Source organism: Geomonas sp. RF6 (genome assembly GCF_021044625.1).
Classification (GTDB): Bacteria; Desulfobacterota; Desulfuromonadia; order Geobacterales; family Geobacteraceae; genus RF6.
The window spans coordinates 2,884,314-2,930,000 of record NZ_CP087999.1 but is presented as its reverse complement, the minus strand read 5'-3'; the positions used below and the strand labels follow the sequence as shown (position 1 = coordinate 2,930,000).

Annotated in this window: 56 protein-coding genes and 5 tRNA genes (2 of these 61 running past the window's edge); all 61 read right to left on the bottom strand. The window is 60.0% G+C overall.

Annotation, left to right across the window (positions count from 1 at the left end; all coding sequences use genetic code 11):
• Nucleotides 1-221, bottom strand: the beginning of a protein-coding gene (locus LPW11_RS12715; RefSeq protein WP_230994255.1) for a TIGR00282 family metallophosphoesterase. The gene continues 565 nt to the left of window position 1, outside the view; only the first 221 of its 786 coding nucleotides appear in the window; it begins with the start codon at nt 219-221; the stop codon falls past the left edge of the window.
• Entirely contained in the window at nt 211-1,800 is a 1,590-nt protein-coding gene (gene rny, locus LPW11_RS12710; protein WP_230994254.1) for a ribonuclease Y, read from the bottom strand. Before rny ends, LPW11_RS12715 begins: the two co-directional genes overlap by 11 nt.
• Before the next feature lie 14 nt (nt 1,801-1,814).
• Complete coding sequence (locus tag LPW11_RS12705) at nt 1,815-2,375, bottom strand: 5-formyltetrahydrofolate cyclo-ligase (RefSeq protein ID WP_230994253.1); 561 nt, start codon at nt 2,373-2,375, stop codon at nt 1,815-1,817.
• Between the two features lie 320 nt (nt 2,376-2,695).
• A complete protein-coding gene (locus LPW11_RS12700; RefSeq protein ID WP_230994252.1) occupies nt 2,696-2,983 on the bottom strand; it encodes a cell division protein ZapA in 288 nt (95 codons plus the stop codon).
• Nucleotides 2,980-3,144, bottom strand: a complete 165-nt coding sequence (locus LPW11_RS12695; RefSeq protein WP_230994251.1) for a hypothetical protein — start codon at nt 3,142-3,144, stop codon at nt 2,980-2,982. Before LPW11_RS12695 ends, LPW11_RS12700 begins: the two co-directional genes overlap by 4 nt.
• Before the next feature lie 68 nt (nt 3,145-3,212).
• Complete coding sequence (gene ftsY / locus LPW11_RS12690) at nt 3,213-4,439, bottom strand: signal recognition particle-docking protein FtsY (protein ID WP_230994250.1); 1,227 nt, start codon at nt 4,437-4,439, stop codon at nt 3,213-3,215.
• Nucleotides 4,439-4,798, bottom strand: a complete 360-nt coding sequence (locus LPW11_RS12685) for a roadblock/LC7 domain-containing protein (protein WP_230994249.1) — start codon at nt 4,796-4,798, stop codon at nt 4,439-4,441. The genes ftsY and LPW11_RS12685 overlap by 1 nt, the downstream gene beginning before the upstream one ends.
• Nucleotides 4,799-4,855: 57 nt before the next feature.
• Nucleotides 4,856-8,401, bottom strand: a complete 3,546-nt coding sequence (smc, locus tag LPW11_RS12680; protein WP_230994248.1) for a chromosome segregation protein SMC — start codon at nt 8,399-8,401, stop codon at nt 4,856-4,858.
• A gap of 183 nt (nt 8,402-8,584) precedes the next feature.
• Nucleotides 8,585-9,040, bottom strand: a complete 456-nt coding sequence (gene rplQ / locus LPW11_RS12675) for a 50S ribosomal protein L17 (protein ID WP_230994247.1) — start codon at nt 9,038-9,040, stop codon at nt 8,585-8,587.
• 43 nt (nt 9,041-9,083) lie between these two features.
• Nucleotides 9,084-10,103 carry a DNA-directed RNA polymerase subunit alpha gene (locus LPW11_RS12670; RefSeq protein ID WP_230994246.1) on the bottom strand — a complete coding sequence of 340 codons (1,020 nt, stop codon included), beginning with the start codon at nt 10,101-10,103 and terminating at the stop codon, nt 9,084-9,086.
• 30 nt (nt 10,104-10,133) lie between these two features.
• Nucleotides 10,134-10,760, bottom strand: coding sequence for a 30S ribosomal protein S4 (gene rpsD, locus LPW11_RS12665; RefSeq protein WP_230994245.1), 627 nt, complete (start codon nt 10,758-10,760; stop codon nt 10,134-10,136).
• 38 nt (nt 10,761-10,798) lie between these two features.
• Nucleotides 10,799-11,194: a 30S ribosomal protein S11 gene (gene rpsK / locus LPW11_RS12660; protein WP_230994244.1), complete on the bottom strand. Its 396-nt coding sequence runs from the start codon at nt 11,192-11,194 to the stop codon at nt 10,799-10,801.
• Nucleotides 11,195-11,209: 15 nt separating this feature from the next.
• Nucleotides 11,210-11,578: a 30S ribosomal protein S13 gene (gene rpsM / locus LPW11_RS12655; protein WP_230994243.1), complete on the bottom strand. Its 369-nt coding sequence runs from the start codon at nt 11,576-11,578 to the stop codon at nt 11,210-11,212.
• A gap of 25 nt (nt 11,579-11,603) precedes the next feature.
• Nucleotides 11,604-11,717 (bottom strand): 50S ribosomal protein L36, encoded by a 114-nt coding sequence (gene rpmJ, locus LPW11_RS12650; RefSeq protein WP_012529389.1) that lies wholly within the window; start codon nt 11,715-11,717, stop codon nt 11,604-11,606.
• 31 nt (nt 11,718-11,748) lie between these two features.
• A complete protein-coding gene (gene map, locus LPW11_RS12645) occupies nt 11,749-12,495 on the bottom strand; it encodes a type I methionyl aminopeptidase (protein ID WP_230994242.1) in 747 nt (248 codons plus the stop codon).
• A 2-nt stretch (nt 12,496-12,497) separates the two neighbouring features.
• Complete coding sequence (locus LPW11_RS12640; RefSeq protein ID WP_230994241.1) at nt 12,498-13,145, bottom strand: adenylate kinase; 648 nt, start codon at nt 13,143-13,145, stop codon at nt 12,498-12,500.
• Between the two features lie 8 nt (nt 13,146-13,153).
• Nucleotides 13,154-14,461, bottom strand: a complete 1,308-nt coding sequence (gene secY, locus LPW11_RS12635) for a preprotein translocase subunit SecY (protein WP_230994240.1) — start codon at nt 14,459-14,461, stop codon at nt 13,154-13,156.
• 2 nt (nt 14,462-14,463) lie between these two features.
• Nucleotides 14,464-14,904, bottom strand: coding sequence for a 50S ribosomal protein L15 (rplO, locus tag LPW11_RS12630; RefSeq protein ID WP_230994239.1), 441 nt, complete (start codon nt 14,902-14,904; stop codon nt 14,464-14,466).
• Between the two features lie 17 nt (nt 14,905-14,921).
• Nucleotides 14,922-15,101: a 50S ribosomal protein L30 gene (rpmD, locus tag LPW11_RS12625; RefSeq protein ID WP_230994238.1), complete on the bottom strand. Its 180-nt coding sequence runs from the start codon at nt 15,099-15,101 to the stop codon at nt 14,922-14,924.
• Between the two features lie 27 nt (nt 15,102-15,128).
• The gene (gene rpsE / locus LPW11_RS12620) at nt 15,129-15,620 is read right to left on the bottom strand and encodes a 30S ribosomal protein S5 (protein WP_230994237.1); all 492 of its coding nucleotides are present in this window, start codon (nt 15,618-15,620) and stop codon (nt 15,129-15,131) included.
• A gap of 20 nt (nt 15,621-15,640) precedes the next feature.
• Entirely contained in the window at nt 15,641-16,003 is a 363-nt protein-coding gene (gene rplR, locus LPW11_RS12615; protein ID WP_230994236.1) for a 50S ribosomal protein L18, read from the bottom strand.
• 22 nt (nt 16,004-16,025) lie between these two features.
• A complete protein-coding gene (gene rplF, locus LPW11_RS12610) occupies nt 16,026-16,565 on the bottom strand; it encodes a 50S ribosomal protein L6 (protein ID WP_230994235.1) in 540 nt (179 codons plus the stop codon).
• 25 nt (nt 16,566-16,590) lie between these two features.
• A complete protein-coding gene (gene rpsH, locus LPW11_RS12605; RefSeq protein WP_230994234.1) occupies nt 16,591-16,989 on the bottom strand; it encodes a 30S ribosomal protein S8 in 399 nt (132 codons plus the stop codon).
• A gap of 31 nt (nt 16,990-17,020) precedes the next feature.
• Nucleotides 17,021-17,206: a type Z 30S ribosomal protein S14 gene (locus LPW11_RS12600; RefSeq protein ID WP_230994233.1), complete on the bottom strand. Its 186-nt coding sequence runs from the start codon at nt 17,204-17,206 to the stop codon at nt 17,021-17,023.
• Nucleotides 17,207-17,225: 19 nt separating this feature from the next.
• Nucleotides 17,226-17,765 (bottom strand): 50S ribosomal protein L5, encoded by a 540-nt coding sequence (rplE, locus tag LPW11_RS12595; protein WP_230994232.1) that lies wholly within the window; start codon nt 17,763-17,765, stop codon nt 17,226-17,228.
• Nucleotides 17,766-17,777: 12 nt separating this feature from the next.
• Nucleotides 17,778-18,104 carry a 50S ribosomal protein L24 gene (gene rplX, locus LPW11_RS12590; protein ID WP_230994231.1) on the bottom strand — a complete coding sequence of 109 codons (327 nt, stop codon included), beginning with the start codon at nt 18,102-18,104 and terminating at the stop codon, nt 17,778-17,780.
• Nucleotides 18,105-18,123: 19 nt separating this feature from the next.
• Complete coding sequence (gene rplN, locus LPW11_RS12585; RefSeq protein WP_012529376.1) at nt 18,124-18,492, bottom strand: 50S ribosomal protein L14; 369 nt, start codon at nt 18,490-18,492, stop codon at nt 18,124-18,126.
• A gap of 18 nt (nt 18,493-18,510) precedes the next feature.
• Nucleotides 18,511-18,768 carry a 30S ribosomal protein S17 gene (gene rpsQ, locus LPW11_RS12580; RefSeq protein ID WP_230994230.1) on the bottom strand — a complete coding sequence of 86 codons (258 nt, stop codon included), beginning with the start codon at nt 18,766-18,768 and terminating at the stop codon, nt 18,511-18,513.
• Nucleotides 18,769-18,776: 8 nt separating this feature from the next.
• Entirely contained in the window at nt 18,777-18,965 is a 189-nt protein-coding gene (gene rpmC / locus LPW11_RS12575; RefSeq protein WP_230994229.1) for a 50S ribosomal protein L29, read from the bottom strand.
• On the bottom strand, nt 18,955-19,377 hold the full coding sequence (rplP, locus tag LPW11_RS12570; protein ID WP_230994228.1) for a 50S ribosomal protein L16: 423 nt from the start codon (nt 19,375-19,377) through the stop codon (nt 18,955-18,957). Before rplP ends, rpmC begins: the two co-directional genes overlap by 11 nt.
• Nucleotides 19,378-19,395: 18 nt before the next feature.
• Complete coding sequence (gene rpsC / locus LPW11_RS12565) at nt 19,396-20,031, bottom strand: 30S ribosomal protein S3 (RefSeq protein ID WP_230994227.1); 636 nt, start codon at nt 20,029-20,031, stop codon at nt 19,396-19,398.
• 22 nt (nt 20,032-20,053) lie between these two features.
• A complete protein-coding gene (rplV, locus tag LPW11_RS12560) occupies nt 20,054-20,389 on the bottom strand; it encodes a 50S ribosomal protein L22 (protein WP_230994226.1) in 336 nt (111 codons plus the stop codon).
• A 20-nt stretch (nt 20,390-20,409) separates the two neighbouring features.
• Nucleotides 20,410-20,691, bottom strand: coding sequence for a 30S ribosomal protein S19 (rpsS, locus tag LPW11_RS12555; RefSeq protein WP_230994225.1), 282 nt, complete (start codon nt 20,689-20,691; stop codon nt 20,410-20,412).
• A 24-nt stretch (nt 20,692-20,715) separates the two neighbouring features.
• On the bottom strand, nt 20,716-21,540 hold the full coding sequence (gene rplB / locus LPW11_RS12550; RefSeq protein WP_230994224.1) for a 50S ribosomal protein L2: 825 nt from the start codon (nt 21,538-21,540) through the stop codon (nt 20,716-20,718).
• A 31-nt stretch (nt 21,541-21,571) separates the two neighbouring features.
• Nucleotides 21,572-21,856 (bottom strand): 50S ribosomal protein L23, encoded by a 285-nt coding sequence (locus LPW11_RS12545; protein ID WP_230994223.1) that lies wholly within the window; start codon nt 21,854-21,856, stop codon nt 21,572-21,574.
• Entirely contained in the window at nt 21,853-22,476 is a 624-nt protein-coding gene (gene rplD, locus LPW11_RS12540) for a 50S ribosomal protein L4 (RefSeq protein ID WP_230994222.1), read from the bottom strand. The genes LPW11_RS12545 and rplD overlap by 4 nt, the downstream gene beginning before the upstream one ends.
• A 17-nt stretch (nt 22,477-22,493) precedes the next feature.
• Nucleotides 22,494-23,129, bottom strand: a complete 636-nt coding sequence (gene rplC / locus LPW11_RS12535) for a 50S ribosomal protein L3 (protein WP_230994221.1) — start codon at nt 23,127-23,129, stop codon at nt 22,494-22,496.
• A gap of 26 nt (nt 23,130-23,155) precedes the next feature.
• Nucleotides 23,156-23,464, bottom strand: a complete 309-nt coding sequence (gene rpsJ / locus LPW11_RS12530) for a 30S ribosomal protein S10 (protein WP_230994220.1) — start codon at nt 23,462-23,464, stop codon at nt 23,156-23,158.
• 93 nt (nt 23,465-23,557) lie between these two features.
• On the bottom strand, nt 23,558-24,748 hold the full coding sequence (tuf, locus tag LPW11_RS12525) for an elongation factor Tu (protein WP_230994208.1): 1,191 nt from the start codon (nt 24,746-24,748) through the stop codon (nt 23,558-23,560).
• Between the two features lie 30 nt (nt 24,749-24,778).
• The gene (gene fusA / locus LPW11_RS12520; protein WP_230994219.1) at nt 24,779-26,857 is read right to left on the bottom strand and encodes an elongation factor G; all 2,079 of its coding nucleotides are present in this window, start codon (nt 26,855-26,857) and stop codon (nt 24,779-24,781) included.
• A 38-nt stretch (nt 26,858-26,895) separates the two neighbouring features.
• Nucleotides 26,896-27,366 carry a 30S ribosomal protein S7 gene (rpsG, locus tag LPW11_RS12515; RefSeq protein ID WP_230994218.1) on the bottom strand — a complete coding sequence of 157 codons (471 nt, stop codon included), beginning with the start codon at nt 27,364-27,366 and terminating at the stop codon, nt 26,896-26,898.
• 23 nt (nt 27,367-27,389) lie between these two features.
• The gene (gene rpsL, locus LPW11_RS12510) at nt 27,390-27,761 is read right to left on the bottom strand and encodes a 30S ribosomal protein S12 (RefSeq protein WP_230994217.1); all 372 of its coding nucleotides are present in this window, start codon (nt 27,759-27,761) and stop codon (nt 27,390-27,392) included.
• Nucleotides 27,762-27,925: 164 nt separating this feature from the next.
• Nucleotides 27,926-32,086: a DNA-directed RNA polymerase subunit beta' gene (gene rpoC, locus LPW11_RS12505; protein WP_230994216.1), complete on the bottom strand. Its 4,161-nt coding sequence runs from the start codon at nt 32,084-32,086 to the stop codon at nt 27,926-27,928.
• A 132-nt stretch (nt 32,087-32,218) separates the two neighbouring features.
• Complete coding sequence (gene rpoB, locus LPW11_RS12500) at nt 32,219-36,331, bottom strand: DNA-directed RNA polymerase subunit beta (protein ID WP_230994215.1); 4,113 nt, start codon at nt 36,329-36,331, stop codon at nt 32,219-32,221.
• A gap of 165 nt (nt 36,332-36,496) precedes the next feature.
• The gene (gene rplL, locus LPW11_RS12495; RefSeq protein WP_230994214.1) at nt 36,497-36,877 is read right to left on the bottom strand and encodes a 50S ribosomal protein L7/L12; all 381 of its coding nucleotides are present in this window, start codon (nt 36,875-36,877) and stop codon (nt 36,497-36,499) included.
• A 47-nt stretch (nt 36,878-36,924) separates the two neighbouring features.
• A complete protein-coding gene (gene rplJ / locus LPW11_RS12490) occupies nt 36,925-37,449 on the bottom strand; it encodes a 50S ribosomal protein L10 (RefSeq protein WP_230994213.1) in 525 nt (174 codons plus the stop codon).
• Nucleotides 37,450-37,622: 173 nt separating this feature from the next.
• Nucleotides 37,623-38,324 carry a 50S ribosomal protein L1 gene (gene rplA / locus LPW11_RS12485; RefSeq protein ID WP_230994212.1) on the bottom strand — a complete coding sequence of 234 codons (702 nt, stop codon included), beginning with the start codon at nt 38,322-38,324 and terminating at the stop codon, nt 37,623-37,625.
• 23 nt (nt 38,325-38,347) lie between these two features.
• Nucleotides 38,348-38,770 carry a 50S ribosomal protein L11 gene (rplK, locus tag LPW11_RS12480; RefSeq protein WP_230994211.1) on the bottom strand — a complete coding sequence of 141 codons (423 nt, stop codon included), beginning with the start codon at nt 38,768-38,770 and terminating at the stop codon, nt 38,348-38,350.
• 51 nt (nt 38,771-38,821) lie between these two features.
• Nucleotides 38,822-39,349 carry a transcription termination/antitermination protein NusG gene (gene nusG, locus LPW11_RS12475; RefSeq protein WP_230994210.1) on the bottom strand — a complete coding sequence of 176 codons (528 nt, stop codon included), beginning with the start codon at nt 39,347-39,349 and terminating at the stop codon, nt 38,822-38,824.
• 13 nt (nt 39,350-39,362) lie between these two features.
• Nucleotides 39,363-39,548 carry a preprotein translocase subunit SecE gene (secE, locus tag LPW11_RS12470; protein WP_269145340.1) on the bottom strand — a complete coding sequence of 62 codons (186 nt, stop codon included), beginning with the start codon at nt 39,546-39,548 and terminating at the stop codon, nt 39,363-39,365.
• A gap of 35 nt (nt 39,549-39,583) precedes the next feature.
• Nucleotides 39,584-39,660, bottom strand: a tRNA-Trp gene (locus tag LPW11_RS12465).
• A 39-nt stretch (nt 39,661-39,699) separates the two neighbouring features.
• Complete coding sequence (gene rpmG / locus LPW11_RS12460) at nt 39,700-39,849, bottom strand: 50S ribosomal protein L33 (protein ID WP_230994209.1); 150 nt, start codon at nt 39,847-39,849, stop codon at nt 39,700-39,702.
• 72 nt (nt 39,850-39,921) lie between these two features.
• Nucleotides 39,922-41,112: an elongation factor Tu gene (gene tuf / locus LPW11_RS12455; protein ID WP_230994208.1), complete on the bottom strand. Its 1,191-nt coding sequence runs from the start codon at nt 41,110-41,112 to the stop codon at nt 39,922-39,924.
• 59 nt (nt 41,113-41,171) lie between these two features.
• Nucleotides 41,172-41,247 (bottom strand) — tRNA-Thr (locus LPW11_RS12450).
• A 13-nt stretch (nt 41,248-41,260) separates the two neighbouring features.
• A tRNA-Gly gene (locus LPW11_RS12445) sits at nt 41,261-41,337 on the bottom strand.
• 97 nt (nt 41,338-41,434) lie between these two features.
• A tRNA-Tyr gene (locus LPW11_RS12440) sits at nt 41,435-41,519 on the bottom strand.
• 23 nt (nt 41,520-41,542) lie between these two features.
• Nucleotides 41,543-41,618, bottom strand: a tRNA-Thr gene (locus LPW11_RS12435).
• Between the two features lie 105 nt (nt 41,619-41,723).
• The gene (locus LPW11_RS12430; protein WP_230994207.1) at nt 41,724-43,541 is read right to left on the bottom strand and encodes a YgiQ family radical SAM protein; all 1,818 of its coding nucleotides are present in this window, start codon (nt 43,539-43,541) and stop codon (nt 41,724-41,726) included.
• Between the two features lie 89 nt (nt 43,542-43,630).
• The gene (gene argC / locus LPW11_RS12425) at nt 43,631-44,671 is read right to left on the bottom strand and encodes an N-acetyl-gamma-glutamyl-phosphate reductase (RefSeq protein WP_230994206.1); all 1,041 of its coding nucleotides are present in this window, start codon (nt 44,669-44,671) and stop codon (nt 43,631-43,633) included.
• 253 nt (nt 44,672-44,924) lie between these two features.
• Complete coding sequence (rpsI, locus tag LPW11_RS12420) at nt 44,925-45,314, bottom strand: 30S ribosomal protein S9 (RefSeq protein ID WP_230994205.1); 390 nt, start codon at nt 45,312-45,314, stop codon at nt 44,925-44,927.
• Nucleotides 45,315-45,336: 22 nt separating this feature from the next.
• On the bottom strand, nt 45,337-45,687 hold the 3' portion of the coding sequence (rplM, locus tag LPW11_RS12415; protein ID WP_230994204.1) for a 50S ribosomal protein L13. The gene runs 78 nt beyond the window's last position; only the last 351 of its 429 coding nucleotides appear in the window; the start codon falls outside the window, past its right edge — the gene reads right to left on this strand; its stop codon occupies nt 45,337-45,339.

The following is a 45,687-nucleotide window of genomic DNA, read 5'->3' as shown; positions in this document are numbered from 1 at the left end:
TTGTCCCAGATATGGTTGCCGGAGGTGATGGCGTGGATGCCGCACTTGAACAGCTCGTTCGCCGTCTCCACCGTCAGGCCGAACCCTCCGGCGGCGTTTTCGCCGTTGGCGATCACGAGGTCGATCATGTGCCGGTCGACGATACGGTGCAGTTCCCGGGAGAGCGCTTCTCTACCGGGTTTCCCCACGATGTCCCCGACAAAGAGGAGCTTAACGGGCATATTCGGTCGCCCTGGTTTCCCTGATGACGTTCACCTTGATCTGCCCGGGGTAGGTCATCTCGTTCTCGATCTTCTTTGCAATATCTTTGGCGAGGAAGAGAGCGCGCTCGTCGGAGACCTGCTCGCTCGCCACCATGACGCGGATCTCGCGCCCTGCCTGGATGGCGAAGGAATTGGTGACGCCGTCGAAGGAGGTGGCGATGCGCTCGAGGTCGTCGAGGCGCTTCACGTACGTCTCCATCATCTCTCGACGCGCGCCGGGGCGTGCGCCGGAGAGTGCGTCCGCTGCCTGCACGAGGATCGCCAGAACAGACGCCGGCTTTTCGTCCTCGTGGTGCGCCATGATGGCGTGCACGATCTTCGGGCTCTCGCCGTACTTCTTGGCGATCTCGGCACCGATGACTGCATGGGACCCTTCGATCTCGTGGTCGACCGCTTTTCCGAGGTCGTGCAGAAGACCGGCACGCTTCGCCTGTTTCACGTTTATGCCGAGCTCGGCCGCCATGATGCCACAGAGGAAGGCGACCTCGAGGGAGTGCTGGTACACGTTCTGGCTGTAGGAGGTGCGGTACTTCAGTCGCCCGATGAGCTTCAGGATCTCCGGGTGGATGCCGTGCACGCCGAGGTCGAAGGCGGCCTGATCACCAGCCTCCTTCATCGCCTGCTCGATCTCCTCCTCTGCCTTTGCCACCACCTCTTCGATGCGCCCCGGATGGATGCGGCCGTCGGCGATAAGCTTCTGCAGGGAGAGCTTTGCCACCTCGCGGCGCACCGGGTTGAAGCCGGAGAGGATGACCGCCTCGGGGGTGTCGTCGATGATGAGGTCGATCCCGGTGGCAGCCTCGAGCGCCCTGATGTTGCGCCCTTCGCGCCCGATGATGCGCCCCTTCATCTCGTCGGAAGGAAGCGCGACGACGGAGACGGAACGCTCGGCCACGTACTCGCCGGCGTAGCGCTGCATGGCGAGCGCCAGGATCTCCTTCGACTTCTTGTCAGCGGTCTCCTTCGCCTCTTCCTCCATGAGCTTGATCCGCTTCGCGGCGTCGAGCTTCGCCTCGTCCTCCATGGCGTCCATGAGGACCTTCTTCGCCTCCGCGGAGGTCATGCCGCTTATCTGCTCCAGGCGGGCGCGCTGCTCGGCCACCAGGACATCCAGATTCTCTTCCTTCTGAACAAGCTCCTGCTGCTTTACGGTCAGCCCCTGCTCGCGCTGCCCCATCGACTGCTCACGCTTCAGAAAATCGGCGTCGCGCTGATCGAGTACGTCCGCCTTCTTGTCGAGATTTTCTTCCTTTTGCTGCAGCCTCTTCTCGAGGGCCTGCAGGTCCCGCCGTTTCTCTTTGGTCTCCCGCTCAAACTCCGCCTTTGCCTGGTAAACCTCGTCCTTGGCCTGGACCGCGGCTTCCTTGGTGATGACCTCTGCCTCGCGCTTGGCGTCCTCGACGACCTTTGCGGCCGTAACCTCGGCATTGGCAACGAGAGAATCAGAAAGCCTCTTGCGCAGGATGTTGCCGACGGCGTAGCCGGCACCTCCAGCCACCAGCACGAGGATAATCGATATCATGATGTAAGTGCTCATTCGTACCTCCCCAACTATATTTTTTTAACGCGAACCGCAGCTGCTTCGGTGACGACGAGATCCATCATCACGTCGTGCGGTTCGCCGGCAATCTCTTCCACCAGCTGAAAATCGTAACAGAAACCGACCAGGCGCCCGCTCCCTTCCATGCGGTGCAGCGCCCTGTCGTAAAATCCCCTTCCGTACCCGATGCGCCGCCCGAAAAGGTCGAAGGCGACCCCGGGGACAACGATGAGGTCGGCAGTGAGAGGGTGCCGCGGCTCCCCCTGCGGCTCCAGAATCCCGAAGGCACCGCGGGCGAGGTCGGAGAGAGCCGCCACCCGCCGAAACTCAAGCTCCGGTCCGACCACGGCTGGAAAGAGGAGCTCCTTCCCGAGGCGAAGCGCCTCCCGGGCGACGAGCGAGGTCTCGACCTCGTTGCGGATCGGCGAGTAGAGCGCCACCGTGCTTGCCGCGGCGAACTCGGGCAACGAAAGGAAGCGCCGCTGCACGGCATCGCTTAACGAAGCGACCTCTGCCGGGGTCAGCTCACCACGCCTGGCGAGAGCCCCTGATCTGAGACTGCGTTTCGGCATAACTCACCGTTGAAAAGTAGAGACGTTGCTGCGGAGGTGCGGACGAAAGGCCGTCCGAGGAGACAGGTGGACAAACGGGGGGATGCGACTGGACTGCGACCAGGAGAGAATTGACAGTATCGGTAGAAAGGGCCGCGTTCAATTGAAGCGCCATTGAACTCTATATGTGAAGCCCCTTGATCCCAGGACAAGAAACATGCGCCTTTAGGCTACCTATGGGCAAACCGGCGAAAAATACAGGCCGTGCCGGTTCTGGCAAGACTTTACTAGCCGACTTATCAGCCGCTATATGGTGAATCTCCCGCAAGAGACCTGAAACCTCACCCCGCCTGGCTGTCCAGAAGGGTCATGAGGTGCGAGACGCGCTGCTCCAGCGCTTTCTGTCCCGCCTCATGCTCTTTCCGTACCGCCAGGTAGGCCTCGGCAATATTCATCATCGCAAGAATAACCACGAGTTGGGTATCCCCGCTAGGTACAGCTTTTTCCGCCTCTGCCAGCTTCGCGTTGACAAGGGCCTCCACCTCCGCGACATGCTGCGCCGCGGCGGTGCTTTTCACCTGGAGCTCACGCCCGAGGATCTTTATATTGTGCGTCGTGAGCGAAGTCAAAGGCCTTCCAACCTTTTGAGGATGGCGTCGATACGGGCGGTGAGGGTGCCCCGCTCGGCTTTCAGCCGCTCGTTCTCCTCTGCCAGGAGAGAATTTTCCCGGCGCAGCGCCTTCACGGCATCCAGCAGGGAAACGATCCTTTTCTCAAGTTCATCCAGCATAACACCGCTCGCAGCCATCTATTTTTGCGGTCAAAGTGTAGGCGAAGACGCCTTCAAAAGTCAAGGAATTATTGAAAAAGCGCCTCGACGAAGTCGACCGGATCGAATTCGCGCAAGTCCTCCACGCTCTCCCCGACTCCGATGAAGCGCACCGGCAGGGAATACTCCTGACTCACCGCGACGACGATCCCCCCCTTGGCGGTGCCGTCCAGCTTCGTGAGCGCCACGCCGGAGACAAATGCCGCCTCCTTGAAGAGCTTCGCCTGGGAGAGCGCGTTCTGCCCGGTACCCGCATCGAGGACGAGAAGCGTCTCGTGCGGCGCCTCCGGGATCTCGCGGCTGACGACACGGCGGATCTTCTTCATCTCCTCCATGAGGTTCACCTTCGTGTGCATGCGTCCGGCTGTGTCGATGATGAGCACGTCCGTGCCGCGCGCGACCGCGGCCTTGCAGGCATCGAAAACCACGGCGGAAGGATCCGCCCCTTCCTTGTGCCGCACCAGATCCGCACCGACTCTCCGGGCCCAAAGCTCCAGCTGCTCGGCGGCGGCGGCGCGGAAGGTGTCGGCGGCGGCCAGAAGGACCTTCTTCCCCTCACCCTGGTACTTCGCGGCGAGCTTCCCGATGGTAGTGGTCTTCCCGACCCCGTTCACACCGATCACCAGAATGACGAAGGGGGTGGCGCCGGTGACGGCGAGGGGAGCGGCATGCTCCTGGAGGCGCAGGAGGATCTCCTCCTTCAATGCCTTTTTCAGCGCATCGCCGTCCTGCAGCTCGTTTCGCTTCATGCGCTGCTCGAGTGTGCGCACGAGATCAACCGTCGTCTTTACGCCGATATCGGCGGTTATGAGGATCTCCTCCAGCTCTTCGAGAGTGTCGGCGTCGATCCGCTTCTTGCCGAGCAGGAGGGCATCAACGCGCCCGACGATGCTCTCGTGGGTCCGGCTCAGCCCCTGCTTCAGGCGGTCGAATAGGGAGGGCTTCGCAACAGGCTCCGCAACCGCCTCCTCCTCGGGAGTCTCCTTGCCGAGCGGGAACTTCGCGAAGCGCTCGAAGAAGCCGCGCTTCGCCGGCTCCTCCGCCTCGCCTCCCTCCGGTTCCTGCACCGGCAGCAGGAGTTCCTCCTGCGCCACGGGGGGAGCTCCCTGCGGCGGCTGCGGTGGAGCGGTCTCCTTCACAGGCACCTCCGGCTCGGTCCTTTCCGGCGCGTCCGGTTGTTCCGACTCCGACTGCTGCGCCTTCCCGCCAAGCCGCCCCCAAAGCCCCTTCAGAAAGCCTTTATTCTCCTCGGCCATCAGTAAATCTCCTTTTTAAGCCGTTCAACGGTACAGCGGAAGCTTCGCAGCGCCATGAGCGGCAGGGTCGAGCGCGACAGGGTCATCACCAGGGTGTAATCCTCACCGACGGCACCCACGAGGACATGCTGGGCATCCGTGGTGATTATACCCTCCCCGACATCCCCCATGGGAAGCTTCTTTCCCATACCCTTCATGCTGCTCAGGATGATCCCCCAGTGAGCCGCGGTAACCTTCATCTCGTACGGGTCGAGGAGGGTATGCTGTTCGACCGCCTCACCCTCCCAGTCCGCCAGTATGGCGCCGCTGGCGCCGGGAACACCTTCAACAAGCTCGGTCAGCAGCAACTTGAAAGGCACGCTACCCTCCTGAAAATCAACATCGCAGTACAAAGCCTCACCGCCACGAGCCCACCTCTACGCGGATGCGCCCGCATTGAGGCGCACGGAGACGAGCTTCGAGACCCCTGGCTCTTCCATGGTGACGCCGTACAAGGTATCGGCCACTGCCATCGTCGCCCTGTTGTGGGTGATGATGATGAACTGGCTGGTGGCGCTCATCTCCCGCACCATGTCGTTGAACCTCCCTATGTTGGCGTCGTCCAGCGGCGCATCGACCTCGTCGAGGAGGCAGAAGGGGGAAGGCTTGATCAGGAAGATGGAGAAAATCAGCGCGACGGCGGTAAGCGCCTTCTCCCCGCCGGATAGGAGGGAGACGTTTTGCAGCTTCTTGCCCGGGGGCTGCACGATGATCTCCAGCCCGGTGGCGAGGAGGTCCTCCTCGTCGGTAAGGCGAAGCTCCGCCTGTCCGCCACAGAAAAGACGGGGGAAGATCTGCTGGAACTTGTCGTTCACCTGCTGGAAGGTCTCCAGAAAGCGCTTCCTGGTGGTGCGGTTTATCTTCTGGATCGCCTTCTGCAGCGCGTTCATCGACTCTTCCAGGTCGTCCCTCTGCGTGGTGAGGAAGGCGAAGCGCTCCTCCATCTCGCGGAATTCGTCGATGGCCATGAGGTTCACCTCGCCTACCTCTTCGATGAGGCGCTGCAGGTCGACCTGGCGGGCGCTCGACGCAGCCTCGTCCCACTCCCGGTCCGCGTACGTCGCCAGCACCTCGGAGAGGTCCATCCGGTAGCGGTCCCTCAGGGCGTCCTCCAGGTGCGAGAGCTTGAGGTTGACCTCGGACAGGCGCAGGCTCTTTCCGTTGAAGATCTCGCGCGCGGCGGAGGCGTCGCCGCGCAGGACCTTCAGACGCTGGTCCTCTTCCTGCACGAGGGCGTTCTGTGTCTCGAACCCCTCGCGGGCTGCCACCAGGGCGAGATCCGCCTCCCGCTGCTTCCGGGCGAGGGTCCGCAGTGCCGCTTCCGCCTCCTCGATCCCTTGCAGCAGCTTCTCCTTCTCGGAGCCGGAACCTTCGATGTCTCTTGCGTGGGAGGAGATCTTCGCCGTGAGCTCGCTGCAGAGGACCTCCGCCCGGCGGAGTCCCCGCTCGGTGGCGCCTTCCTGCTCCTTCAGGGAAGCAACCCTCACCTTCAGGGCGGTCACGAGCTCGCGCGCCTGCTCCATCTCCTCCTTCGCCTCGCGCAGACGACCGGCGAGCTCCTCGACGCGAACCTCGAGCTGCACCTTCCGCTCCTCGGCACCGGCTTTCTTCGCCTCGCTCTCCTTGAGCTCCTGGAGGAGGAGGTCGCGCTCCTCGGTCAGCTGCTCGTGCTCCATCTCGCGCACGGCTTCGCTCTCCTCGATCCTGCGGCAATCGGCGGCGGCGGTCTGGAGGTCCTTCCCCGCGTTGAGGATCTGGATGTCGAGGCGGTGCACCTCCTGGCGCAGTTCCACACGCTCGGCTTCCGCCTCGGCGATCTGCTCCTTGCGCTCCTCTTTCAGACGCGAGAGTTCCGCCACCTGGTCGGTGAGGCGCGAGACCTGCGCGGCGAGATCCTTGATCTCCCTTTTCTTGTGGATGATCCCCTGCTGCGCAGGCTCCTGCGACCCTCCGTTGACAATCCCTCCAGCGTGAACGGTGTCCCCGTCGAGAGTAACAAAGGTCAGACGCGGGAACTCACCTGCCAGGGCGAGGGCTGCGGGGAGATCGGAGGCGAGGTACGCCCCCTCCAGAAGGGGCTCGATGAACGGGGCGTGGTGGTCGGCGATGGAAACCTTCCCCCGCAGATCACCCGCTCCGGCCGGGGGTGCGGCGAATCGCTCGACGGAAGGGGGTGCGGTGATGAAGGTGCAGCGACCGCCGGAGCTACCTTTGAGGTGCTCGACGGCATCGAGGGCGGAGTCGCGGGAACCGCACAGGAGATACTGCAGCCGCTCGCCCAGGACCGATTCGAGCGGCACCTCGTAGGCGGGCTCAACTTCCAGGGCATCGGCAAGCATGGTGAATGGCGCATCCTTGAACGGCTCGGCAAGAAGGAGGTTTCGCACCCCCTGGCCGTAGCCGGCGAACTGCTCCTCGAGCTCGCGCAAAGACTTCAGCCGCGAGGAGGCGGCGGTCAGCTCCTCGCGTCGTCCCTGCAGCTCGCGCTCGCCACGCTCCTGTGCCTGCTTGAGCTCCGCTTCCCGCACGGTGACGGTGCGCAGCTCCTCCTCTACTACATCTTTCCTGTCGGAAAGGTTGCGCTGCGTCGAGTTCAGGGTATCGACGCGCTGCCTTGCCTCCTCCAGACGCTCGGCGAGAAGTATCCTCTCCCGCGCCCCGGCCTGGAGCTTCTCTTCAATGGCGGAGACCCTCCTGGTGACGCCGGCGTGCTGGTTCGCTGCCTGGGCACCCTCCGCGAGCGCAGCAAACATCTGGCGCCGCGCCTCGTCGAGCTCGCGCCCAATCTGCGACTCGCCGTGCGACATCTCCTCCAGAAGGCTCTGGCGGTCGGCAAGCGCCTCTTCTTCGCGAGCCACCTCCTCAACGAGAGAAACGGCACGTACTGAAAGGTTCTCCACCTCCGCCTGCGCCTCGGCCAGCCTCACCTCGAGCGCCTTCATCTCGTCGGCGAAGCGGTCCCCCTGGCGCTCAAGCTGGGAGAGCTCGCGCCGCTGGAACTCGAGACGATTCTCCGCGGAGGAATACTCCCCCTTCACCCGGAATATCTCCTCCTGCGCCGAGGAGAGGCGGCGCTCCATGTCGACCAGGGCGAGTCTGCGATCCTCCACCGTCAGTTCAGCTCCGGCCACGGCGAGGGTGAAGTCGTCACAGCGCTTTGCCAGCGTGCCGACTTCCGCCCCGAGCGCGGCACGCTCGCTTTCGAGCGCGGTAAATCCCTTCGCGGCAGAGAGAAGCTCTATCTCCTTCAGCTCCTGGCGCAGTTCCCTGAAACGCTCCGCCTTCTTCGCCTGGCGCTGCAGCCCGTTCATCTGCCTCTTGATCTCGGAGATGATGTCGCCGATGCGCAGGAGGTTCTGGCGCGTCACCTCGATCTTTTTAAGCGCCACCTGCTTGCGCGCCTTGAATTTCGTCACCCCCGCCGCCTCCTCGATGAGGAAGCGCCTCTCCTCCGGCTTGGCGTGGAGGATCATCCCGATCTTCCCCTGCTCGATGATGGAGTAGGCGCGCGCACCGATACCGGTGTCCATGAAGAGCTCGGCGACGTCCAGAAGCCGGCAGGGGGTCTTGTTGAGAAGGTATTCGCTCTCGCCGTCCCGGTACAGCCGCCTGGTGACCTGGATCTCGGAGAAGTTGAGGTATTTAGCGGGGACGCGGCCGTCCTCGGTGGAGAAGAAGAGGGAGACCTCCGCCATGCCGAGGGGCTTGCGGAACTCGGTCCCGTTGAAGATCACGTCCTCCATCGCCTTGCCGCGCAGGTTCTTGGCGGACTGCTCCCCCATCACCCAGCGGATGGCGTCGACGACATTCGACTTGCCGCAGCCGTTAGGGCCGACGACACCGGTGATAGCCTGGGGGAAGTCAAGGACGGCACGGTCCTGGAACGACTTGAATCCGATTATCTCGAGGCGTTTTATCTTCATTAGCCGCACATAGTAGCAGAGAGGGGCTTTTCGTGTAAAGAAAGATCGCTACGGCGGCAGCGGAAGAGGAAACGAGGAGGAAAGACGGAAGGGTGCGCAGGGGTGAATCAGGGAGGGAGTGCAGAGACGACAAAAGGCACGGTTTCCCGTGCCTTTTGTCTTACTTCTCTCTCGCGGTGCAGCTTACTCTGCCGGAGTCTCGGCCTCGACAGCTACTGCTGCCGGAGCAGCTTCGACGGCGGCCTTGGCCGGTGCCGGCTTGGCAGCCTTCTTCGGCTTCATCTCCGCTTCCACCAGTTCCAGAACGGATACCGGAGCATTGTCGCCGGGGCGGATCCCCAGCTTGATGATCCTGGTGTAGCCGCCGGGACGATCAGCGAAGCGAGGTGCGATGACGGAGAACAGCTTCGTCACAACCTTCTTGTCGCGGATGAAGGCAGCAGCCTGCCTCGTCGCGTGCAGATCGCCCTTCTTGCCGAGGGTGATCATACGCTCAGCGATGGAGCGGAGCTCCTTCGCCTTGGCGTCCGTAGTGGTGATCTTTTCGTGCTCGAGAAACGAAGTCACCATGTTCCTGAACATCGCAGTACGGTGGCTCGTGGTCCTTCCTAATCTTCTACCCGCATTATTGTGACGCATGCCGTTTCACTTCCTTTCTATCTATGAGTAAGATCCTTTCGGACTATTCTTCCTTCTGCTCACCACGCAGACGACGCATTACCTCTGGATCAGGGAAGTTGTCCAGCTTCATGCCGAGCGTAAGCCCCATGTCCACCAGGATGTCCTTGATCTCGTTCAGGGACTTCCTGCCGAAGTTCTGGGTCTTCAGCATCTCCGCCTCGGTGCGGGAGACGAGCTCGCCGATGAGCTTGATCCCGGCATTTTTGAGGCAGTTCGCGGAGCGGACCGAAAGCTCCAGCTCGTCGACGGAACGGTACAGGTTCTCGTTGAACCGCTCCCTCTCCTCTTCCGGCTCGGCCTCTTCCTGGGGCTCCACATCCTCGTCGAAGTTGATGAAGATGGAGAGCTGATCCTTGATGATCTTCGATGCGTAGGCGACTGCATCCTGGGGCTTCACGCTGCCGTCGGACCACAGCTCGACAGTGAGCTTGTCGTAGTCTGTGATCTGCCCGACGCGGGCGTTGGTGACGGTGAAGTTGACCTTGGAGATCGGGGAGAAGATCGCGTCGATGGGGATCGTCCCCACCGGTGCCTTCTCGTCGCGGTTGCGGTCGGCGGGAACGTACCCTTTGCCGACTTTCACAACAAGGTCCATCTCCAGGTTTGCATCCTTGGAGCAGGTGGCGATGTGGTGCTCGGGGTTGAGAATCTCCACGTTCTGGTCAGTGATGATGTCCTTCGCCTTCACCACACCTTCGCCCTTCTGAACGATCCTGATGACGCGCGGCTCGTTGCCGTGCATCTTGAGGCGTACACCTTTCAGGTTCAGGATGATGTCGGTGACGTCCTCGGTGACACCCGGGATAGCGGAAAATTCGTGCAGCACACCTTTCGCTTTCACGGAGACGATAGCGGCTCCCTGCAGCGAGGAGATGAGCACCCGGCGAAGTGCGGTGCCGAGTGTGGTGCCGAACCCCCTTTCGAAGGGTTCGGCGTAGAACTTGCCGTATGTATTGGTGAGCGTCTCTGTCTCAACCTGGAGCTTCTTCGGTTTGATCAGATCGCGCCAGTTTCTATACATTGAATCCCCCTGTATCGGTTGAGTCAGCCTTTACTTGGAGTAGAGCTCGACGATCAACTGTTCCTGAATCGGCATGGTGATGTCTTCCCGTACCGGGAGGAGTTTCACGGTGCCTTTGAAAGCATCCTTGTCCAGCTCGAGCCACTGCGGGATGCCCCTGCGCACGACGCCTTCGAGGGATTCAGTGATGCTCGCGATCTTGCGGCTCTTCTCGCGCACCTGCAGCACGTCGCCCGCTTTCGCCTGGATAGAGGGGATATTCACCTTGCGGCCGTTGAGAGTGAAGTGGCCGTGACGCACCAGCTGGCGCGCTTCCGAACGGGAAGTGGCGAAGCCGAGGCGGTACACCACGTTGTCCAGCCTCCTCTCGAGGAGGAAGAGCAGGTTCTCGCCCGTTACACCTTTCATCCGGTCAGCCTGCTCGAAGTAGCCGCGGAACTGGTTCTCGAGGATCCCATAAATACGGCGCACCTTCTGCTTCTCGCGCAGCTGAGTGCCGTAATCAGATACTTTCACGCGCCCCTGACCGTGCTGGCCCGGCGGATAGCTCCTTCTCTTAGTGGCACACTTATCCGTGAAGCAACGCTCACCTTTAAGAAACAGCTCCGTGCCTTCCCTTCTGCACAACCTGCATGAGGGACCTGTATACCTAGCCAATTGAAGACCTCCTTACCTTAACTGATAGTTCCGTGTCTCTAGACTCTTCTTCTCTTCGGCGGACGGCAGCCGTTGTGCGGGATCGGCGTAACGTCACGAATGAAGCTCACGCTGAACCCTGCGGCCTGAAGCGCGCGCAGCGCGGACTCGCGGCCGGAGCCGGGGCCCTTGACGTACACCTCGATGGTGCGCATGCCGTGCTCCTGTGCCTTCTTGGCGCAGTCCTCTGCAGCCATCTGGGCGGCAAACGGGGTGCTCTTGCGGGAACCCTTGAAGCCTTTCGCGCCGGAGGTGCTCCATGCCACCACATTCCCGACCGGGTCGGTGATGGTGATCATGGTATTGTTGAACGTCGCCTGAATGTGGGCAACGCCAGTGGGGATATTCTTCTTCTCTTTTTTCTTCTTTACGACTTTCTTAGCCGGGCTCGCCATTAATCCCTCCGATCGTTATTTCTTCTTGCCAGCGACCGTACGAGCCGGCCCTTTCCTGGTGCGCGCGTTGGTCTTGGTGCGTTGACCGCGAACCGGCAGACCCTTCCTGTGACGCAGCCCGCGGTAGCAGCCGAGATCCATCAAGCGCTTGATGCTCATGGAGATATCACGGCGCAGATCCCCTTCGACCTTGACGTTCTTGTCGATGTAGTCCCTGATCTTCGCGATCTCGGACTCCGTAAGATTGTCGCAGCGAGTATTGAAGTCAACACCTGTTGCGGTGAGAATCTCCTGGGACAAAGATCTGCCGATGCCGTAGATATAGGTCAAGGCGATCTCTATGCGTTTATTCTTTGGTAGGTCTATCCCTGCGATACGTGCCAATGCCCGCTCCTCCTAGTAAGTACTCTTAGCCTTGTCTCTGTGAATGTTTCGGCGTCTCGCAAATGACCCTGACGATCCCTTTGCGTTTGACTATCTTGCACTTCACACAGATCTTCTTTACCGATGCCCGAACCTTCATTGTTATGTCCTTTCGAAACAGAATTGCAGTTTTAGATACGTGAAAGAATCAGCGGACCGTCGTCCGTTACCGCCACCGTATGCTCGAAGTGGGCGGAGAGTCCGCCGTCGCTGGTAACGGCCGTCCAGCCGTCCTCCAGCACCCGCACCTCGTACCCCTTTTCATTGATCATGGGCTCGATGGCGAGAACCATCCCGGCCCGAAGCTTCGGTCCCTTCCCGGGTGCGCCGAAATTGGGGATCTGCGGCCCCTCGTGCAACTCCTTCCCGATCCCGTGCCCGACGAAGTCGCGAACTACGGAGAAGCCGCGCTCCTCCACGTAGCTCTGAACTGCATGGGAGACATCGGAAAGCCTGTTACCAACCTGCGCCTTTTCAATCGCCGCGTACAAGGACTCCTCCGTCACGGCAAGGAGTCGTCCTGCCGACGCCGACACGGGTCCGACAGGAAAGGTGTAAGCTGCATCACCGTAGAAACCGTTGTAGATGACGCCAAAGTCGAGACTCACGATGTCACCAGGCACGAGCTCCCTCTTCGACGGCATGCCATGAACGACCTGCTCGTTTACCGAGCAGCAGAGAGAGTAGGGAAACCCGCTATACCCTTTGAAGGCAGGACGCGCCTTCCTCTTCAACGCTTCCCGCTCCGAGATGGCATCGAGTTCGAGAAGTGTCACACCAGGCACCACCCGCTCTTTAAGGATCGCCAGTATCTCGGCAACGATCTTGCCGGCGCCCCTCATCTTTTCTATCTCTGCAGGGGACTTGAGAACGATCACCCTTACGATGCCTTCAGAGCTGCTACGATCGCCTCATGAATCCCTTCAACGGACCCGGCGCCCGGAACAGCACGGAGAAGACCGGCAGCCTCGTAATAACTGATTAGCGGCGCAGTCTGCTCGTCGTAGACTTCGAGACGGCGAAGAATCGTCGCCTCCTTGTCGTCATCCCTCTGATAGAGCTCACCGCCGCAAGCATCGCAGCGACCGGAGGCCTTGGGGGGAGCGAACTCGAGATGATAGACGGCACCACACCCGTGGCAGGCGCGACGCCCGGTCAGGCGCTTCAGGACTTCATCCTTGTCGACACTGAGAGAGACGACGGCATCAATGGAGCGCGACAGCCCGGAAAGAACTTCGCTCAACGCGTCAGCCTGGGCGACCGTCCTAGGGAAGCCGTCGAGGATGAAACCGCGTGCGCAGTCATCCTGGCCGAGCCGCTCCTGGACAATACCGATAACGACGCTGTCGGGAACGAGGGCGCCGGCGTCCATGAACTCCTTCGCCTTCATCCCCATAGGGGTAAGCCCTTTAACGGCAGCCCGCAGCATATCACCAGTGGATATCTGCGGGATCCCGAACCTGTCGATCAGAAGTTTTGCCTGAGTGCCTTTGCCGACCCCCGGGGGTCCAAGCAGGATCAGATTCATGTAGTCACCTATCTTCTGCCCTTCATGCGTACACCCTTCATAAACCCTTCGTAGCTGCGGGTGATAAGGTGCGATTCAATCTGGGCCAAGGTATCCATACCGACGCCGACGGCGATAAGGAGCGCAGTGCCGCCGAAATAAAAGGGCAGATTGAACTTCCCGATCAATATCGAGGGGAGCACACAGACCGCCGAGATGTAAATGGCACCGGCGAAGGTGAGCTTGGTCAGCACCGCATCGAGAAAGTCCGAGGTCTCTTTCCCCGGACGGATCCCTGGTATGTAGCCACCCTGCTTCTTTACGTTGTCAGCGACATCAACCGGGTTGAATGTCACAGCCGTATAGAAATAACAGAAAAATACGATGAAGGCAACATAAAAAACGTCGTAGAGCCAGTTCCCGGGGGTCAGGCTCTTCGAAGCCTGCTGCACCCAGGGGACGTTTATGAAGTGCCCCACAGTCGCAGGGAACATGATGATGGAGGAAGCGAAGATCGGAGGAATAACTCCTGCCATGTTCACCTTCAGAGGGAGGTGAGATGTCTGGGCTCCGTACGTCTTCAGCCCGACTACCCGCTTCGCATAGTGTATCGGAAGCCTCCGCTGACCACGCTCCATGAAGACAACTGCTGCGATGACTGCGAACATCATCGCGGCCACAAGGATCAGGACGAAGATGGAGAGCTCGCCGGTCTTGATGAGGCGAAGGCTGTTCCCGATCGCGGTGGGGATCCGGGCCACGATACCGGCGAAGATGATGAGGGATATCCCGTTGCCGATCCCCTTCTCGGACATCTGTTCACCGAGCCACATGATAAAGGCGGTCCCTGCAGTGAGGGTCACCACGGTCAGGAGCCGGAAGCCCCAGCCGGGGTTCGGGACCACCAGCTCCCCTGCAGGCCCTCTCATGCTTTCCAGGCCGATGCTGATGCCGAAGGCCTGGATCACCGAGAGAACGATTGTGCCGTAGCGGGTGTACTGGATGATCTTCTTGCGCCCCGCCTCACCTTCCTTCGAGAGCTTCTCGATACTCGGAAGGACCACCGAGAGGAGCTGGAAGATAATGGAGGAGGAGATGTACGGCATGATTCCCAGTGCGAAAACGGTGAGCTTCTCGAGCGCGCCTCCTGAGAACATGTCAAACATCCCGAGCAGGGTACCCTGGGCTTGCTTGAAGAAATGGGAAAGTGCCGTGGCGTCAATCCCCGGGGTGGGGATATGACACCCGACACGATAAACCGCCAACATCGCCAGCGAAAAAAGTACTCTCTTCTTAAGTTCGGGGATCTTGAAGATGTTCTGGAAGGCTTCTAACAAGACTAGATCTCCTCGATGGAACCACCTGCTGCGGTAATCTTCTCACGTGCGGAGCCGCTGAACTTGTGCGCCTTGACAGTGAGGGCCTTCGTCACCTCACCGGTGCCGAGAATCTTGATGCCGTCCTGGATGCTCCCCACGAAGCCGCCCTTCACGAGCGCCTCGACATCGACAACGCTCCCAGCTTCGAAGACGTCGAGCTGGCAGAGGTTCACCACCGCGTAGACTTTCTTCGTGAGCGGGTTGAAGCCGCGCTTCGGAAGCCTTCTGTGCATCGGCATCTGGCCGCCCTCGAAGCCGGGCTTCACGCTGCCGCCGCTTCTCGCCTTCTGGCCCTTGTGACCTTTGGTCGCAGTCTTGCCGTGCCCGGAACCGGTACCGCGGCCGATGCGCTTTCTATTTTTGTTGGAGCCGGCTGCCGGCTTAATGGTATTTAATTGCATTCTCTCACCTCAGAGGATTACTCTTCCACTCGTACCAGATGGGACACCTTCGCGATCATGCCACGGATCTCAGGGGTATCCTGGAGGACGACGGTCTTCTCGCGCTTCTTGAGCCCCAGCCCCAGCAGGCACCCGCGCATGGAGGGGTTCTGCCCGATGTGGCTCTTGATCAGGGTAACCTTCAGTTCTGCTGCCATCTTAAAACTCCTTGAAATAAAGTGCCCTTACTCGCCGGACAGACCGCGTCTTGCCATGAGCTCTTCAGCGGTTTTCAGCCTGGAGAGGCCTGCGAAGGCGGCCTTCACGACGTTGTGCGGGTTGTTGGAGCCGAGGCATTTTGCGAGAATGTTGTGCAGGCCAGCAGATTCGAAGACGGCGCGGGCTGCACCGCCGGCGATGACGCCGGTACCGGGGGAAGCCGGCATCATGAGGACCTTTCCTGCTCCGAAGCGCCCTTCGATCTCGAACGGAATGGTCTGGCCGTTCACGATCGGCACCTTGATGAGGTTCTTCTTCGCCTGCTCGACGCCCTTGCGGATCGCCTCAGGCACCTCGTTTGCCTTCCCGAGCCCGTAGCCGACTACACCGTTCCCATCGCCGACAACGACGAGGGCGGAGAAGCTGAACCTGCGGCCACCCTTGACGACCTTGGCAACCCTGCTGATATGCACGACCCTGTCGTTCAGATTCAATTCACTGGCATTGATCTTAAGCAATTAATCTTCCTCCTTGCTGTCTAGAACGACAGACCGTTTTCGCGTGCAGCGTCAGCCAGCGCTTTGATCCTTCCATGGTAGAGGAAGCCGTTGCGGTCGAAAACAACCTGGCGGATTTCCTTCTCCAGGGCCTTCTTGGCGATGGCGGCGCCGACCTTGGCGGCAGCATCCGCATTGCCTGTGTAGCCGTCCACGACACCGTCGGTGAGGGTGGAGGCGGCAACCAGCGTGGCGCCGGTGGTGTCGTCGATGAGCTGCGCGTATATGTGGCGTGCGCTCCTGAAGACGTTCAGTCTCGGACGCTCAGGCGAACCGGTGATCTTCTTTCTGACCCTGGTCTGTCTCTTAAGACGCGCTACCTTTTTTTGGGCTAGAGAACTCAAGGCACTTCTCCTTAGCTATTTGCTATTTTTTACCGGTCTTGCCGGCTTTTCTCAAGATGGTTTCGGTGGAGTACTTGACACCCTTGCCCTTGTAAGGCTCCGGCTCGCGGAAAGAGCGGATCTTCGCAGCGGTGGCGCCGACGAGCTCCTTGTCGATACCCATGACCTTCACCTTCGTAAGCTTTTCCACGTCGACGGTGATGCCGGCGGGGAGCTGGAAGTTCACCGGGTGGGAGTAGCCAAGACTCAGAGTCAGCACGTCGCCTTTCACCTCGGCGCGGTAACCGACGCCGTTGATTTCCAGCACCTTCTCGAAACCCTTGCTGACGCCGGAGACCATGTTGTTGATCAGGGTCCGGGTGAGGCCGTGGGCAGAGCGGGATTTGATGGAATCGTCCACGCGGGTGACGGTGATCTGCTTTTCTTCAACGGTGACGTTCACGCCGTCGGTCACGGTGCGGGAGAGCTTCCCCTTCGGGCCTTCCACGGAGATCTCGGGCACGTTGTATATGACTTTCACTCCCGCGGGTATAGCAATGGGAAGTTTTCCTATTCTAGACATGCAAAGCTCCTTAAAGCAAAAATGACTACCAGACGGTGCACAGGAGCTCGCCGCCGATGCCGAGCTCGCGAGCAGCCTTGTCGGTGATAAGCCCTTTGGAGGTGGAGAGGATGGCGATGCCCAGCCCGTTTTTCACCTTCTTGATCTTGTCGCTGTGGACATAGACACGGCCGCCGGGTTTGCTCACCCTCTTGATCTCGTTGATGACGTGCTCCTTCTCGTCAACGAATTTGAGGTATACGCGCAGTACACCCTGCTTCCCGTCGCTGATCACCTTGAAGTTCTTGATGAACCCCTCGGTGCGCAGCACCGTGGCGAGGCTCACCTTCAGGTTCGACGAAGGTATATCTACTTTCTGGTGTTTTGCCATACCAGCATTTCTAATCCTGGTGAGCATATCGGCTACTGGATCTGTCATGCACATCGCATCTGCTCCTTAATCCTTATCTTGTCTGTTACCAACTGGACTTAACGACACCGGGAATCTGGCCACTGTTGGACAGCTTTCTGAGGCAGATCCTGCACATGTCGAACTTCCGGTAGTAGGCACGGGGGCGGCCGCACAGAGGGCAACGATTCCTGTCACGTACCTTGAATTTATTACCCCTCTGGGCCTTTATCATCATCGATGTCTTTGCCACGGAAATCCTCCGAAACTATTTAGTTCCTGAACGGCAGGCCCATGAGTTTCAGGAGTGCCTTGCCTTCAGCGTCTGTCTTTGCGGTGGTCACTATAGTGATATTGAGACCCTTGATCTTGTCGACTTTGTCGTAGTTGATCTCGGGGAAGATCAGCTGCTCCTTCACGCCGAGGGAGTAGTTCCCCTTGCCGTCGAAGGCCTTGCCGGAGATCCCCTTGAAGTCGCGCACGCGCGGCAACGACACGGTGACGAGCCTGTCCAGGAATTCGAACATCCTTTCACGGCGCAGGGTGACCGCGCAGCCGATCGGCATCCCCTGACGCAGCTTGAAGCCTGCGATCGATTTCTTCGCCTTCGTGATCACCGGCTTCTGCCCGGCGATCGCCGAGAGCTCCTCAGCAGCCGAGTCCAGGATCTTCACGTTCTGGATCGCTTCACCCAGACCCATGTTGATGACGATCTTTACAAGCTTCGGCACTTCCATGACGTTCTTGTAGTCGAAATCCTTCATGAGCTGTGGAATTATCTCTTTATTATAAAGCTCGTTAAGCCGTGCCATTGCTTCCTCCCACTATTTATCGAAAGACTCGCCGCACTTGACGCAGAGGCGTGCCTTTTTGCCGTCTTCCAGAACCGCTATCTTGGTGCGCACCGGCTTTTTGCACTTGCCGCAAAAAAGCTGCACGTTGGAGATATGCACCGGGGCTTCCTTCTCCAGGATCCCCCCCTGCTCGCTGCCGCGAGCCTTGGTGTGGCGCTTAACGATGTTGATCCCCTCGACCAGCACGCCATCCTTCTTCGGGACAATCTCGAGGACCTTGCCGCTCTTGGCGCGATCCTTACCCGCGATGACAACAACGGTATCGTTTTTCTTCACATGTAGCTTTTTGCCCAGCATGGCTATTCTCCAGAAATTATTAAAGTACCTCAGGGGCGAGGGAGATGATCTTCATGAACTTCTTTGCCCTGAGTTCGCGGGCCACGGGCCCGAAGATACGGGTCCCGACCGGCTCCTTGGCGTTGTTGATCACCACCCCGGAGTTGGTGTCGAAACGGATGTACGACCCGTCCGGACGTCCCACAGCCTTCGCGGTGCGCACGACGACGGCCTTGACGACGTCGCCCTTCTTCACCTTCGAATTGGGGAGCGCTTCCTTTACCGAGGCGACGATGATGTCACCGATGCCGGCGTAACGGCGCTTGGAGCCGCCCAGCACCTTGATGCAAAAAAGTTTCTTCGCACCGGAATTATCCGCTACGTCCAGTAGTGTCTGCATCTGAATCATTGTTAACTCCTACCCTGCTTAAGCTTTGGGCTCAATAATCTGTCTGATCTTCCAGCGCTTGTCCTTGGACAAAGGACGGGTCTCGACGATCACGACGCGATCGCCGATCTTGGCGGAATTATCAATGTCATGGGCCTTGTACTTCGCAGACCTCTTGATGTATTTGTTGTAAACCGGGTGCTTGACCAGGCGCTCCACCTTCACAACGGCGGTCTTGTCCATCTTGTCTGAGACCACCACGCCGATCTGGGTTTTCCTGTTGCCTCTTTCACTCATGATTTGTCTTACCCTCTCTTTTCACGGAGTATGGTCTTCACCCTGGCGATGTCCTTCTTGAGAAGGGAAAGCTTGGCAGTATTCTCCAGACGCCCGGTGTGGAGCTGGAACGTGATGTTGAACAGTTCCTTGGTCAGCTCGGCGTTCTTTGCCGAGAGGTCCTCTACGCTCGCGTTACGCAGTTCACTAGCCTTCATTGACGTCCTTCCTTTGGGTGAATTTGGTGGCGATCGGCAGCTTGTGCGCCGCAAGGCGGAAAGCTTCGCGTGCCACTTCTTCTGTTACCCCTTCCATCTCGTACAGAATCCGGCCCGGCTTGATCACACAGACCCAGGAATCCGGGGAGCCCTTGCCTTTACCCATACGGGTCTCGGCGGGCTTTGCGGTCAGCGGCTTGTCCGGGAAGATGCGGATCCAGATCTTGCCGCCCCTCTTGATGTAGCGGGTCATGGCGATACGAGCAGCCTCGATCTGGCGGGAATCGAGCCAGCCGCACTCGGTGGCCTGCAGGCCGAACTCGCCGAACGCGAGCTCGATGCCGCGCTGAGGCGTGCCGGTCATGCGCCCTTTCATCTGCTTTCTATGCTTAACTCTTTTGGGCATTAACATCGCAAAAAACTCCTCTATCTATTTTATGGCGGAGAGCACTTCACCCTTGAAGAGGAGCACTTTAACGCCGATGATGCCATAGGTAGTCTTGGCTTCTGCAAAGCCGTAGTCGATGTCTGCCCTCAGCGTGTGCAGCGGCACCCTCCCCTCACGATACCACTCGGTACGGGACATCTCTGCCCCCCCGAGACGGCCCGAGCAGGTGATACGGATCCCCTTGGCGCCGAACTTCAGCGTGCTCGTCACGCTCTTTTTCATGGCGCGACGGAACGCGATGCGGCGCTCGAGCTGCAGCGCGACATTCTCGGCCACCAGCTGGGCATCCAACTCAGGCTTTCTTACTTCCTGAATGTTGAGGTATACCTCTTTATCGGTGAGCTTGGCCAGCTCCTTCTTCAGGGTCTCGACTTCAGAGCCCTTCTTACCGATGATGAGCCCCGGACGAGCGGTGTAGATGTTGATCTTCGCCTTGCCCGCCGCTCTCTCGATCTCAATCTTGGAGACCCCGGAATGATACAGCCGCTTTTTGAGGAAGTTGCGCAGCTTGATGTCCTCGTGCAGGAGCGCTGCGTAGTCCTTTTCCGCGTACCACTTCGAATCCCAGGTTTTGATAACTCCAAGCCTGAACCCTATAGGATTAACTTTCTGACCCAAAACTCCACCTCCGGTCGGTTGCTTATTTCTTTTCCGCAAGGACCACGGTAATGTGGCTCGTCGGTTTTCTAATTTTGCTCGCCCTGCCCATCGCGCGGGGGGTGAAGCGCTTCAGGGTCGCGCCGCCATCCACGAAGATGGTCTTCACATAAAGCGCGTCCACGTCGGAAACCCCTTTCTGCTCGGCGTTCGCCACGGCAGAGGTGAGGAGCTTCGAGATCAGCTTGGCGGACGGTTGCGGGGAGAACTTCAGGGTGTTCAGTGCCACCTGGATCCCTTTGCCGCGCACCATATCAACCACCAGCCGGGTCTTTCTCGGGGAGAGACGCACAGAGGATAATTTGGCTGTCGATTCCATTCTATAACTCCTTTAAGACCTTACTTCTTCTTCAGCTTGCTCTTCTTGTCGGCAGCATGACCGTAGAAGGTTCTGGTAGGCGAGAATTCGCCGATCTTGTGACCGACCATGTTCTCGGTGACGAATACGGGGATGAACTTCTTGCCGTTGTGCACCGCGAAGGTAAGCCCGATGAAGTCCGGGGTAATGGTCGACCTGCGCGACCAGGTCTTGATCACCTTTTTGGCTCCGGCGAGTTCCGCCTGGACCTTTGCTTCGAGATGAGCGTCAACGAAAGGTCCCTTCTTAATAGATCTTGCCATCTTTATAATCCTCTACTCGATGAGTTATTTGGTGCGCTTTTTGACGATGAAGCGGGACGAGGTCTTGTTCGTCCTCGTCTTGTAACCCTTCGTCGGGATACCCCACGGGGTAACCGGATGACGGCCACCGGAGGTACGACCTTCACCACCGCCGTGCGGATGGTCGACCGGGTTCATCGCGACACCCCTCACGTGCGGGCGCTTGCCGAGCCAGCGGCTGCGTCCGGCCTTGCCGATGGAGACGTTCTCGTGGTCCACGTTCCCGACCTGGCCGATGGTGGCCATGCAGTCCATGAGGATCATGCGCACCTCGCCGGACGGAAGCTTCACGGTCGAGTACTTCCCTTCCTTGCTCATGAGCTGTGCAAAGGTACCTGCGGAGCGTGCCAGCTGGGCACCCTTGCCTATCTTCAGCTCGATATTGTGGATGATCGTACCGAGCGGGATGAACCTGATCGGAAGCGCGTTGCCGGGCTTGATATCCGCCTGGGCGCTGGAGATAACGGTATCACCGACCTTCAGGGAGACAGGGGCCAGGATGTAGCGCTTCTCACCGTCGACGTAGTTCAGGAGCGCGATACGTGCAGAGCGATTCGGATCGTACTCGATCGAGACGACCTTCGCCGGGATGTCCTTCTTGTCCCTGCGGAAGTCGATGATCCGGTACTTCTGCTTGTGTCCGCCGCCGATGTGACGGGAGGTGATGCGGCCATTGGAGTTCCTGCCGCCAGTCTTCTTCAGGTTCACCAGAAGGGACTTCTCCGGCTTGCTGGTGGTGATCTCGTCAAAGGCCGAGCAGGTCTGGTGCCTGATCCCCGCAGAGGTAGGTTTGTAAGTTTTTATAGCCATTATCTAAAACCCCGCAGATAAAAATTAATCTTTAAGCTTCGAAGAAGTCGATGTTCTGCCCCTCTTTGAGGGTCACATACGCCTTCTTCCAGTTGGAGCGCTTCGAAACGCCGCGCATGGTGCGCTTCGTCTTCCCGGCGACGTTCACGGTCTTAACGGAAGCGACCTCGGCGTTGAAGAGCGCTTTCACCGCGGCACTGATCTCGATCTTGTTTGCCGCGCTGTTGACCACGAAGGCGACCACATTGCGAGCGTCTTTCTCGATGGTGGTCTTCTCGGTGATCAGAGGCTTTTTGATGACGTCATAGATATTCATGACTGTAACGCTCCTTCAACCTGGCGAACGGCAGCTTCGGTGAAGATGACGCTCTGGAATTTCATGATGTCGAAAATATTGAGGCCAGCAGAACCGAGGACCTTGACGTTCTTGACGTTGCGGGCGGACAGCTCCAAAGTGGGATTGGCAGTATCCGTGATAACCAGGGTCTTGTCAAGGTTAAAGGCTTTCAAGACCTCGACAAACCCCTTTGTTTTCACTTCCGGGAGGTCGAAGTTGTTCAGCACGGTGATCCGCTCCTTCTTGAACAGAAGGGAGAGCGCGGAGCGCAGCGCCGCACGGCGAGCCTTCTTGTTCATGGAGAGGTCGTACGTCTTCGGGCGCGGACCGAAGGCGACGCCGCCGCCCGGGTACTGCGGAGCGCGCTTGGCGCCCTGACGGGCCTGGCCGGTCCCCTTCTGCTTGAACGGCTTCTTCCCGGAGCCGGCGACCACTGCGCGGTTCTTCACGCACACGGTGCCCTGCCTGCGGTTTGCGAGCTGGATCTTTACAGCCTCGTGGATCAGGTACTCGCGGACGTCGTCGTTGAAGACGGCATCGGCGATGTCGATCTCGCCGACCTTGTTCTTCTTGATATCGAATAAATCAAGCTTTGCCATAACTCTCTCCAGCCCCCTTATTTCTTGCTCTTGACGGAGTCCTTGATCAGGACGACGCCGTTAGCAGAACCGGGGATCGCTCCACCGAGCAGAATCAGATTGTCAGCGGCGTCGACGCGCACGATGCGCAGTCTCTGGACGGTGACCTTCTCGTTTCCGAGCTGCCCGGGCATCTTCTTGTTCTTGAAGACGCGGGAGGGCGTTGCCGAGCAGCCGATGGAGCCGGGAGCGCGGTGGAAGCGGGAACCGTGGCTGGCACGACCGCCCTTGAAGCCCCAGCGCTTCACGACGCCCTGGAAGCCCTTACCGATGCTTGTACCGGTCACGTCGACCAAGTCGCCTGCGGCGAAAACGGATGCATCAATGACATCGCCCACGTTGAAGCGATCGACGTCCTCGATGCGGAACTCGCGGAGCACCCCGAAGGTGCCCTGGCCGGCGGCCTTACAGTGACCAACCAGCGCCTGGGTCGCGCGAGAAGCTTCTTTCGGGGCGAACCCGACCTGGATGGCGTTGTAGCCGTCGCGCTCGGTGGTTTTCTTCTGCAGCACCACGCACGGCCCTGCCTCGACGACGGTGACGGGGATACGTCTTCCGTCCTCGGCAAATATCTGGGTCATGCCCAGTTTTTTCCCAATCAATCCCTTGTTCATGGCTGACTTCCTATCCTTGGATTCTGTTAAAGCTTGATCTCGACGTCCACACCCGCTGAAAGGTCAAGCTTCATCAGCGCATCCACAGTCTGCTGGGTGGGCTCGAGGATGTCTATCAGCCTCTTGTGGGTCCTGATCTCGAACTGTTCGCGAGACTTCTTGTCCACGTGAGGTCCGCGCAGCACGGTGTACTTGTTGACGACGGTCGGCAGCGGGATCGGACCGGCAACACGGGCACCCGTTCTCTTTGCGGTATCGACGATCTCGCCCACCGAGGTGTCGAGCAGTTTGTGATCGTATGCTTTCAGGCGGATTCTTATTTTCTGACTAGGCATCTCTTCCTCGTTATCAAGCAGTTTCGAACATAAGTCCACCTCCCCCCGGGAGCTTCCCGGAGGAGGTGGACCGTTGCTCTGAAGCCGTTTTTTTTAAGCTATGATGGAGCTGACGACGCCGGCGCCGACGGTGCGGCCACCTTCGCGGATTGCGAAGCGCAGACCTTCGTCCATGGCGATCGGGGTGATCAGGTTCACGGTGATGGCGACGTTGTCACCAGGCATAACCATCTCGGTGCCCGGCTCAAGATCAACAACGCCGGTCACGTCCGTGGTCCTGAAGTAGAACTGCGGGCGGTAGCCGTTGAAGAACGGAGTGTGGCGGCCGCCTTCTTCCTTGGAGAGGATGTAGGCTTCAGCCTTGAACTTGGTGTGCGGGGTGATGGAGCCCGGCTTGGCCAGAACCTGGCCGCGCTCGATGTCCTCACGCTTCACGCCGCGCAGCAGCGCGCCGATGTTGTCCCCTGCACGACCCTCGTCCAGAAGCTTCCTGAACATCTCGACGCCGGTAACGGTCGTCTTGGCGGTGGTCTTGATGCCGACGATCTCGATCTCCTCGCCGACCTTCACGATACCGCGTTCGACGCGGCCGGTAGCGACGGTGCCACGACCGGAGATGGAGAAAACGTCCTCGACCGGCATGAGGAACGGACGGTCAACAGCACGCTGCGGCTCCGGGATGTAGGAGTCGACTGCGTCCATGAGAGCCAGGATCGCCTGCTCGCCGAGCTCCCCCTTGTCCCCTTCGAGCCCTTTCAGGGCGGAACCCTTCACGATGGGGATATCGTCCCCCGGAAAGTCGTAGGAGGAGAGAAGCTCGCGGACTTCCAGCTCGACGAGCTCGAGGAGCTCCTCGTCGTCCACCATGTCCGCCTTGTTCAGGAAGACGACGATGTAGGGGACGCCGACCTGACGCGCAAGGAGGATGTGCTCGCGGGTCTGCGGCATCGGGCCGTCAGCTGCGGAAACAACCAGGATAGCGCCGTCCATCTGGGCAGCACCGGTGATCATGTTCTTCACGTAGTCGGCGTGACCCGGGCAGTCGACGTGTGCGTAGTGGCGCTTGTCGGTCTCGTACTCGACGTGTGCGGTGGCGATGGTGATGCCGCGCTCACGCTCTTCCGGAGCGTTGTCGATCTGGTCAAAGGCCTTGAACTCGGCCTGGCCCTTGCCTGCCAGAACCTTCGTGATGGCAGCGGTAAGGGTAGTCTTACCGTGGTCAACGTGGCCGATGGTGCCTATGTTCACATGGGGTTTGGTTCTTTCGAATTTTGCCTTTGCCATTTCCGAGTCCTCCTCGATAGGTATTAAATGTTAGCCTTTAACCTTTGCGACAATCTCATCAGCGACCGACTTGGGCACCTGCTCGTAGTGGTCAAAGGTCATGGAGTAGGTTGCACGTCCCTGGGTTGCGGAACGAAGGTCAGTGGAGTAGCCGAACATCTGGGCCAGCGGCACCATCGCGGTGACGACCTGGGCGCCTGCGCGTCCTTCCATACCCATGATGCGGCCACGGCGCGAGTTCAGGTCGCCGATGACGTCGCCCATGTACTCTTCCGGCACAACCACCTCGACGGACATGATCGGCTCGAGGATGCACGGCGACGCCTTGGAGCACCCTTCCTTGAAGCCCATGGAGCCCGCGATCTTGAAGGCCATCTCGGAGGAGTCGACCTCGTGGTACGAACCGTCGATGAGGGTGACCTTGACGTCGACGACGGGGTACCCTGCCATGACGCCGTTATCGAGAGCTTCCTTGATACCCTTGTCGACAGCCGGGATGTACTCGCGGGGAACGACGCCGCCCTTGATGGCGTCGACGAACTCGTACCCTTTCCCGGGCTCCTGCGGCTCGATCTCGATCCAGACGTGGCCGAACTGGCCGCGGCCGCCGGACTGGCGCACGAACTTCCCTTCGCTCTTGACCTTCTTGGTGATGGTCTCGCGGTAGGCGACCTGCGGCTTGCCGACGTTCGCCTCAACCTTGAACTCGCGCATGAGACGGTCGACGATGATCTCGAGGTGCAGCTCCCCCATGCCGGAGATGATTGTCTGGCCGGTCTCCTCGTCCGTCTTCACGCGGAAGGAGGGGTCCTCGCTGGCGAGCTTCGCGAGGGAGATGCCGAGCTTCTCCTGGTCTGCCTTTGTCTTCGGCTCGATGGCGATGGAGATGACCGGCTCGGGGAACTCGATCGACTCGAGGATAACCGCGCTGTCTTCTGCGCAGAGGGTATCGCCGGTGGTGGTGTATTTGAGACCGACGGCAGCAGCGATGTCGCCTGCGTACACTTCCTTGATCTCTTCACGCTTGTTGGCGTGCATCTTCAGGATACGGCCGATCCTCTCGCGCTTCCCCTTCGTGGAGTTGTACACATAGGAGCCGGAGTTCATGACGCCGGAGTACACACGGAAGAAGCAAAGCTGCCCGACGTACGGGTCGGTCATGATCTTGAACGCGAGGGAGGAGAACGGCTCGTCGTCAGAAGCGTGACGCTCGATCGGTGCCTCGGTGTTCGCGTCGATCCCCTGGATCGCCGGAATGTCGGTCGGAGCCGGGAGGTAGTCGAGAACGGCGTCGAGGAGGTTCTGCACCCCCTTGTTCTTGAAGGAGGAACCGCAGATAACCGGGCAGATCTGGATCGCCAGCGTCGACTTCCTGATGGCGGACTTGATCTCTTCCTTCGTGAGCTCCTCGCCCCCGAGGTACTTCTCCATGAGCTCGTCGTCATGGCTGGAGATCTCCTCGATCAGAAGATCGCGGTACTCCTGCGCCTGGGCCTTCAGCTCTTCCGGGATCTCGATGACGTCGTAGCGAGCACCGAGGGACTCGTCGTTCCACACGATTCCCCTCATCTCCACGAGGTCGACAACCCCTTTATAGTTCTCTTCGGCACCGATCGGGATCTGCAGCGGAACAGGGTTCGCCTTCAGGCGATCCTTGATCATGGAGACGCCGCGGAAGAAGTCCGCGCCGATACGGTCCATCTTGTTGACGAAGGCAATGCGGGGTACGCGGTACTTGTCAGCCTGACGCCACACGGTCTCAGACTGCGGCTCCACGCCACCAACAGAGCAGAAAACAGCTACTGCACCGTCGAGCACGCGCAGGGAACGCTCCACCTCGATGGTGAAGTCGACGTGACCCGGGGTGTCGATGATGTTGATACGGTGGTCTTTCCACATGCAGGTGGTTGCAGCGGAGGTGATGGTGATGCCACGCTCCTGCTCCTGCTCCATCCAGTCCATGGTGGCAGTGCCGTCGTGAACCTCACCGATCTTGTGAGAGACGCCCGTGTAGTAGAGAATACGCTCGGTGGTGGTGGTCTTTCCCGCGTCTATATGTGCCATTATCCCGATATTTCGGGTCATTTCCAGACTAACCTGACGTGCCACTGCCTAAACCTCCGAAATGCTGCAATCCTGTATGGTGACTACCAGCGATAGTGAGCAAAGGCCCTGTTCGCCTCGGCCATCTTGTGCGTGTCTTCACGCTTCTTCACTGCGGCGCCGCGGTTGTTGTAGGCGTCCAGTATCTCACCGGCAAGCTTGTCGGTAACGGTCTTCTCGCTCCTGGCGTTGGAGTACTTCACCAGCCAGCGCATTGCCAGAGACATGCGGCGCTCGGGGCGCACCTCGACCGGCACCTGGTACGTGGAACCACCAACCCTGCGCGACTTCACCTCGAGCATCGGCTTGATGTTGTCAAGGCAGCGCTTCAGCACCTTGACCGGCTCATCGGAGGCCTTGGAGGCAGCAAGCTCCAGCGCGCCGTACAGAGCACGCTCTGCGGTACTCTTCTTGCCGTCCAGCATGATTATATTGATGAGCTTGGCAACCGTGCGGTCCCCATACTTCGGATCCGGGAGGATCACCCTCTTGGCAACTTCTCTTCTTCTAGGCATCGAAAACCTCTCACTTTAGCGTTTTACTTGGGCCTTTTTGCACCGTACTTGGAACGACTCTTCATCCTGCCCTTGACGCCGACGGAGTCGAGCGTGCCGCGCACGATATGATAACGAACACCCGGAAGGTCCTTGACCCTGCCACCCCTGATCAGGACCACGGAGTGCTCCTGCAGGTTGTGCCCTACACCCGGAATGTAGGAAGTGACCTCGACGCCGTTGGTGAGACGCACCCTGGCAACCTTGCGCAGCGCGGAGTTCGGCTTTTTGGGAGTGGTGGTGTAAACCCTGGTGCACACCCCTCTCTTCTGGGGGCAGCATCTGAGCGCCGGAGCAGTGGATTTCTCCGCCTTAGACTCCCGACCGTTACGAATAAGCTGATTGATTGTTGGCATACAAACCCTCTCACGCTAAACTTGACTCCCGGGGGTCCCCCTGCGGAAGCGACGAAAATAACAACATTTGACGCAGTTGTCAAGCCATATTTGAATATGTTTTCACAAAAGTGCCGGCGGCGCCAATCTGCAGCGCCTCCGGCACCCCATCTCAACGGCGGCGCTTACGCTTCCAGCGCCTCCGGCTCATCCTCTATTCGTTCTTCCACTTCCTGCACCGGCTCCGGTATGATGATCGGCTCTTCCGCAACGAGCTTCATGTTGCGGTAGAGGGAGAGGCCGGTACCTGCCGGAATCAGCCGCCCCATGATCACGTTCTCCTTGAGACCGCGAAGACTGTCAACTTTACCTTCTATCGAGGCCTGTGTCAACACTTTTGTTGTCTCCTGGAAGGAGGCGGCCGAAATGAAGGACTCGGTGGAGAGAGAGGCCTTCGTGATACCGAGGAGGAGCGACTCCGCGGTTGCCGGGCGGCCACCCTTGTCGAGGGCCTTCTCGTTCTCTTCCTCGAAGACGTACCGTTCGATCTGGTCGTCGATGAGAAGAGAGGTGTCACCCACATCCTTGATGCGGACCCTGCGCAGCATCTGGCGCACGATCGTCTCGATGTGCTTGTCGTTAATTTTAACACCTTGCAGACGATAAACCTCCTGCACCTCGTCCACCAGGTATTTCGCGAGTTCCTTCTGCCCGAGGACGCGCAGGATGTCGTGCGGGTTGGAGGAGCCGTCCATGAGGGCTTCCCCTGCGCGGACGTGGTCCCCTTCGTGTACGCTGATGTGCTTCCCTTTCGGGATGAGGTACTCTTTCGGCTCCCCCATCTCCGGCGTCACGATGACCTTGCGCTTCCCTTTGGCGTCCTTGCCGAAGGCGACCACACCGTCAATCTCGGTGATGACCGCGAAGTCCTTCGGCTTGCGTGCCTCGAAGAGCTCGGCGACGCGCGGCAGACCGCCGGTGATGTCCTTCGTCTTCGTCGTTTCGCGCGGGATCTTCGCGATGACGTCGCCGGCGTTCACGATCGTCTCCTCCATCACGTTGATGTTGGAGCCGACCGGGAGGTAGTAGCGAGCTGCGAGGCTCTCCCCGGTCTTCGCGGTGCGGCCGCTCTCGTCCTTGATGGTGATGCGCGGACGCTTGTCGGCGTCGCGCGACTCGATGATGACCTTGCGGGAGAGACCGGTGACCTCGTCGACCTGCTCTTCCATGGTGACACCCTCGATGATGTCCCCGAACTTCACCTTACCGGCGATCTCCGTGAGGATCGGCATGGTGTACGGGTCCCACTCGGCAAGGGACTGCCCCTGCTTCACAGGCTCGTCCTGGGAAACCTTGATCTTCGCACCGTACACGACCGCGTACTTCTCGCGCTCGCGCCCGGTCTCGTCGACAACCGCGAGCTCGCCGTTGCGGTTCATGACGATGTGGTGCCCCTCGGAGTTCGTGACGTAGTTGATGTTGATGAACTTCGCACGACCGTCGTTTCTCGACTCCAGCGAGGTCTGCTCGGCGCGTCTCGATGCGGTACCACCGATGTGGAAGGTACGCATGGTGAGCTGGGTCCCCGGCTCGCCGATCGACTGGGCGGCGATAACGCCGACCGCCTCGCCGCGGTTCACCAGGTGACCGCGCGCAAGATCGCGACCGTAGCACTTCGCGCAGATGCCGCGACGGCTCTCGCAGGTGAGAACGGAGCGGATCTTCACCTTCTCCAGGCCTGCCGCCTCGATCTTCGCCACGAGGGTCTCGTCGATCTCCTCGTTGGCCGGCACGAGCACGTCGCCGGTGACCGGGTCGAGGATGTCGTCGAGAGCGACGCGGCCGAGGATCCTGTCACCGATGTGCTCGATGATCTCCCCCCCCTCGGTGAGGGAGGAGACGGTGAGGCCGTCGATGGTGCCGCAATCGACCTCGGTGATGATGGCGTCCTGGGCTACGTCCACGAGCCTTCTGGTGAGGTAACCGGAGTTCGCGGTTTTCAGCGCGGTATCGGCCAGACCCTTACGTGCACCGTGGGTGGAGATGAAGTACTGGAGCACGGTGAGACCCTCGCGGAAGTTCGCGGTGATCGGGGTCTCGATGATCTCCCCGGAAGGCTTCGCCATGAGCCCCCTCATCCCGGCGAGCTGGCGGATCTGCTGCGCGGAACCCCTCGCGCCGGAGTCGGCCATCATGTGGATCGCGTTGAAGGAAGGGACTTTGACTTCCTTCCCTTCCGGGTCGGAGATCGTGTCGCGGGAGAGGTTGTCCAGCATCTCCTTCGCGATGTCCTCGGTCGATTTCGCCCAGATATCGATGACCTTGTTGTAGCGCTCACCGTCGGTGATGAGACCTTCGGTGTACTGGTTCTGGATCTCCTGCACCTCTTCGGTGGCACGGCTGATGATCGCCTGCTTCCCGTCGGGGATGACCATGTCGTTGATGGAGATGGAGATCCCGGCGAGCGCGGCATAGCGGAAGCCGATAGCCTTCAGCTTGTCGGCGAGGATGACCGTCTCCTTGTTCCCGGCAAGACGGTAGCAGACGTCCACGAGGTTCGAGAGCTCCTTCTTCGTCATCACCTTGTTGATGGTGGAGAAAGGCACCGCCTCGGGGAGAATCTCGCGCAGGAGCACGCGCCCTGTGGTGGTCTCCAGGATCGCCGGCTTCTCGTCGGACTCCAGGTTCTTCATGCGCACCTTGATGCGCGCCTGCAGGTGGATCTCCTTCGCGTCCCAGGCGATGCGCACCTCGTCCGGGGACGAGAAGATGCGCCCTTCACCCTCCTGGAAATAGCGCTCGCGGGTCATGTAATAGATCCCGAGAACCATGTCCTGGGAGGGGACGATGATCGGCTTGCCGTGTGCGGGGGAGAGGATGTTGTTGGTACTCATCATGAGCACCCGGGTCTCCACCTGGCTCTCCACGGAGAGGGGGAGGTGCACCGCCATCTGGTCCCCGTCGAAGTCCGCGTTGAAGGCGGTGCAGACGAGCGGATGGAGCTGGATCGCCTTACCCTCGATGAGGACCGGCTCGAAAGCCTGGATGCCGAGCCTGTGCAGGGTCGGAGCGCGGTTCAGCATGACCGGGTGCTCCTTGATGACCTCCTCGAGGACGTCCCACACCTCCGGCTTCTCCTTCTCCACCATCTTCTTGGCGCTCTTGATGGTGGTGACGAACCCTCTCTCCTCGAGCTTGTTGTAGATGAACGGCTTGAAGAGCTCGAGAGCCATCTTCTTCGGCAGACCGCACTGGTGCAGGCGCAGTTCCGGACCTACGACGATAACGGAGCGGCCGGAGTAGTCGACGCGCTTGCCGAGGAGGTTCTGGCGGAAACGGCCCGATTTCCCCTTCAGCATGTCGGAGAGGGACTTCAGCGGACGCTTGTTCGGCCCTGCGATGGCGCGGCCGCGGCGGCCGTTGTCGAAGAGGGCGTCGACCGCTTCCTGGAGCATCCTCTTCTCGTTCCTGATGATGACCTCGGGGGCCTGCAGCTCCATGAGGCGCTTCAGGCGGTTGTTCCTGTTGATGACGCGGCGGTACAGGTCGTTCAGATCGGAAGTCGCAAAGCGGCCGCCGTCCAGCGGCACCAGCGGGCGCAGCTCAGGGGGAAGGACCGGGATGCACTCGAGGATCATCCACTCCGGCTTGTTGCCGCTGTTTTTGAACGCCTCGATGACCTTCAGGCGCTTCGCGGTCTTCTTCCGTTTCGCCTCGCTCGTCGCTTCCTGCATCTCCAGGCGCAGCGACTCCGAGAGCTGGTCAAGATCCATGGAGGTGAGGCACTGCCTGATGGCGGCGGCCCCCATCCCTGCCTCGAAGCCGTTGTGGTGCTCCTCCATCGCCTTCTGGTACTGGTCCTCGGAGAGGACCTGGCCGAAGGAAAGACCGGTCTCCTTCGGATCGGTGACGACGTACGCCTCGAAGTAGAGGACCTTCTCCAGGTCCTTCAGGGTGATGTCCATCAGGTTCCCGATGCGGGAAGGGAGTGATTTCAGGAACCAGATGTGCGCGACCGGAGTCGCCAGGTCGATGTGACCGAGGCGCTCGCGGCGCACCTTCGACGGGATGACCTCGACACCGCACTTCTCGCAGACGATGCCGCGGTGCTTCATCCTCTTGTATTTACCGCAGTTGCACTCGTAATCCTTCGTCGGACCGAATATCTTCGCGCAGAAAAGCCCGTCCCGCTCCGGTTTGAAGGTGCGGTAGTTGATGGTCTCGGGCTTCTTTACCTCGCCGAATGACCTCTCGCGGATCTTTTCCGGAGAAGAGATGGAGATTTTAATGGAGGAGAAGTGCAGCGGATCCTTCGGTTTTTCGAAAAAATTAAAGATGTCTTCCATATTTTTTCTCCCTTCTTTAGGAGTAACAGGTCAATTATAGGCCGTTCCCCCTGCAAAGTTAAAGCCCCAAAGAGCCGTCCCTTGCAGGGAGAACCCGGAATGCCCCGCGTCACCGCGCAGCCTTTCCGCCTCCTAGTCCTCTTCACCCTCGAGCAGCTCGACATCGAGCCCGAGAGACTGCAGTTCCTTGATGAGCACGTTGAAGGACTCGGGGAGCCCCGGCTCCAGGGTGTGCTTCCCTTTGACGATCGCCTCGTACATCCTGGTGCGTCCGGCGACGTCGTCGGACTTCACCGTGAGGAACTCCTGCAGCGCGTAAGCCGCGCCGTACGCTTCCATCGCCCAGACCTCCATCTCCCCGAGCCTCTGCCCGCCGAACTGCGCCTTGCCGCCGAGCGGCTGCTGGGTGACGAGAGAGTAGGGACCGATGGAACGGGCGTGGATCTTGTCGTCGACCAGGTGGTGCAGTTTGAGGACGTACATGATCCCCACGGTGACCTTGTGCATGAACGGCTCGCCGCTCCTGCCGTCGTACAGCGTCACCTGCCCGGTGGTGGCGAAGCCGGCCTCGCTCATCATCGACTGGATCGACTGCTCGCTCGCCCCCTCGAAGACCGGGCTTGCCATCGGCACACCGCGCTTCAGGCGACGCGCCACGTTCATCAGTTCGTCCGCGTCGAGGGTGTCGAGGAAACGGTCCATGTCAGGGTTGCCGTAGACACCCTTCAGGTAGCGCTTGATCTCGTCCTGCGGGGAGTTCTTCTCCAGGAACTCCTCGATCTTCCAGCCGATCCCCTTCGCTGCCCAGCCGAGGTGGGTCTCCAGGATCTGCCCCACGTTCATACGGGACGGAACGCCGAGCGGGTTGAGGACGATCTCCACCGGACGGCCGTCCTCCATGTACGGCATGTCCTCCTCGGGGAGGATGCGGGAGACGACACCCTTGTTGCCGTGGCGCCCTGCCATCTTGTCGCCGACCTGGAGCTTTCTCTTGATGGCGATGTACACCTTCACCATCTTGATGACCCCCGGAGGGAGGTCGTCGCCGCGACGCAGCTTCTGGATCTTGTCGTCGAAGACGTACTTGATGATGTCGATCTGCTGGTTCAGGGTGGAGAGCGTCTGCGCTACCTTCTCGTCGACCGTGTCGTCGTCGGCGATGGAGATCTCGTCCCAGCGGTCCATCGGGAGCCCCTTCAGCATCTGCTCCGTGATGACCTGGTCCTTCGCGATGACGGTCTTCCCGTCGGAGCCGTCGATCTTCACCGCGGCGGTGCGCCCGACGAGGAGCTTCTTCAGCTTCCCGATGGCGGAGTCGCGGATGATGCGGATCTCGTCCTGCTCATCCTTCCTGAGACGCTGCTCCTCGGCCTTCTCGATGAGCTCGGTGCGGGCGTCCTTGTCGGCGCCCTTGCGGGAGAAGATCTTCGCCCCGATGACGGTCCCTTCCACGCCGGGGGGAACGCGCAGCGAGGTGTCGCGCACGTCGCCCGCCTTCTCGCCGAAGATGGCGCGCAGGAGCTTTTCCTCCGGAGAGAGCTGGGTCTCCCCCTTCGGGGTGATCTTCCCGACGAGGATGTCCCCCGGGCGGACTTCGGCGCCGATCCTGATGATGCCGGACTCGTCGAGATCTTTCAGCGTCTCCTCCCCGAGGTTCGGGATGTCGGAGGTGATCTCTTCCTTCCCGAGCTTCGTGTCGCGCGCCACGCACTCGAACTCCTCGATGTGGATCGAGGTGTAGCGGTCGTCCTTTACCAGGCGCTCCGAAATGAGGATGGAGTCCTCGTAGTTGTAGCCGCCCCACGGCATGAAGGCGACCAGGACGTTCTGGCCGAGCGCCAGTTCCCCCATGTCGGTGGAAGGACCGTCGGCGATGATGTCGCCCGCCTTCACGTGGTCCCCTACCTTCACCACCGGCCTCTGGTTGATGCAGGTGTTCTGGTTGGAGCGGGCGAACTTGATCAGGTTGTAGATGTCCACGCCGGTCCCGGTGGCGTCGTACTGGTCCTCGTCGATCTTCACCACGATCCTGGAGGCGTCGACGCTCTCCACGACACCGTTGTGACGCGCCACGGAGGAAACACCGGAGTCGCGGGCAACGACGCGCTCCATGCCGGTCCCCACGAGCGGGGAGTCGGCGCGCAGCAGGGGCACCGCCTGACGCTGCATGTTGGAGCCCATGAGTGCGCGGTTTGCGTCGTCGTTCTCGAGGAACGGGATGAGTGAAGCCGCGACGGAGACGAGCTGCATCGGGGCCACGTCCATCAGTTCGAGCTCGTCACGCCCGACGAGGACGAATTCGCCCCCTTTCCTTGCGGAGATGTAGTCGGATGCGAAGCGCCCCTGGGGATCGATCTCGGCGTTTGCCTGCGCGATGGCGTGCCCTTCCTCCTCCAGCGCGGAGTAGAAGCGGACGTCGTCGGTGACGCGCCCTTCCTGCACGACGCGGTACGGCGTCTCCACGAACCCGTGCTCGTTGATGCGGGCGTAGGTGGAGAGGGAGGCGATGAGACCGATGTTCGGACCCTCGGGAGTCTCGATCGGGCAGACGCGGCCGTAGTGGGTCGGATGCACGTCGCGCACCTCGAAGCCGGCGCGCTCGCGGGTGAGGCCCCCCGGTCCGAGTGCGGAGAGACGGCGCTTGTGGGTAACCTCCGAGAGGGGGTTCGTCTGGTCCATGAACTGGGAGAGCTGGGAGGACCCGAAGAACTCCTTCACCACCGCGGAGACCGGTTTGGAGTTGATGAGGTCGTGCGGCATGAGGTTTTCCACCTCCTGCAGGCTCATCCTCTCCTTGATGGCGCGCTCCATGCGCACGAGGCCGATGCGGTACTGGTTCTCCAGGAGCTCGCCGACGGCGCGCACGCGGCGGTTGCCGAGGTGGTCGATGTCGTCGATGTTCCCCTTGCCGTTTTTGAGCTCGATGAGATAGCGCACGACCTCGAGGACGTCGTCCTTCGTAAGGGTCATGCAGTCGAGCGGCACGTCGACGCCGAGCTTGTAGTTCAGCTTCAGGCGGCCGACCGCGGAGAGGTCGTAGCGCTCCGCGTTGAAGAAGAGGTTCTCGAAGAGTACCATGGCGCTCTTCAGCGTCGGGGGGTCCCCCGGCCGGAGCCTGCGGTAGATCTCGATGAGCGCCTCGTCGGTGGAGCCGATCTTGTCGATGAGGATCGTGTCCCTGAGGCTCGAGGTGACGTGCAGGTTGTCGATGAAGAGGACGGAGAAGGAATCGATCCCCTTCGTGATGATCTCCTCGATCTTGGCCAGGGAGAGCTCCTCGTTGCACTCCACGAGGATCTCGCCGGTCTGCGGGTCGTAAATGTCGTGGGAAGCGACTTTACCTACGATCTCGTCGACCGTGATGGGGATCTCCCTGATGTTGTGCTCCGCCATCTTGCGGATCGCCGCCTTGGTGAACTTGCGGTTCGCCTTCAGGATGACCTCGCCCGTCGCCGGGTCGACGATGTCCACCATCGCCTTCTGGTTCGCGAGGAGCTCCGCGTCGGCGACCTTCGTCATGGCGCCGCCGGAGATCTTTATCTCCTCGGACTTGTAGAAGTAGTTGATGAGGGCGTCGTTGGAGTAGCCGAGCGCCTTCAGAAGGACGGTCGCCGGCATCTTGCGGCGCCTGTCTATGCGAACATAAAGGATGTCCTTATGGTCAAATTCGAAGTCAAGCCACGACCCGCGGTAGGGGATCACGCGAGCGGAGTACAGGACCTTGCCGCTGGAGTGGGTCTTCCCTTTGTCGTGATCGTAGAATACGCCGGGGGAGCGGTGCAGCTGGCTTACGATGACGCGCTCCGTGCCGTTTATGATGAAGGTGCCGTTGTCGGTCATCAGCGGGATCTCGCCGAAGTAGACCTCCTGCTCCTTGATGTCGCGAATGGAACGGCTGCCGGGATCCTTCGTGGTATCCCAGACCACCAGGCGCACCTTCACCTTCATCGGTGCGGCGAAGGTCATGCCGCGCTGATGGCACTCCTCCACGTCGTATTTCGGGGCGCCGAGAGAGTACGATACGTACTCGAGGCTTGCGGTGTCGCTAAAGTCCTTTATCGGAAAGACGCTTCTAAAGACGGCTTCGAGCCCAGAGTTCTTGCGTGCGTCTACGGGAGTGTCGAGTTGGAGGAATCTCTTGTAGGAATTTTTCTGGATGTCGATGAGGTTCGGTATGTCGATGATCTTGTGGATCTTGGCGAAGTTTTTGCGCAAAAGGGGGTTATTCGCGATTGAATAAGCCATATCTTCTCCTTTGGTGAAAGCCCCTGGAGGACCAGCACCCCAGTAAAAATTCCTGCGTGCCTCTGATGCTCGGCGAGAGGCGGATGAAGCGGCCTCAAACTAAAATAGAACAGCCAAGGCCGCAAAAAGCGACCTTGGCTTGTGTGTAAAAAAGTTGTGACTAGCTTATTTTACATCCACTTCTGCGCCAGCTTCAACCAGTTGTTTCTTCGCGTCCTCGGCCTCTTCCTTGGAGATGCCGGTCTTCACGGGCTGCGGAGCGCCGTCGACCAGGTCCTTCGCTTCCTTCAGACCAAGGGAGGTAAGAGCGCGCACGACCTTGATGACGGCGATCTTGTTGGCGCCAGCGGCCTTCAGGATAACGTCGAACTCGGTCTTCTCTTCAGCTGCCTCAGCGGCAACTGCCGGGCCTGCAGCGGCAGCAACTGCCATCGGTGCTGCTGCGGAAACGCCGAACTTCTCTTCCAGCTCTTTCACGAGCCCTGCGAGTTCGAGGACGGACATGTTCTCGATGAAGCTGATTACTTCTTCTTTGGTAATAGCCATTTTCTATCTCCTCCGTGGGATATTGTTAGATCGTTAGTGGGTAAGCTCTACTGGCCGTCTTTCTGGGCCCTGATAGCGTCGAGCGCGCGTACGAAGCCGCCCGGAACGGCAGCAAGGACGCGTACGAAGTTGCTGGTCGGTGCCTGGAGCGTGCCCAGCAGGCGGCCCAGCAGCACTTCGCGGCTCGGCATGTCTGCCAAAGCCTGGATGTCGGCCACGCCGATAGCCTTGCCGGTCAGCACACCAGCCTTCAGCGTGAAGGGGTTGGTGGCATCCTTGGCAAACTTCGACAGCACTTTCGCTGCTGCGACCGGATCGTCGTAGCTCAGAGCGATCGCGGTGGGACCGGCGTAGTAGGGGCTCAAGGCCTCTTTGTCGGTGCCCTTGGACGCGATGTCGAGCAGGGTGTTCTTCACAACCTTGAACTCGACGCCTGCCTTGCGCAGCTCGTTCCTGAGCTCGGTAGCCTGGCCCACGTTCATGCCGCGGAAATCCGCGAGAAACGCAGCCTGCGCCCTCAGGAGCTTGTCGTGCATCTCGGCAACAAGTTGCTGTTTGTTTTCCTTATTCAAGCGCTTTCCTCCTTTCTTTTGGTGTATGGGGCGGGGCCCGGCCAAAGTCAGGAAGTTGCGGGAATTTTCCGGCAACGTCTGCAAGTCTCGGTAGGTCGCCCGATCCGGCTATTAAGCACCCCCCCCGGGGGAGGGTGCGCCTACTGTCTTTGACTTTGGCTTTTGAAGCGTATCTATTTGAGGCTGGCGGTTACTTCGGCGAGATCGATCGGTACGCCGGGGCCCATGGTGGAAGACACGGAGATCTTCTTCATGTAGGTGCCCTTGGCGGCGGCAGGCTTCGCCTTCTGAAGAGCCTCCACCAGTGCCAGAACGTTTGCTTTGAGGGTCTCGGCCGGGAACGATACCTTCCCTACCGGAGCGTGGATGATGCCGGCCTTCTCGACGCGGAATTCCACCTTGCCGGACTTCGACTCCTTGATGGCGCGGGCGAGGTCGAAGGTGACGGTGCCGACCTTCGGGTTCGGCATCAGACCGCGGGGACCGAGGAGCTTGCCGATCTTGCCGACGACGCCCATCATGTCCGGGGTGGCGATGGCGGTATCGAACTCGAACCAGCCGCCCTGGATCTTCTGCACGAGATCGTCAGCACCGACGTAGTCTGCACCGGCCTCGCGGGCCTCGCGCTCTTTCTCCCCTTTCGCGAAGACGAGGACGCGGACTTCCTTCCCGAGGCCGTGGGGCAGCACGACTGCGCCGCGCACCATCTGGTCTGCGTGGCGGGGGTCGACGCCGAGCTTCACCACGAGGTCGACGGTCTCGTCGAACTTCGCGAAGGAAGCGCTTTTCACCAGCTCAAGCCCGTCCGTGAGGGGATAGCTCTTGGTCCTGTCCACCTTGGCCAGAGCCTCTTTAAGCTTTTTAGTAGTAGCCATTTCCGTTTACCCTCTCTTTATCTTTAAACTATTTCAACGCCCATGCTGCGCGCGGTGCCCTCGATCGTCTTCATTGCCGCTTCCAGACTTGCGGCATTGAGGTCGGGCATCTTCTTGGCGGCGATCTCGCGAACCTGGTCCTTGGTCAGCTTACCCACCTTGTTCTTGTTGGGGGTAGCGGAGCCGCTGGCGAGGCCGAGAGCCTTCTTGATCAGGATCGGAGCCGGCGGAGTCTTGGTGATGAAGGTAAAGGAGCGGTCGGCGTAGACCGTGATCACCACCGGAGTGATGGTCCCCTCGTCCCCCTGCGTCTTGGCGTTGAACGCCTTGCAGAATTCCATGATGTTGACGCCGTGCTGACCGAGCGCCGGGCCGATCGGCGGCGAGGGGTTGGCCTTTCCGGCGGGAACCTGCAGCTTTATATAACCTGTAATCTTCTTGGCCATTGCTAAACTCCTTTATTCTTTCCGTGACTTCCGGATACTTTGCGCGGTTCCCTACTGCTTCTCCACCTGCATGAACTCGAGCTCAACAGGTGTCGCCCTGCCAAAGATGCTGACCATGACCCTCAGTTTCCCCTTGTCGGGCTTCACGTCCTCCACAACGCCGGAGAAGTTCAGGAAGGGGCCGTCGATGACCCGTACCGTCTCTCCGACCTCGAAAAGGACCTTCGGGCGGGGCTTCTCGGCCCCCTCTTCCATGCGCCTGGTGATCTTTGCCACCTCTTCGTCAGGAATCGGGAAGGGATTGTTGCCGCCGACGAATCCGGTCACCTTGGAAGTCTCCTTGACCACGTGCCAGCTGTCGTCGTTGAGCTCCATGTTGACCAGTATGTAACCGGGGAAGAACTTCCTGGTGGAAGTCCGCTTCTCCCCTTTTTTCAGTTCGACTACGGTCTCACACGGGATCAGGATCTCTCCGAAGAGATGCTCCATCTCGAGATTTTTGATGCGCTCCAATAAGGAGAGGCGCACCTTGTTCTCGAAGCCGGAGTAGGTGTGAACGCCGTACCATTTGTGTGCCATGTATTTACGTCCTCTAGCGGAGTATAACCCTGATGAGCTTGGCAAGGAGAGCGTCGCAGGCGCCAAGATACAAAGAGATGAGAACGATGATGACAACGACTACCTGAGCTGTGGAAATGGTTTCCTTGCGGGTAGGCCAGGTCACCTTGGCAAGTTCAGCCTGTACTTCCTGGAAGAAATTCTTACTTTTCGCCAGCACTAGTCACACCCCGTATCGCTACTGTGAAATAAAAATGGCAGGCCAGGAGGGATTCGAACCCCCAACACCCGGTTTTGGAGACCGGTGCTCTAGCCGTTAGAGCTACTGGCCTGCAACAGGGGCTTGGCAGCGAGACCAAGCCCACACTATGTTATTTCGTTTCCTTGTGAGGAGTATGCTTGCGGCAGAAGCGGCAGTACTTGGAGAACTCCAGCTTCTGGGGGGTCGTCTTCTTGTTTTTCGTGGTGGTATAGTTGCGCTGTTTGCACTCGGTGCAGGACAGGGTGATGATGTCTCTCATGACTGTATCCTCTTAAAGCTTGTACTTTTTCGCTTCACCCCCGTGTGGAGGTGAAGCGAAAAACTGTCCTGCCTAGGCTATGATGGAGCTTACCACCCCTGCGCCGACGGTGCGGCCGCCTTCGCGGATTGCGAAGCGAAGCCCTTCGTCCATGGCGATCGGGGTGATGAGGTTCACGGTGATGGCGACGTTGTCGCCCGGCATCACCATCTCGGTCCCCGGCTCGAGGTCCACAACGCCGGTCACGTCGGTGGTCCTGAAGTAGAACTGCGGACGGTAGCCGTTGAAGAACGGGGTGTGGCGGCCGCCCTCTTCCTTGGAGAGGATATAGGCTTCTGCCTTGAACTTCGTGTGGGGGGTGATGGAGCCCGGCTTGGCCAGAACCTGGCCGCGCTCGATGTCCTCACGCTTCACGCCGCGCAGCAGCGCGCCGATGTTGTCCCCTGCACGACCTTCGTCCAGGAGCTTCCTGAACATCTCGACGCCGGTGACGGTCGTCTTGGCGGTGGTCTTGATGCCGACGATCTCGATCTCCTCGCCGACCTTCACGATACCGCGCTCGACGCGGCCGGTGGCGACGGTACCACGACCGGAGATGGAGAAAACGTCCTCGACCGGCATGAGGAACGGACGGTCAACAGCACGCTGCGGCTCCGGGATGTAGGAGTCGACTGCGTCCATGAGAGCAAGGATCGCCTGCTCGCCGAGCTCGCCCTTGTCCCCTTCGAGCCCTTTCAGAGCGGAACCCTTCACGATGGGGATGTCGTCGCCCGGGAAGTCGTAGGAGGAGAGAAGCTCGCGAACTTCCAGCTCGACCAGTTCGAGGAGCTCCTCGTCGTCCACCATGTCTGCCTTGTTCAGGAAGACAACGATGTAGGGGACGCCGACCTGACGCGCAAGGAGGATGTGCTCGCGGGTCTGCGGCATCGGGCCGTCAGCTGCGGAAACAACCAGGATAGCGCCGTCCATCTGGGCAGCACCGGTGATCATGTTCTTCACGTAGTCGGCGTGACCCGGGCAGTCCACGTGTGCATAGTGGCGCTTGTCGGTCTCGTACTCGACGTGTGCAGTAGCGATAGTAATACCGCGCTCGCGCTCTTCCGGTGCGTTGTCGATCTGGTCGAACGCCTTGAACTCAGCCTGACCTTTACCTGCGAGCACCTTGGTGATGGCGGCGGTAAGAGTGGTCTTGCCATGGTCAACGTGACCGATGGTCCCGATGTTAACGTGCGGTTTGGTTCTTTCGAATTTTGCTTTGGCCATTGTAGGAATCCTCCCGTTATATACCGAAACTATAGCAATTTGTGAGTGCTTTGGGGGAGTGGAGCCCACAACCGGATTCGAACCGGTGACCTCTTCCTTACCAAGGAAGTGCTCTGCCTACTGAGCTATGTGGGCTTGCGATGTTGTTTGGAGCGGGAAACGGGACTCGAACCCGCGACCCTCAGCTTGGAAGGCTGACGCTCTAGCCAACTGAGCTATTCCCGCCTGAAGCTTTTTGACTTGATGTGCTACCAGCCTTGCCAGTGCATGCGACCTTCGGTCTCCTGACCAAGGGCGGCGCCCATCTCGTCTGCAGTTTTTATGGTGGAGGGAGGAGGATTCGAACCTCCGAAGTCGATGACGACAGATTTACAGTCTGTTCCCTTTGGCCGCTCGGGAATCCCTCCAGACGTTGCGCGGAAAGTTTTTCTGGAGCTGGTGATGGGACTCGAACCCGCAACCTGCTGATTACAAGTCAGCTGCTCTGCCAATTGAGCTACACCAGCCTGACCACCTGCTCCGCCGCTCCGTGTTTGGTGCGGCAAACGAAGCCCAACTTTTAAAGCAAAACGCTCCGGGTGTCAATCATTATTTTTTCAGGGTTGTGAAATTTATTTCCCGGGTCCCGCCGGGCCCCGCTTCCCCCCGAACAGCTCCGCCTCCTCCGAGCGTCGCCCGCAGGCTCGCAGGGCATCGAGGCACGCCTTCCTCTGCTCCGGAAGATGGTATAAAAGCAGAGCTTTTTGCTGCCCCTTCTCCCGGTCGGTCCGGGCCACGTGCACCTGCTCCCCGGTGAAGGGATCGATCCCTGTGTAATACATGCACGTGGCGAGCGTGCCGGGGGTCGGGGTGAAATCCTGCACCTGCTCCACCTTCATTCCCCACCGTTTCAGGATGAGCGCCAGGTCGACCATGTCCGAGAGGGTGCACCCAGGGTGGCCGGAGATGAAGTACGGAACGATGTGCTGCCTCTTTCCGTGCTTTGCACTCTGCCGCTCGAACGCCTCCCGGAACTTCTCGAACGACCCCTTCCCCGGCTTTCGCATCGTCTCCGTCACGCGGTCGCACAGGTGCTCGGGAGCAACCTTCAGAAGCCCCCCGACGTGATGCCCCAGGAGTTCCCGCAGGTACCCCTTCTGGCGCTCCAGGAGATCGTAACGTACCCCGGAGGAAACCGCAACATGCTTCACCCCTTTTACCTGCCGGCTGGAGGCGAGAAGCCGGGCGCTCCTCCTGTCGTCGGTGACGAGATTGTGGCACGGCGCGGGAAAGAGGCAGCTGTCACGGCGACACCTGGAAAGGGCCGCGCTATTGCCGCAGGAGAGGCCGTACATATTCGCGGTCGGGCCGCCGATGTCGGTGACGCTACCCCTGAACCAGCCGTGACCGGTCAGACGCTCCAGCTCCGAGAGTATCGACTCTTCCGAGCGGGACTGGATGATCTTTCCCTGGTGCTGTGCGATAGCGCAAAAGGCGCAGCCACCGAAGCAGCCGCGATGGCTGGTTATGGAGGCACGGATCTGCTCGTATGCCGGGATCGCCTCCCTGTAGGAGGGGTGGGGCGCCTTCTGAAAGGGGAGCGCATAGAGGGCGTCCAGCCCCTCGGGCTCCAGCGGCAAGGACGGCGGGTTACACACCAGGTAGCGGGCGGCGTGAGGCTGTACCACCGTTTTGGCGCAAAAGGGATTCTGCTCCCCGGCATAGAGCCGAAAGGCCTCCGCATACTTCGCCCTGTCCGCCGCCACCTCCTCGAAGGAAGGGAGCTGCAGCACTGCCGCACATTCCGGCAACGTGGAAGCGGCAAACGCGGTGCCTCGAACGTCCCGGATCGACGCGAACGGCTCACCCTTCAAAAGTCGCTCCGTCACCTCCAGGAGCGGCCGCTCTCCCATCCCGAAGACGAGAAGGTCAGCCTTCGCGTCCAGGAGGATGGAGCGGCGCACCTTGTCCTCCCAGAAGTCGTAGTGGGCAAGTCGCCTGAGGCTCGCCTCGATGCCGCCGATCACCACCGGCACGTCGCGATACGCCTCTTTCAGCCGCGAGGTGTACACGATGGTGGCGCGATTGGGGCGGGCGCCGTGCTGGTTTCCGGGGGTGTAGGCATCGTCGCGGCGCAGCTTTCTTGCGGGGGTGTAATGGGCGACCATGGAGTCCATGGCACCCGCCGCGACCGCGAAGAAAAGGCGCGGGCGCCCCAGAGCCATGAACGGCTCCTTGCTGCGCCAGTCGGGCTGGGCGATGATACCGACGCGAAGTCCTTTCGACTCGAGAAGACGTGCCAGAAGGGGAACACCGAAGGAGGGATGATCAACATAGGCATCGCCGGTGACGAAGACAACGTCCAGCTCGTTCCATCCCCGCTTCCGCGCTTCTTCTGCGGTCATGGGAAGGAACTGTCCCGGCCTGCTGCCGGAGATCACTTTTTTCATAGGTTCCTGTAAAGCACCCGAAAGGGCGCAGCACTGCCAGCAGAGCGTCCGCCCCCTCCCCCGAGAGGGAGGGGGTACGGAAAAAGGGATTACGGGAAGACTCCGAGCATGTCGAGCCCCAGCGTCTCGGGGAAGCCGCAGAGGAGGTTCATGTTCTGCACCGCCTGGCCGGAGGCGCCCTTCACCAGGTTATCGATTGCGGAGACGACGATGATGCGGCCGGTGCGCTCGTCCACCGCGATGCCGATGTCGCAGAAGTTGGAGCCGCGCACGTGCGAGGTGGCAGGAAACGTCTTCTCCGGAAGGATGCGCACGAACGGCTCGCCGTCGTAGAAGGTCTCGTAAAGGGTGATCAGCTCGGAAGCCGACACCTTCCCCGCTGGATTCACATGGATAGTGGAGAGGATGCCGCGGTCCATCGGAACGAGATGCGGCGTGAAGGAGATCACCACGTCGGTGCCAGCCAGAAGCGAGAGTTCCTGCTCGATCTCGGGGATGTGTCGATGCACCCCGCCTACGGCGTACGCTTTGAACCCCTCGTTCACCTCGCAGTAGAGGTTGTCGACCTTGGCGCCGCGCCCCGCGCCGGAGACGCCGGAGGCCGAAGAGACGATGATGGAGGAGGGATCGACGACCTTCCCCTTCAAGAGGGGGGCCAGACCGAGGATGATGCTCGTCGGATAGCACCCCGGATTGGCAACGAGAGAGGCATTGGAGATCTCTTCCCTGCGCAGCTCCGGGATGCCGTACACCGCCTCTTCCAGAAGCTCGGGATTCAGATGGCGGTCGTACCAGCGCCCGTACACCTCGGCGTCGTGCAGGCGGTAGTCGGCGGAGAGATCGACCACCACCTTCCCCATCTTCAGGAAGGTCGGCACGACCTCCATCGCCGCCTTGTGCGGCAGCGCGGTGAATACGATGTCGACCTTCTCCGCGATGTGCACAGGCTCCAGGTGCTCCAGAACTATGTCCATCCGCCCGCGCAGGGTGGGAAAAATGTCGCTCACGAGTTTCCCCGCGCTCTGCTCGGAAGTGACACAGGTAACGGCGACCTCGGGGTGGTTGTGGAGTATGCGCAAGAGCTCTACACCTGTGTAGCCGCTTGCTCCGACGATGGCAACCTTCAGCATGAACGCCTCCTTGATCATTGGAAGCCGCCGGCGCCCCCTCCAGCGTGGATGCGTGCCTGCGGCTCCTGAGATTCTACCCTTTCGCTACTGCGTCCCGCAACAGTCATGACAACAGGAGGGGGACAGGTACCTGGAGCCAGCCCCCTTCATCGGGACAAGCCGATGCAGGAGAGTTTTCAGTACAAACAGCAAAAGGAGGAGCCCTTGCGGACTCCTCCTTTGCCTAACCTTGAATTGCCCTTCCAGAAAGCTATTAGCGCTTGGAGAACTGGAAGCTGGCGCGAGCTGCCTTCTTGCCGTACTTCTTTCTTTCCTTCACGCGGGAATCGCGGGTGATGAACCCGGCTTTCTTCAGCGTGCCGCGCAGATCGGCATCGGCCTCGATGAGGGCCTTGGTGATGCCGTGCTTGATAGCGCCGGCCTGGCCGGAGTCGCCACCGCCCCTGACGGTCACGGTGATGTCGAACTTGCCGAGATTCTCCGTGATCTCCAGCGGCTGGTTCACGATCATCTTGGAGGTTTCCCTGCCGAAGTACTGGTCGATCGGCTTGCTGTTCACAGTGATTTCGCCACTGCCGGCCTTGATCCAGACCCTGGCAATCGATGACTTCCTTTTCCCCGTTGCATAATAGCTTGCTGCCATTTGATATCTCCTGATGGACGAATTATATATTCAGAGTCTTAGGCTGCTGAGCCTCATGCGGATGAGATCCACCGGTGTAGATCTTCAGTTTCTTCAGCATGTGGCGAGCCAGCTTGTTCTTCGGGAGCATACCCTTGACAGCTTTCTTCAGCAGGTCTTCGGGCTTCTTCTCCAAAAGTTTCCCTGCGGTGATCTCTTTGAGACCGCCGGGGAACGCGGAGTGGCTGTAGTAGGTCTTGTCGGAAAGCTTCTTGCCGGTGAGGGCAATCTTCTCGGCATTTACGACGATCACGAAGTCGCCGGTATCGACGCTGGGGGTAAAGGTAGGCTTGTTCTTGCCGCGGAGCACGTTGGCAATCTCTGTCGCAACACG

Excerpts from the sequence above, each read along its gene's own strand:
- LPW11_RS12430 (WP_230994207.1), bottom strand. The coding sequence starts at position 43,541 with ATGAAAAAAGTGATCTCCGGCAGCAGGCCGGGACAGTTCCTTCCCATG.
- nusG (WP_230994210.1), bottom strand. The coding sequence starts at position 39,349 with ATGGCACACAAATGGTACGGCGTTCACACCTACTCCGGCTTCGAGAAC.
- rny (WP_230994254.1), bottom strand. The coding sequence starts at position 1,800 with ATGAGCACTTACATCATGATATCGATTATCCTCGTGCTGGTGGCTGGA.
- rplL (WP_230994214.1), bottom strand. The coding sequence starts at position 36,877 with ATGGCTATTACCAAAGAAGAAGTAATCAGCTTCATCGAGAACATGTCC.
- rplQ (WP_230994247.1), bottom strand. The coding sequence starts at position 9,040 with ATGCGTCACAATAATGCGGGTAGAAGATTAGGAAGGACCACGAGCCAC.
- rplB (WP_230994224.1), bottom strand. The coding sequence starts at position 21,540 with ATGGCTATAAAAACTTACAAACCTACCTCTGCGGGGATCAGGCACCAG.
- rpsG (WP_230994218.1), bottom strand. The coding sequence starts at position 27,366 with ATGCCTAGAAGAAGAGAAGTTGCCAAGAGGGTGATCCTCCCGGATCCG.
- rplP (WP_230994228.1), bottom strand. The coding sequence starts at position 19,377 with ATGTTAATGCCCAAAAGAGTTAAGCATAGAAAGCAGATGAAAGGGCGC.
- rplC (WP_230994221.1), bottom strand. The coding sequence starts at position 23,129 with ATGAACAAGGGATTGATTGGGAAAAAACTGGGCATGACCCAGATATTT.
- rplV (WP_230994226.1), bottom strand. The coding sequence starts at position 20,389 with ATGGAATCGACAGCCAAATTATCCTCTGTGCGTCTCTCCCCGAGAAAG.
- rplA (WP_230994212.1), bottom strand. The coding sequence starts at position 38,324 with ATGGCTACTACTAAAAAGCTTAAAGAGGCTCTGGCCAAGGTGGACAGG.
- LPW11_RS12705 (WP_230994253.1), bottom strand. The coding sequence starts at position 2,375 with ATGCCGAAACGCAGTCTCAGATCAGGGGCTCTCGCCAGGCGTGGTGAG.
- rplE (WP_230994232.1), bottom strand. The coding sequence starts at position 17,765 with ATGGCACGGCTTAACGAGCTTTATAATAAAGAGATAATTCCACAGCTC.
- rpsH (WP_230994234.1), bottom strand. The coding sequence starts at position 16,989 with ATGTGCATGACAGATCCAGTAGCCGATATGCTCACCAGGATTAGAAAT.
- tuf (WP_230994208.1), bottom strand. The coding sequence starts at position 41,112 with ATGGCCAAAGCAAAATTCGAAAGAACCAAACCGCACGTTAACATCGGG.
- rplD (WP_230994222.1), bottom strand. The coding sequence starts at position 22,476 with ATGGCAAAGCTTGATTTATTCGATATCAAGAAGAACAAGGTCGGCGAG.
- rplN (WP_012529376.1), bottom strand. The coding sequence starts at position 18,492 with ATGATTCAGATGCAGACACTACTGGACGTAGCGGATAATTCCGGTGCG.
- rpsK (WP_230994244.1), bottom strand. The coding sequence starts at position 11,194 with ATGGCGAGCCCGGCTAAGAAAGTCGTAAAGAAGAAAAAAGAGAAGAAG.
- ftsY (WP_230994250.1), bottom strand. The coding sequence starts at position 4,439 with ATGGCCGAGGAGAATAAAGGCTTTCTGAAGGGGCTTTGGGGGCGGCTT.
- rpmC (WP_230994229.1), bottom strand. The coding sequence starts at position 18,965 with ATGAAGGCTAGTGAACTGCGTAACGCGAGCGTAGAGGACCTCTCGGCA.
- argC (WP_230994206.1), bottom strand. The coding sequence starts at position 44,671 with ATGCTGAAGGTTGCCATCGTCGGAGCAAGCGGCTACACAGGTGTAGAG.
- LPW11_RS12695 (WP_230994251.1), bottom strand. The coding sequence starts at position 3,144 with ATGCTGGATGAACTTGAGAAAAGGATCGTTTCCCTGCTGGATGCCGTG.
- rpsQ (WP_230994230.1), bottom strand. The coding sequence starts at position 18,768 with ATGAGTGAAAGAGGCAACAGGAAAACCCAGATCGGCGTGGTGGTCTCA.
- tuf (WP_230994208.1), bottom strand. The coding sequence starts at position 24,748 with ATGGCAAAGGCAAAATTCGAAAGAACCAAACCCCATGTGAACATAGGC.
- rpoB (WP_230994215.1), bottom strand. The coding sequence starts at position 36,331 with ATGGCTTATTCAATCGCGAATAACCCCCTTTTGCGCAAAAACTTCGCC.
- rplF (WP_230994235.1), bottom strand. The coding sequence starts at position 16,565 with ATGTCTAGAATAGGAAAACTTCCCATTGCTATACCCGCGGGAGTGAAA.
- rpsJ (WP_230994220.1), bottom strand. The coding sequence starts at position 23,464 with ATGCCTAGTCAGAAAATAAGAATCCGCCTGAAAGCATACGATCACAAA.
- rpmG (WP_230994209.1), bottom strand. The coding sequence starts at position 39,849 with ATGAGAGACATCATCACCCTGTCCTGCACCGAGTGCAAACAGCGCAAC.
- rpsI (WP_230994205.1), bottom strand. The coding sequence starts at position 45,314 with ATGGCAGCAAGCTATTATGCAACGGGGAAAAGGAAGTCATCGATTGCC.
- rplX (WP_230994231.1), bottom strand. The coding sequence starts at position 18,104 with ATGCTGGGCAAAAAGCTACATGTGAAGAAAAACGATACCGTTGTTGTC.
- rpmJ (WP_012529389.1), bottom strand. The coding sequence starts at position 11,717 with ATGAAGGTTCGGGCATCGGTAAAGAAGATCTGTGTGAAGTGCAAGATA.
- rplO (WP_230994239.1), bottom strand. The coding sequence starts at position 14,904 with ATGCAATTAAATACCATTAAGCCGGCAGCCGGCTCCAACAAAAATAGA.
- LPW11_RS12670 (WP_230994246.1), bottom strand. The coding sequence starts at position 10,103 with ATGTATAGAAACTGGCGCGATCTGATCAAACCGAAGAAGCTCCAGGTT.
- smc (WP_230994248.1), bottom strand. The coding sequence starts at position 8,401 with ATGAAGATAAAACGCCTCGAGATAATCGGATTCAAGTCGTTCCAGGAC.
- rpsS (WP_230994225.1), bottom strand. The coding sequence starts at position 20,691 with ATGGCAAGATCTATTAAGAAGGGACCTTTCGTTGACGCTCATCTCGAA.
- LPW11_RS12545 (WP_230994223.1), bottom strand. The coding sequence starts at position 21,856 with ATGAATATCTATGACGTCATCAAAAAGCCTCTGATCACCGAGAAGACC.
- rpmD (WP_230994238.1), bottom strand. The coding sequence starts at position 15,101 with ATGGCAGCAGAACTGAAGGTTACCCTGATCAAGAGCCACATCGGGCAG.
- rpoC (WP_230994216.1), bottom strand. The coding sequence starts at position 32,086 with ATGGAAGACATCTTTAATTTTTTCGAAAAACCGAAGGATCCGCTGCAC.
- LPW11_RS12640 (WP_230994241.1), bottom strand. The coding sequence starts at position 13,145 with ATGAATCTGATCCTGCTTGGACCCCCGGGGGTCGGCAAAGGCACTCAG.
- rpsL (WP_230994217.1), bottom strand. The coding sequence starts at position 27,761 with ATGCCAACAATCAATCAGCTTATTCGTAACGGTCGGGAGTCTAAGGCG.
- rplK (WP_230994211.1), bottom strand. The coding sequence starts at position 38,770 with ATGGCCAAGAAGATTACAGGTTATATAAAGCTGCAGGTTCCCGCCGGA.